This is a genomic window from Treponema berlinense, assembly GCF_052273165.1.
Lineage (GTDB): Bacteria > Spirochaetota > Spirochaetia > Treponematales > Treponemataceae > Treponema_D > Treponema_D berlinense_A.
Genome location: NZ_DAVZIU010000016.1, coordinates 1 through 52,350, shown reverse-complemented (window position 1 = coordinate 52,350; position 52,350 = coordinate 1). Strand labels below are relative to the sequence as shown.

Sequence of the window (52,350 nt, the reverse complement as noted above, 5' to 3'; positions counted from 1 at the left end):
ATTTTGCCGGGGATTCGTGCGGGGGCTGGGTGTAAAGGATTCAAAAAACTCAAAACCTCTTTTTTTGAGAATTTATTTTTCGCAAGACAGCGATGAATTTGTGCAGTTTGCGCCGTCTGGAGCAAAAACTCTGTCAGATTTTGTAATTTCCGGACTTTACGCTGCTCATTCTGTTCCTTTGGGAATTCCGTTTGAAAAACTTTATACACTTTCTTTTGAACAGATTTTTTCTTTGACAGAAAATCTTCTTCCCTGGAAGTATGCTGACCGTCAGCAGGGACAGTTCGAGTCAAAATTGCAGATGATTGCAGCAATTCGCAAAAATCTTGAAAGAATTGTTTTTTGTCCAGACAGTTGTTACGACGAAAATGGAAAACCGATTTTTATTTCGTCTGGCAAAGAGCGGAAAATTGATTTTAAAGAAATCGAAAAAACTTCTGGAAAAATCGAAAATCCTGTTGTTGTGGACGATGCTGGATTTTTAAAATGGATTTGCGATGGTCTTGTTGAACCTGTAACCGGAAGTTTTCTTTATCGAAATCCTCTTGTTATGCCGACTTCCGAAGAAAATAAAACTGGCAAAAAAAGCATAATTTCTCAAAATTACTATCTTTCTTTTTCGCTTGATTGGTGCAGAAACCTTGCAGCTGCTGTTCTTTCGGTAAAATCTCAGAGAAATTATCTATGGAAAAATTCTGGTGTTGACGTGACTCTTGAACCTTTTGCGTCCGAAGTTACTGCCCGCGGAATTACTCAGACTGCTGGCTATCTTAAAAATTCGGGGTATCAGATTGAAAAACTAAAGCCTCTTCTTTTTGTGCTAGCTTCGACTGAGCCAACTTATTGCTATCTTGCGGCAATAAAACGTCCTTTGCAGGACAAAAAACTGTCTGATTCTGAAATTTTTGCGTTCGACCGTTGCGCAGTTATTTTTCCGCTTTATGACAAAAACGGACGGTTTAACTGTGTGATTTTTGAAAATGGAAGGGAACTTACTTTTAAACAGTTCGCTGAAAAATATAAGGGAAGTTTTATTCATCTTTCCAGGGTTTTGACTGAAAATAATTTTTATTTACAGTAGAAAATAATTTTTTTGAAATAAGTGTTTTTATGAAAAAATTGAAAAAAATTGAAAAAAAAATAGTTTTTGGAGCGTTGTTTTGCGTTTTTGCAGGAGCAATTTCTTTTGCTCAAAGTGAATCTTCGTTGGCTTTTCAAATGCAAAATGCTTATGACAGTGGATTTTATCCAGGAGTTGTGCTTTATGCAGACCAGATTTTGAGTTCAGAGTCAAAATCGGTTTACGAAGCAAAAGCAATGGTTTTTAAAGGCGAAAGTCTTTTTAAAATGGGAAGAATAAAAGATTCCCTTGAAATTCTTTCTGCCGCCGAAAAATCTGCAAAAAATAGTCCTGAGCTTAATTCGGTCCGCTGTTTTTGGACTGGTCGCGGTCTTTTTGAATTGAATAAAAACGAAGCCGCTTTGCCATATTTTTATAAAAGTGCGGAAATCTTAAAAAATGCTGGACTGGAAAAAAAATCGGTTTATTCTCAGGCAATCTTGTATTCTGGAAAAACTCTTGTGCGCTTAAAAAAGTTTGAGACAGCGACAGAGTGTTTTGAATATGCACTTCAAAACGGGAAAAAATTTTCGTCTGGAGAATATGAAGAAGCGTGCGTAAATTTTTTTGAAAACTGTGTTCGCGCCGGAAATTATAAAAAGTGCGAAGAATATTTTATTCAGCTTGAAGAACTTGGGCAAATTGAGAAAATTGATTTTTCGCAAGAAGCAAAATACAGAATTCTTCTTGCTTATGGTCAGGCTCTTGAAAATCTTGGAAAATTTTCTGACTGCTATGACTGTTACGTGAAAGTTTTGACAGAAGGACCTTCAAGCCTTGCCGCCCTCGCAATGCAAAAAGCGTACCTTGTTTCTAGTTCTCATCAAAATCAAATCAAAAAAGATCCTGCCGAAGTTATCGAAAAGGCAGAACTCTTAAAAAAAGAAAAACCGGAACTTGTAAGTGAATTTTGGACTAGACTTGCAATCGATGCATTCAATTCAAAACAATATGAAAAATCGCTTTCCTATTTTAAAAATGCCGAAAAAAATAATTCAGTTCAGCTAAAACAACTTGCCTTGCTTTATTCTGCCGAAATAAATCTTTTGACTTCAAAAGAAGAGCTAAAAACGGCTGCAAAAAATTCTTTGGAAATAATAAATTCTGGCTGGAATGAATGCGGTTTTGAAAAAGAAAAGTTTTATTATTCGGATGCGATTGCGGCAAAAACTCGGTATTTTGGGCTTTCTGAAAATTGGGAAAATTCCTTAAAAACCGCTCAATCTCAGATTTTGAACGAAAATTCTTCTGCGGCAAAAAAAACTCTGATTTATTGGGCGGCTCTTTCTGAATATTCCCTCAAAAATTATGAGGGCGCCCTAAATTTTTTAAATTCCGAAAACTATTCGGATGATGAATTTCTGTTTTTAAAAGCCAGAATTTTTGCAAAAATTGGAAAATCGTCCGACGCAGATTCAATTTTTTATGCGCTTGCAAAAAAAGGTTTTCTTGATAACGACGGAAAACTTGATTATATTCGCACGCTTTTAAATGCCGGGCACTTGATTTCTACGATTGAGCAGGCAGAAAATGCGCACGGAAGCGAGTCGGATTACATGAAGGCTCTTGCGCTTTTTAACCAGAAAAACTGGCCGGAAGCGGAAAAATATTTTGAAAAATCGATTTCTGATAAAAAATTTGATTCAAAATATTCAAATCTGGCAAAATTTTATCTCGGATACAGTCAGTACCAACTTGAAAAATACAAAACCGCCCTTGAAAATTTGGAAAGTTTTGTAAAAAATAGCGGAGAAAACGCCCTAAATTTCCAGGCTTTGGTAACAGCGGCAAAATGCGCCGCTCAAATTCAAAATTATTCGGAAGCAGAAAAAAATGCAAAAAATGCACTTTCTTCTTCTAAAAATCAGGAGCAAAAAAATGAATCTGTGCTCTTGCTTGCAGGAATTTATTCGGATTCGAAAAAATACGATGAAGCGATAAAACTTTTAAAATCTTATTCTTCCGAAAAAAACAGTTTTGGCTTTGAATGTCGCTATTTGATGGCTCAATTTTTTGTTCAAAACAAAAATTTTGTTCAGGCTGATAGAACTTATTCCGAACTTTCAGAAGAAAAAAATGCCGGTTTGCTTGCAGAAGAGGCAACTTTCCGTCGCGGCGAACTTTTTTATGTAAGTGAAAATTATGAAAAATCAGCCCAGCTCTTTGAATCTTACCTTAAAAAATATCAGTCTGGAAAATTTTATCCTGCGGCGCTTTACTTTGAAGCGGACAGCCTTTTTAAAATTGGCAGAACAGAAAAAGCATCGCTTTATTTTATGGAGATTGTCGAAAAGTCGGAAAATTCTTCATATAAATATGATTCTGAAAAAAAACTGATTGAAATTTATCGTTCTCAGAAAAAATATTCGCAAGCCTTAAAAATTGCAGATAAAATGCTCCTTGAATACGGAAATCAGGCTGAAAAAGACGGAGTTTCCAGTTTAAAACGGGAATTACAGGCTTTGAATTCTGGAGCGGACAAAGAAATTTTCGAAAAAGAACAGGAATATGAAAGTGCTGGCGGAAGTAAAACAAAAAATGGACGAAAAATCGGCACTGAGCTTGCAAAAATTTATTTTGAAAAGCCGCAGCAGAAAAAGGCTGAAAATCTTGCACGGGAACTTTTTGAAATTCAAAAAAATAACGGTGATGAAATTGAGCTTGCTGGAAAAAATGCTGTCTTGCTGGCAGATATTTTGAGGTCGCAGAATAAAAATGCCGAATCGGCAGATATGTTTTTGGCTGCGGCGGAATTTGGACGGAAATGCGGAAACAGCGAAATTGCCGAACGTTCGCTTTACGGCGCGGCAGAAGCGTTTGATGCGGCTGGCAAAAAGGCAGATGCCCTTTCTACTGCAAAAACACTTATAGAGCTGTATCCAAAAAGTCAGTACGCTGCCGATGTTCAGAGAATTGTAAATCTTAAGGAAAACTGATTTAGCAAGCAAAATTCTTGCTAAAAAAATAACCGAATTTAACTGATGAGAGGTTTTTTGAAAAAAATGAAAAAGATATTTTTAGTTTTGACAGCATGTTTTTTCGGAACGTTTGTCTTTACGCAGACTGTGAGCGAAGTTCAGTCTCCAGAGAACGAAATCGAACTTCCAGACGTGACAACTGTAATTTCTGGAGGAGCGCTTACGGCTGGAAAAGACAGTGTTCCAGATTATAAAAAAATTCTTCCAGATAAAAATACTGGCAGCCTTGAATTGCCGGAAATGGAAAGTGTCCAGAAAAAAGAGCAGGTTTCGCAGCAGTACGTTCAAAATTCTTCTGACGAAAAAAGTGTCTATGCCCAAGGCAGCATTGGCGGCGGTTTTCCGTTTAGTTTTGCTGGCGATTTTGATATTTACCGAATGAGCGGAAATTCACCTTTTAAGGTTTCGTTTTTTCACAAAAATGCAGAAGATTTTGCAGATAAAAAAGCTGCCGACGGTTATTTTTTTAGAAAAACTGGAATTGAAGCAGAAAAAAAATTCTTGAACGAAAAGTCGGAATTCATTTTCTCTGGCTGTTACAAAAATCAAAATGAAGGTTTGCAGTCAAAATCTTCGATTTTTACGGATTATCTTTGGAACGACATTGACGGAAAAATGTCGGCAAAATGGTTCTTAAAAAATGGCTGGTACATTCAACTTGGCGGAAACGGCTCTTATTTTAATCGATATGGAACAAAATCGGCCGCTGCTTCAAATTTTGAAAACAAATGGGAAAAAAGTTCAAAATATTTTTCGTTTGTTCCTCGATTTTTAGCAGGCTGGAAAAATTCAATGTTCGATGTAAATTTTCTCGCAAAATACGAAACCCAGCTCAACGTAAAAGAAACAGATTCTCTCGAAAAAGCACCTGAGGCTTCGAGTGCAGAAGCCGTTCACAAGGGCGAATTCAGGCTGAATTTTGACTGGACGGATGAAAATGTAAAAGTTTATGCTTCTGCTGGTGTGATTGCCGGAAATTCCATTGGAAAGCAAAATGTCCTGTTTCCGTTTTTGCTCGGTGGAAAAGCTGAAATTCCATACGGACTTTCTTTTAGACCTCTTTGCCTGAAAATTGAAGGCGGACTTGATTCTGTTTTGGAATCTGCTGGAAATCTTGAGCAAAAGTATCTTTTTGCAGCGCTTTACTGTCTTTCTTCCGAACAGAGCGACTGGTATGGACAAATTGCGGCTTCGGTTCCTGTCCAGGATTTTTTCAGCGTAAATTTGAGCGGAGAATTCAGAAAAACTGCTTTTGATAACGGAGTTTGGACTCCAGCTTATAAAACTTCTCCGTCGTCAGCAGGTTTTTACGTTATAAAGCAGGAAAATCGGACTGAATTAAAATCGGTTGCCGAACTTTCTGCAGATTTTGAAAAATTAAAGTTTTCTGGCTCATGGAAGTCTTACTGGCTCGATGTTCCGTCTTACGAAGATGAACAGAGTTTGACGGCTTCTGTTATTTTTGAGCCAGACAATTTGTGGAATTTAAAGGCTTCCGTTACCCAAAATCTCGGAGACGATGCTGAAAAAGTGCCTGTTCTAGATTTTTCTGGTTCTGTCAGAGCTTCAAATTCAATTCGCCTTGCTCTCGAAGCAACAGATATTATAAAATTGGTTACCGTAAAGACGAGGGCTTTTGCTCATAGTCAATACAAACAGAATTGCGGACATATAACGGCACTTGTAAAATTTCAATTTTAATAGAAATAAAATGGGGGAAATAAAAAATGTTTAGTTTAATAAAATCCGGCGGAATTTTGATGATTCCGATTATTCTTTGTGGAATTGCTGCAACTTACATTATTATCGAACGCCTTCTATACTTTAAGAATTTGCGTAAAAACGATTCACTTTTAAAACTTCAGTTGAATGCAGTTTTGCTCAAAAAAGATTATGAAGCTGCTGCGGCGCTATGTGTTGCCTGCGAAACTCCATTTTCCCAGGTTGTGCAAAAGGCAATTTCTGTCCGGAACCTTGAAGACAAGTATTTAAAAGAAATCGTTGAAACCGAAATGGAGACTGTAATTCCGCAGTACGAACATTGTCTTACACTTCTTGGAACAATTGCAAATATTTCCACCTTGCTCGGTCTTTTTGGAACTGTAACCGGAAACATCAAGGCTTTTGGCGTTCTTGGCGCTGGAGCGAGCATGGGAAATCCTGCTGTTTTGGCAGGAGCAATCGCCGAAGCTCTTGTGACGACGGCAGCCGGTCTTTTTGTTGCAATTCCTTCAATGATTTTTTCAAATTATTTTACGCGTCTTGTAAACAAAGAAATCGTGATTCTTGAATCTTCTGTAACGGAAGTAGTCTTAAAATTGACAGGACATTTGCTTTAATGAAAATACGAAGAAGAAGAGGTGTTTCTGCTGGTGCGGATTTAACGCCGATGATTGATGTTGTTTTTCAATTAATTCTGTTTTTCCTGGTTTCTACGACATTTGCCGTTTTGCCTGCAATCAATGTAAATCTTCCTGAAAGTGAAACTTCGCAAGCGCAGTCAATTGCAGGAATTACAATTACAGCCACTGCCACAGGAAAACTTTTTTTTAATGACGAAAAAATTACAATTCAATCCATGGACAAAAAACTTAAAAATTTTGACACCGAAGGAAAAAAGCGTGAAGAATATCCTGTAACGCTTGAAGCCGATGAAAAAGTGACGAATGGAACAATTGTAAAAATTTTCGATGTTTTACGGAAAAATGGATTTGTTTCGGTGAATTTAAGGACGACTGACTAAATGACAGAACTGCAAAAAAAACGAAATTTGTATGCTTTGACAGGAACTGCCGGCATTTGGATTTTTATTTGCATTTTATTTTCTCTTTTTGCGCTGTTGCCTCAAAAACCAGTTTATAAAACTGTAAAAATTACACTTTCGGAAAACTCAACTCCAAAAATTACAGAAAAAAAACAGGAAGCAGCCCCTCCAAAACCTCAAAATCAGGAAATAAAAAAACAATCTCAGTCAAAACCTCAGACCGAACAAAAAGCATCTGCTCAAAAACCGTCAAAACCAGTTTCTGAAAAAAAGCCTGAGATAAAACAAAATATCGCATCAAAAAAATCTTCTGTTTCTGAAAAAACTGCCGTTCAAACCTTGCAAAAAAGCGTAGACGAACTTATGGCGGAGCAGTGGACAAAAAAAAAGGCGGTAAAAAAAGAATTTGATTGGAGCCAGTTTGATGATGAGGCGGTGGAAAACGTTTCTGAAAATTCCAGCGTGCCAGTTACAGCAAACAATTCAAAGGCTGATATTTTTGAAGGAACTGCTGGAAAAGCTGTCGACAAGGATTCTGCCGTTGTTGCTGGAAGCAAAACCGAAAACACTGGTTCTGCCTCAGATTCAACTTCTGCTGCGCTTGAAAAAATTTCTTCTGCGGTTTACAGCGCAAATTTTGGTAACGGCGTTACTGCAAGTTCTACCGTAAAAAGTGCAAGCGCTCCAAACGGAAAAATCGCTCTTCTTATGAACGACGGAAGTTCTAGAACTTTGTTGGAGCCTGCAAAGCCGGTAATTGCGCTTTCGGAAGCTGCATCAGCGACAATTGATACGACAAAAAATCTTACGGTAAGATTTACTGTGCTCGCAAACGGACATGTCGATTTAAACAGCATAAAAATCACTCCAGGAGCGATTATAACATCTATCGTTCAAAATGAAATTTCGACACAAATTTCTACCTGGCGTTTTAATCAGGATACTTCTTCTGCAACTGCAAGTTTTCCGTATAAAATTGAAAAAAGATAATTTTTTCGGATTGTTCAATATTTTGCTTTTGTTTATAATCGAAGAATGTTAGATGGAATCTCTGCTGTAGCATTTGATATTGACGGAACTCTTTATTCTTCTCCTCAGTTTTATGTGCGGATAATTCCATATTTTTTGAAAAATTTGGCTTTTTACGTAAAATACAATAAAGTTCGGAAAATTTTGCATCATACTGCGCCATTGCCGGATTTTTATGAATATCAGGCACGACTTTTTTCGGAATTGACTGGACTTTCTGTTTCCGAATCAAAGAAAAAAATTCAGGAAATTGTCTACGACGGACTTATTCCATATTTTAAGAAAATAAAAACTTTTAAATATGTTGAAGAATCTTTCAAAAAAATAAAAGAAGCTGGCTGCAAAATTGCAATTTTGTCGGATTTTCCTCCGGAACAGAAGGGCGATTTATGGGGGCTTTCTTCTTACTGCGATGTAATTTTGGGAACAGAACGTCTTGGAGCATTAAAACCTTCAATTTTTCCGTTCGGAATTCTTGCAAATGAACTTAACTTAAAACCAGAGCAGATTCTTTACGTTGGAAATTCCATAAAATATGATGTCTGCGGTTCAAAAAACGCTGGAATGTTGAGTGCATACATAATGCCGTTTTGGCGGAAAATTTTTCACTGTCCTTTAAAATCTGCCGATATAAATTTTTCAAACTATCGTCAATTGACAGAAATTGTGATAAACTAATTCTGCGGAATTCTCTAAAAATTTGCTGATACAGTTTTTAGAAACTTCCAAAAATCTTTTCTGTAAAATAAATTATTCAGCTTTAACCGTAATTTTGTGCGGTTTTGAGCATTAAAACTTTTAAGATTAAAAAAAGTCTGTTTTTGGGTGGGTAAAAATGACTCTTCTTTCAATTCTTATTTCTACGGCTGTAGCTGTTGCTGTTGTCTTTGTTTTACATTCGTTGGACAGAGAAAACAATTCAATGAACAAAGTAAAACATTATGCGGATTCTCGTATCAATCAGCTTGATGAATATTTTAAGGAACAAACTTCAAAGTTGAATGGACTTTCTGCTGAATGGGACGCACATCATACTTCTGCGGCTGCTGCCGTAAAACGAATTGAAAAACAGATTACGGATTTTCAAAACATAAGCCAGAATTTTGACGGCCAGTTTGATGCAGTTACAAACATTGCAAAAAAAGTCGATGCCTACGGAAAAGTCATTCACGAACTTATGGAAATGACAGACCGTGTTGAAGAAAATCTTCAGGCGGTTAAAAAAGAAAGCGTGATTATTGAAAAACTCAATGCAAAAATCGAGTCGGGAAAAAAATCCGTTGAGGATTTAGAGAAAAAAATTCCACAGATTATCACAGAATTCAGAACAAAGAATAATGACAGTCTCAAGGTTATTGGCGCTGATATGCTTACAAAATTTAACGACAAGGCTTCTCAAATTGAAAAAAATGTTCAGACTGCGGCGGCTCATTCAGAACAGATTCTTGATAAAATTGAAAAAGGAATAAAATCTGCTTACGACAATGCGGCTCAAAAAGCACAAAATCTCGAAGATGCCGCATTCAAAAAACTTGCAGAACAGGCAAAGGTTAGGGCGGATTCGGTTATAAAAAGCGTAAATGAACGCACAGAAGAACTTTCAAAACAGCAGACTTTAAAGATTTCAGAAATTCAAAAATCACTTGAGCAAAAAAATTCTGCATTTGCAGCTTCAATAAACGAAAAAACTGAAATTCTTGAAGTCGAATTTAGAAAAAAGACAGGAGAATTTTCTTCAAGTCTGAGCGTAAAAACCGAAAATCTTTCAAAATCGCTTGAATCAAAAATTGCGACCCTCGAAAATTTGTTCCAGCAGCAGGTTTCTTCTTTCGATGAACAGATAAAGGCTTTTGCTCAAAATACAAGTCAAACGGTTGAAGAAATCAAGTCCGAATCAGAAATTAACGAAAAAAATCTTGAAAATCTCCGTGAAATTTTTGAAAAACAGACTTCAGAAATTCGTTCACGATATGGAAATTTGTACGAAAAATCGGTTACCGATGCGGACGAAAAAGAACAGGCGGCTTTTGTTCGTTTTCAGGAAATTGCAGAAAAGCATCTTAACGCGTATAAAGCTACCGTCGAAGAAAAAATCAACGCAATCGAAAAAAATGTAAATTCCCGCGTTTCTGCCTTGAATCAAGAATTGAATGCTGCGGTTGAACAGATTCAAAAATCAATGTCTGACAGTCAGACAGGAGCGGCAGCAACTGCTCAGACGATTAAAAATGCGACTGAAGAAGCAAATGAAAAACTCAAAGGTTTCCAGTCTCAAGCAGACGAAAAAATTGCAGGCATTAACAAAATGCTTAGCGACACTATGACACGCATTTCTTCGGCATACGACGCAAAGCAGACGGAACTTCTGGCAAATGTTGACAAGCAGCTTGAAGAATACCGCAATAACATGGAATACCGTTTTAATAAACTTCAAACGACGGCAAGCGACATTGATACTTTGGAAAACAATCTAAGAACCGCGCTTGAACGTACTCAAAATTCAGTTGTTTCCGACTTTAACCAGTTTTCAAAAAATCAAAAAGACCAGCAGTCTCAGTTTGAATCTGCAATAAAGCGCAATAATGACGAAATTACCACCCAAATTGAAAATCTTGAAAAAACTCTCGATTCAATTAAAGCGACCGCAAGTGACAACGTGAGTGCAACTCTTGCCGATTTTGAGGTAAAATTTGGCGACGACTTAAAAAAACGTGGAGATTCGATTACAGAGGATTTGAATTCGTGGAAAAACAGCATGGATTCCAAACTCGCTGTCCTCAGTTCTGAATATGAAAGTTCAAGACGCGAAATTGAAAATCAGCATAACGAAGAATTGAAAAATCAACTTTCTGAAATTTCTGCAAAAAATCAGAGTCAGTTGCAGAATGTGCAGTCTGGAATTGAAAATTCTGCTCAGTCCTTGCGTGCTAGAATTGACGAAATCGAACAGTCTGTAAAAAATTACACGGAAGAAAGTCGGACAAAACTGCACGAAGCAACAGAAAACCAGGGAAATTTTGTAAAAACTTCGCTCGACGCATATACTCAGCGCATGGATGGTCAGCTTGAAAAAGCCGAAAAAGATATTCAATCAAGACTTGTGGAACTTTCAGAAACTGTAAAAGCTCATGCAGATACAAACCAGAATGGAATAGATGCGATGCTTGGTGAATTCAATGTTTGGCGTGGGCAATTAAAAAATCAGTTTGATCAGGCAAAAACTATGTTCAGTGACCAGCTGAACGGCGTAAAAGAAAGTTCTGAACAGAAGATTTCTGCTTTTAAAGACGATTTGAATCAAAATATTGAAAATTTTAGAATGGAAACAAAAAACGAACAGCTTGAACTTAGTCAAACGATTGAAAATCTGAAAAAAGATGTTGAAGATTCAATTTCTTCATATAAGGAGCGTTCCGAATCTATTGTTGCACAGATGAACAAATCTTATGAGGATATGCTCAACGAAACCCAACGCCGTGTAAAAGAGCAGAGTGCAGATTCTGAAAAAGTTTTGAGGGAACTTCGTACTAAAATTCAGGAGGCAAACGAGGCGAACGACACTCATCAGGCAGAACTCGTAATGAGAATGCAGAACGATGCTGCTGATTTGCAAACTCGAATGAGCGAAATCGACCGCGAAGTAAAAAACTTCTCGACACAGATGCAGGTTTATCAAAAAGCGGACCAATTAAAAGCTCAACTTGAATCTGAACTTGACGAACTCAAAAACGAAATTACTCGGGTTGAAAATTTTCAGACGACCGTAAATGAACTGTCTGCAAGTTTTAATTCAATTCAAAATATGAACGATGATGTCAATTCTAAACTTCAGAGGTTTAATAGCGAAAAAGTTAGAATTGATGGAATTGAAAAGAATTTTGCAAAACTTGTCGAATTGAGTTCAACAATGGATCAAAAAATCGAAGAATTGAATTCGACAAGCGACCAACTTACTTCGATTCAGCTTGACGTCAGAAAATTTCAGGAAACTCTCGGAGATATTTCCAACCGTTATGACCGTCTGGAAACAAAAGGCAACCAAATCGAAGCAATTGCCGGAGAAGTTGATAAGACTTTTGACCAGCTAAAATCGTTGGAACTTCGTCTTAACGATGCAAATCGCCACGTAGACAGTTTCCCGCGTCAGATTGAAGATGTTCAGAAAAATATTGACAGTCTTGTCAGTAACCGTTCAAAAATCAGCGATGCAGTTGAGCAATTGTCGTCTTTGCAGAATATCTTGAGTGAAACGGAAGAACGTGTAAAACAAGTTCAGACAGGACGCGAAGGAATTGCTCGTACAGAAACAAGGCTCCACACACTCGAAACTGAAATCGACCAAAAAATGAACCTTCTTCTAGAAATTACAAAACAGGATTTAAAAGAAAATCCAATGCAAAAAGAAGAGGGAATTTCGCTGGCATTGAGAGAATCGGTAATTTCTTTACACAGAAAGGGCTGGTCAAACGAAGAAATTGCCAAACGCCTCAAGCGCAGTGTAGGCGAAATCGACCTTCTTGTCGAAGGCAACGGTTTTATGAATTAAAAAATTTTACTTAAAAGGTGAATTTATAGCGGACACAAAAAAGTGCCCGCTTTTTTATTGTGGCCCTTAAGATCCAGAGTGGAATCTAGCTTATTTAGAAAGCAGGCAGGTAGCCCAGACTTCTACGGCTCGGCATTGTCCTACATCTCCCAGTTTTTCTCCTGTTTTTGCTTTTACAAAAACTTGATTTTTTTCAACTTGGAGAATTTTTGCAATCGAATCGATAACTTCCTGTCTGCGCGGAAGAAATTTTGGTTTTTCGAGGGCAATTACACAGTCAAGGTTTTCGAGTTTCCAGCCTTCCGTCGTAATTTTATTCCAAACAGTCTCTAAAAGCATTTTAGAATCCGCGTCTTTCCATTTTGGATCGCTCGGAGGAAAAAATGAACCAATGTCGCCCATTCCGCAGGCTCCAAGAAGAGCGTCTGTAATTGCGTGCAAAAGAACGTCGCCGTCAGAGTGTCCGTATTCGCCAAGTTCGCTGTCAAATTTTATGCCACCAAGCATAAGATCGCGTTTGGCAACAAGTGCATGTTTGTCGTAGCCAAGACCTGTCCGAATCATTTTGTTCCCTTTGTTTGTTTCATTTGATTTTTTAGTATTTATTTCTGGTTTTGTAAAAAAATCTTCTCTATATGTAATTTTTTTATTTTTAATGTCACCGTCTACGATTTTTACCTTTCCTTCAGGAACAAATAAATCCCAAATTTCAGTATCGTCTGTGTATTCTTTTTTTGTTTTCCGGGCTTTTTTATGCGCTTCGACAAGTTCATTCAGCATAAAAACCTGAGGAGTTTGAACAGCCGTTAATTGACTTCGCACCAGATGCCGTTTTATAAAGCCATTCTCATCGATTTCGTTCTGAGTGTCTGTAGGTTGAATTCCTGGAGCAGAAGCGCCGTATTTTTGAACTGTGGCAAAAGTTGAATTGATTATTTTTTCTGAAACAAAGGGCCGTGCCCCGTCGTGTATAAATACAAATGGATTTGAATTTTTAAAATTCTCTTTTATTTTCAGCAAGGCATTAAAAACACTAGCCTGCCGGTTTGTTCCTCCTGGAACAAAAATAAATTCTGTATTGTTTGCAATTCTATTAAGTTCTTTATCTTCAAAAAGAGCGTTTTTGCATTTTTCTTCTGCGGATTTTAAAAGTTCTAGATTTTCTTGATCCGGAAAAGTTACAACCACAATAGAAAATGGCAAAGTTCTTAAAAAAACCTTTACAGCGGTAGAAAGTACGGTTCCAGATTCAAGAGGAAGATATTCTTTTTTAATGCCGCCCATCCGGCTTGAAGAACCAGCAGCAACAACAATCAGTGCCAGTTCTTCGTTTGAGCGGTTAGTCTTCGTCATCATCTCCGTCATCGTCTGAGTCAGAATTGTCAGATACTTCGGAATCGTCAGAGTCATCATCGTCGTTCATAGAACTTGAAGAGCCTCCGAGTTCATCTCCAAATTCGTCATCATCATCGTCGTCGTCAATCTGAATCGCTTTCTTTTCGTGAAGAGCATTGAGCGGTTCGAGCTTTGCATGGAGCATGGATTCAACTTCTTTTGATGAAATTCCAAGCGCAATTGCAATTTCGTCTGCTAAAAGCTTGCGTGCGGTATCGTAAAGTTTGCGCTCCTGAATCGGTAATTCTTTTACCTTTGAGCGATGATAAAGAGTGCGGACAATATTTGTAATATCTTCAATACTTCCTTTTTTTAGGAGGTTCAGATTGTCCTGATAGCGCTGTTTCCAGTCAGAAGTGACAGATTCTACTGGCTGACCTAAAAGTTCAAGTGATTTTTGAGCATCGTCAGCAGAAACAATTTTTCTAAGTCCAAGTTTTTCAGAATTTGCAACTGGAACCATTACAATCATATCCGAAACTTCAAGATAAATTCTGTAATACTGAACGGTCAAGTCGCCGTTTTTTCTTTCAAAAATTTCTTTGATTTCACCAACACCCTGCGAAGGGTAAACTATTTTTTCATTAAGAGAAAATTGTGTACTCATAGTAAGTTATTATATCACAAAATTTTATAAAATGGAACATCAAAAAAAATCAGTTTTTGGCAAAACTCAACTCAAATTAAAAAAGATGAAAAAAAACTGTTTTTATTTAAAAGACATGTTAATATTTAAAGCAAATCTGCAACGAATTTTATATGGCGACAGTGCTGTATAAGAGCGTTATGGCGGATAAGAAGAATATCTATTAAGCGGACTCCCGCACTGGGGCGCTTCCGAAGGAGAAAAAAAATGAAAACTATCAAAAATTTTTCAATTGTATTATTGGCATTATTTGCTTGTTGCTTTACAAGCTGCGTTTCAACACAGGCTGAACCGTCTGCATTTGAATCACAGACAGGTGTAGCAATAGTTGTTCCAATGAGAGTATTTACCTGGGTAAAAGCTGATGGGGCAAAAACATTTATGAAAGATTATTCATCTGGAAAAATTACGTTTGATTATTCAGAAGAAAATGATTTTATCGTAAAAGCAGAGAAAGTTGATGGAATCTTAAAAACGACCTGGGGAAAACAATTTACAGATAATGGAGAGAATATTCGTTCCCTTATAATAACCGCATTTATTTCTTCATGTTATTCAATGGACAATAATAAAGATAGCATCGATGCGGCTTTTGATGTAATGAATCAGATTTTTTCTGATAATATGTATGCAGCGCGAATCGATTCCTTAATGCCAAGTTTAAAAAATGGTCTTGATGCATATAAAAAGAAAACAGACTGGGCAAGTTATAAAGCAGAATATTTTTCTATAGAAGACAATACTTTTATTGTAAAAAAGTAAATCTATTATAAAAATATAAAATAGAATATAAAAAATGTGTTTGCGATGGTGAAATATTATCGTATAACACATTTTTTTTACCAAAAACTTTTTCGCAGTTAAAATCTACTGATAAGCGCCTGTTCGTATTTTTAATTCCTTGCGCAAAACTCTTTCGCGATTGTGATTTTTTTTCAAAACCTGTAAAATACTTAAATATTTCTAAAAAAATCAGTTTTGTTATTTTATTCAGGAACAGTTATGGTTATTGAATTAAAAAATCTTGACAAGGTTTACAGTGGAGAAAATTCGCCTGCGGTCCATGCCGTAAACAAGGTGAATCTTCGTATTCCTTCAAATCAGATATTTGGAATTATAGGAAAATCAGGCGCTGGAAAATCAACATTGGTTCGGTTAATAAGTCTTTTGGAAAAACCTGATTCTGGAGAAGTCTGGTACGACAACAAAAGAGTTGATAATCTTTCGGCAAAAGAACTGATTGCCCGTCGTCGAAGAATTGGAATGATTTTTCAGAATTTCAATCTGTTTTCGAGCCGTACAGCCGAACAGAACATTGCTTATCCTTTGGAAATCTGCGGAACACCAAAATCAGAAATAAAAAAACGGACCGCAGAACTTTTGGAACTGGTTGGGCTTTCGGATCGTGCAAAATCGCCTGTAAGTAAACTTTCGGGCGGACAAAAACAGAGAATTGCGATTGCACGTGCGCTTGCGAATAATCCAAGCATTCTTTTTTGCGACGAAGCAACTTCCGCCCTCGATCCTCAGACCACTCAACAAATATTAAACTTAATCCGCGAAATTCAGAAAAAAATGAATCTCACGGTTGTTATGATTACTCATCAAATGGAAGTTGTGCGAGACGCCTGTTCTCAAGTTGCAGTTGTGCACGAAGGTCAGGTTGTTGAACAAGGTAGCGTAGAAGAAATTTTTATAAGACCAAAAACAGATGTTACAAAGGATTTCCTTTCAAGAATTTCTTCTCAACAGGAAGAAAACAAAAAAGAATTTGTTCGCTGGAGTTTAGACGGCGGTCAATACGAACTTCATTTTATCGGCGACAAAACCGATTCTACAACACTTTCTCAACTGGCAAAAAAATTTAACATCGACTTTAACGTGCGTGCTGGAGGAATCCAGTCGGTTCAGGGCAAAAAAGTCGGAAAAATGCTGGTCGATTTTATTGGCGAAGAATCAGAAATAAGCCGTGCAATAGAATATCTTAATAAAAACGGTATCGAGGTAGAAAAAAATGGCTCAAATATTTGAATTAGTTGGAATTTCAACTCTCCAGACCCTGCAAATGGTGTTTTTTTCGACACTTTTTGCCGTTATAATAGGTTTTCCGCTCGGAATTCTGCTTTTTATAACAAGTTCGACAGGAATTATGCCAAAACCACTCTTTAATATGGTTTTAAGTCGCATAATCGACGTTTTGCGTTCTTTCCCTTTTGTAATTTTAATGATTGTCCTTCTTCCGTTTACGCGTTTTGTTCTAGGAACCGCAATTGGAACTTCTGCAACGATTATGCCTCTAAGTCTTGCTGCCGCACCTTTTGTTGCCCGTGTGATTGAAACCGCGCTTATCGAAATTGATCCTGGCGTAATTACCGCGGCCCGAGCAATGGGCTCAACAAACTGGCAAATTATCCGAAAAGTTTTAGTGCCGGAAGTTTTGCCGTCAGTAGTCAGCGGAATTACACTTACAATCATCAATTTGATTTCATATTCAGCAATGGCTGGAACCTTGGGCGGTGGCGGTCTTGGAGATCTTGCAATTCGTTACGGGTATCAGCGCTTTAGGACAGATATAATGCTCGCTTCCGTAGTTGTAATAATTTTGCTGGTTGCTTTGATTCAGTTTGCAGGAACAAAACTTTCAGAAAGAATTCTTAAAAAAAGATAGAAAAAGGGCGCCACCCGCTTTTGCGGGTCGGAGTACTACAGGCTCGGTAACCCTCGGTGCCTTGCACCGGCTTTGCCGCCTTCCGTATTCCTGGCGCATTGCAGTTTATTGCAGTTCATTTTGCATCAACTGAACAAAAAGATATATTTTTTTGTAAACTTCTACACCAAGTTGGTTAATTGGATGTTCTGCAAAACGATCTAGTTCTTTCCAGTTCATAACGATTTCGCCTTTCGGCTTTTGATGGTCTTCGATTACAGACTTTAAAATCTTTGCAAAACTGATCATGGATTTTGTCGTGTTTACAAGATATTCTCTTGCCAAAGAGTTTATGTCGCGCAAAGTTGTTTTGATAATGTTATTAGCCTCTCGGTCTCGGTCTGCCCGTGGCAAAAGTGTCTTTATTTTTATTCCGATTTCGGCTTCTTCGTTTAATTTTCCGTCAAACTGCGTAATTTCATCGCTTGCTTCAAACATTTGGTGGTAATTGTTGCTCATTTCTGTGGAAAGTTCTGGCAAAGTCCATTTTCCGCGGATTAAAACAAGGTCTGCATATTCCCGCACATCGCGCTTTACAAATTCAACAAGAAAGGCTTTTAAATAATTCAACGGCTTTGCATATTCAAATCTTCCAAGATTTTTTCGTTCAAGCGGAGCGCTTCCAGCTTCCGTATAATTTTTTAAAATAACAATCGAATCTGTGTTAAAAATTTGCACCAAAAGACTGTCAATTTTTGAATTTTTCTGCTCGTTTTCAAGTTTTTTTATAGTGTTTGTAGCCTGAGTTTTTGTTGATTCGATAAAGGATTCTACAATGTGTTCCTGTTTTACAGCAGAATCGGTTACGTACGCTGGATTTTTTGTTGTAAGTTCAATCATCATGTCAAAAACTCGTGTATCCCGCAGTTGCTTTAACTTTTGTACGATTTTGTTCCACTGGTTTGGTTTGACAGGTTCAACGCCACGTGTAGTTTTAAACATTGTCATTAAATCGTCCCATTCTTCGTTCAATGGCAATGAATTTAAAATTTCTGCAAAATTTTTAAGGTCTTCGGCAATGTAAGCGCCTTCGATTGATTCAAGTTTTGGGGCACGGTTAAATTCGCCTTCTCTCAACGTTGAATCAAATTTTTTTAACAGAAAATAAAAGTCGTAAAGACAAAAGGATTTAAACCCAACGAGTTTTGTGTAAAGAGAATCAATCGAATTTATTTTGTCAGAGTCAAATTCTCCCAGAAAATTTTCAAGATCCTGCTTTAATTTTACCTTTAATTTTTCAAACGGCACATTTTTTGAAAAGGCCAAAATCGACTCTTCAGAAAAATTTTCTGATAGTTTTTTTTGGGATTCTGTCAGAGAAAAATCAATTACAATGTTTTTATAAAAATTAGGATTCGGCTGATTTTGAAAAAACAACTGGGCTGGAGAAATTATCTTGTAAATGTCGTAGAAAAACTTTCCAAACTGAGGAAGAACCTGGTCGGAACCAGCCTTATAAAATTTATAACCTGAACGCGAAAGGTTTTTTGCAATAATTTTTAATTGTCTGTTTTTTTCGGCTTCCGGATCGTTGCCACCAAAAATTGAAGAAATGAGTTTTTGGAAAAAAGACAGTCCTGAATTCTTTGTCATACTTTAAATATGAATAAATCAAGGTTATATGTCAAGTTGCTTCAATAAAATAAACTTGATATATATTTAGATATATGTTTTTAGCCAATCGTGTATTGAACGAGCAGAAGGCGTAAAAGTTCACGGTTTTTTACGCCAAAAAGTTTATAAAGGTACTGCATTTCTTTCTTTATGGTTGATTCGCTTGTAATAAGTTCTTCCGCAATCTTTTTAAAATTGAAGTTAGTGCTTAGCGTGTAATAGATGCACGAAATCTGTCTTTCTGAAAGTCCCATTTCTTTTAAATTAAGCACAGAACCCTTTGGTGGTAATGTGATTTCTGGAGCAAGTCCAGGAACATCAACATCTTTAAAAAGAAAACTGAGCCGTTCTTGCAACATAAAATACAAAAGAAAGTAGCATCCCATTTCAAAAGAGGCAAAGGCAACATAATAAAATATGTCTGTAAGGGAATTTCTGTATTCAAAAGAAATCATGCTTATAAGAATTACCGCAGCGACTGCAAATTTTATCTTAAAGTGCGATTTTGCATATCCTCCAGCACAAAAAAATGCAAAAAAGTTGATGTAAAGTGTAATTCCTACAACTGGAAAACCTGTAAAAATAAGGTTTACTGTTTCGATCAAATACAAGAAGAACAAAAAACAAACTTGATTAGGTATAAAAAGATAAACGATTGTAGCTACAAAAGTAAATATATTAGTTGCAGGAACTAATATATTTGTGTAAGGATAAAAAAAAGACTCGGTAAATGGAGGGTGATCTACGCCCTGGTAAAAATTATTGAATGTTCCAATGGCTGCAAAAATCATGCCGAGGATATCGAGTACCTTATAAGGTTTTAATTCTTTTTTTGTATAAGTTCGCACATTTTTATTATAAAGCATACGAAAAAAAACTCAAGTATTACGTCTTTTTATCCAATATAATGGTATCTTTGGATACTTTTCGGGTATCTTTGGATAAATCGTACAAAAAACGAGGATCAAAAGTTCATTTTTTTGTAACGATTTGTTATACTTCTTAGTGTAAGGTAACTTAATTTGTTTTACAGCAAGCAAAGTTCGGAGAAAAAATGTAAAAAAGTTTCGGAGGAGAAGTTTTTTGTAATTGACAGCAGATTGGCTTTTGTGTGTGGAGTTTTTTCAATCTTAAGTCGTATAAGGTTTCTGTGTATGCGGAAACCTTATTTTTTTTATATGCACCTTTTTTACATAAAAAAAACTGCCCGGAAAAGCAATTAACGCTTTGTATCCAGACAGTTTGTTTGAAATAAAAATCAAAATTACCTGACTGTATATTCGGTTTTCCATAGCTTGTGCAGATTGCAATATTCGTAAGCTGCTATGATTTTTTCGTCTGGAAGAATTACAAATTCGGCTTCAGGCTTGTCTCCCGGATTCAGCATTTTCTGCTGAATTCCCTTGTCTGTCTGAAGGAGTATCCATTCGATGTAGTGTTCTGGAAGCGAAGGATGGAGAGTTTCTCCGACTGTTACTGTAATTTTCTGTTTGTCAGCGGTTACAACCGGAAGGTGTTTTTCTTTTGCACCGTCTGTTGTTCCTGGAATAAGCGGTTTCATAGGTTGTCCGCAACATATTGTTTCGACTCCAGAATCTTTTACGATTGAGATGATTTTGCCGCAATGCGGACAATAAAAGAATTTCAATTGCATTTTTTACCTCCTGATAAAAGTATTCTATAACTTAAGGATAACACGTAAAAAAAATAGTGAAAGTTTTTTTTTAGAATTTGTTAAAAAAGTGTTTGACAAAAAAAATTAATGGCTCCACAATGATATTGACTGATATTTTAGTATATTAGTTGACAAGATTTTTGGAGGAATTCAATATGAAAAAAACTTTAGTTGCTGCAACTTGCGCTTTGCTTGCTGCTGGATTGGCTTTGACAGGATGTAAAGAAAAGAAAGCCGAAAAAATGGTTCTCCGTTATGCAGAAAACCAGGCTCAGGATTATCCGACAACAAAGGCTGCGTACAAATTTGCTGAACTTGTAGAACAGAAGACAAACGGAAGAATTCACATTGATGTTTACCATGGCGGACAGTTGGGTGATGAAAAAGCCGTAATTGAACAGCTTCAGTTTGGTGCTATTGACTTTACACGTGTTTCTATTTCGCCATTGAGTGAATTTGAAAAATCGCTCAACGTTCTTCAGCTTCCATATCTTTATAAAGATGCTGCTCAGATGTGGCGCGTTCTTGACGGTTCAATCGGAGAAAAATTCCTTAACTCAATGGACAAAAACAATTTGATAGGTCTTTCTTGGTTTGATGCTGGTGCCCGTAACTTCTACGATTCAAAGCGCCCTATTACAAAACTCAGCGATATGAAAGGCCTTAAGATTCGTGTTCAGGAATCTCAGCTTATGATGGGAATGGTTGCCGCTCTTGGTGCAAGTGCTACTCCTATGGCTTACGGTGAAGTTTATTCTGGACTTCAGACTGGCGTAATCGACGGTGCAGAAAACAATTGGCCTTCATACGACTCAGTTTCTCACTACGAAGTTGCAAAGTACTACGTTCTTGATGAACATACTCGTGTTCCAGAAATGCAGCTTGTTTCTAAACTTACTTGGGACAAATTCTCTGATTCTGACAAGGCAATTATCAAGGAATGTGCTGAAGAATCTGCAAAACTCGAACGTGAGCTTTGGGCTGCTAAAGAAAAGGTTTCTGAAGAAAAAGTTCGTGCAGCAGGCTGTACAATTACAGAACTTGAACCTGGAGAAAAAGAGAAATTCCAGGCTGCAATGGCTCCTCTGTATGCACAGTTTGGCGCTGGTTACGAAGATGTAATCAAAAACATTCAGGCTCAGTAATTTTTTAATTGAATAAAGGGCAGGTTTTGTCAGAAAGACGGACTTGCCTTTTTTGGATTTTTTTAACTGATATTTTAGTATATTAGTTGGTTTTTGAAAAAGGTTTTATTATGGTTTCCATTGTTGAAAAAATAAAGAATTTTTTTGCATCTGCTTCAGCTGAAATTTGCAAACCTGAATACAACGTTCTTGAAAAAATAGTTTCTGGCATAACTTTTGTTTTTGACTGCATTTACAGAGTTCTGCTTGAATTTTCAAAACTTGTTATCCTTGTAATTGTAATTATTGTAAGCTGCCAGGTTTTTGGACGGCTTGTCCTCCATAATTCGATTATGTGGTCAGAAGAAGTTTCTCTTCTTTTGATGATTTGGACAGCATTTATTGCAATGGCAATTGGTGTTGAAAAAGAGCTTCATATTGCCATTACGCTGTTTTTTTCTATGTTTCCAAAAAAAGTTCAGTTTGTTATTTCAAAAATAAACACTCTGGCAACAATTTTCTTTGGATATATTCTTCTCGTTTATGGAATAAAATTAGTAAAGATGACTTGGGTAAGTACATTGCCTGCAACCCAATGGCCGGCTGGAACTGCTTACTGTATGATGCCTGTTGCTGGAATTTTTATTATCTATTTTGCGCTTACGGATTTATTCGGTTTAAAAAAATATCGTCATTTGCTTATTGAAGGCGAAAACGCTTCTGATGAAAAAACTGACCAACAGATTATTGAAGAAATGCGTGCCAGCAAAAATGATGGAGGTGAAACAAATGTATGATCCAACAGTAGCTATCTGGCTTTTGCTCGGAACTTTTGTTCTGTTTATTTTAATAAAAATGCCTGTAACATTTGCTCTTGCCGTTTCTTCTTGCATTACTTTGGTTTATGTAAGAATTCCTCTTATGGCATTTATTCAGCAGATGGGAAAAAGTATTAACTCGTTCAGTTTGATAGCGATTCCGTTCTTTATTCTTTCGGGCGAAATTATGGGTGCCGGTGGAATTTCTGACCGTCTTTTGCAGGCTGCAAATGCGATTGTAGGCCGTTTCCGAGGCGGACTCTCATACGTGAACGTTCTTGCCTCAATGTTCTTTGGACATCTTTCAGGCTCGGCTGTAGCAGATGTTTCTTCTCTCGGCTCAATTGAGATTCCAATGATGGTAAAAGGAGGCTACGACAGGGATTTTTCTGTAGCAGTTACCGTTGCAACTTCTTGTCAGGGTGTTTTGATTCCTCCAAGCCACAATATGATTATTTATTCTGTTGCTGCTGGCGGAGTTTCTGTAGGCGCTCTCTTTATGGCAGGTCTTCTGCCAGGAATTACTCTCGGAATTCTCTTCCTTGTCGTATGTGCGATTATGAGTATTGTCCGCCACTATCCAAAAGGTGAAGCAATTGGTTTTAAACAGGCGTTAAAGATTTGTCTTGATGCAATTCTTGCTTTGTTTACTGCTGTAATCATTTTGGTTGGTGTAACAGCAGGTTGGTTTACTGCGACAGAATCTGCGGCGATTGCCTGTATTTACTCATTCATAATTTCGGTTTTTGTTTATAAGGAATTGAAACTTTCAATGATTCCGAAACTTTTGATGAACACTGTAAAAACTTTGGCAATGGTTTTCTCTTTGATTGCGGCTGCTGGCGGATTCGGTTACCTTTTGGCTTTGCTTAAAGTTCCGACAATCATTACTACCGCTCTTCTTTCAATCAGCCAAAATAAGGTTGTTCTTCTGCTTTTGATTAACATAATGCTTCTTCTTCTTGGCTGTATTATGGATATGGCTCCGCTTATTTTGATTGTAACTCCGATTATTGCGCCTGTTGTTCATAATGTTGCAGGAATGAGCCTTGTTCAGTTTGGTGTAATGCTTATCTTTAACCTTGCAATCGGACTTTGTACACCTCCTGTTGGTTCTGCGCTGTTTGTCGGCTGCGGTGTTGGAAAAATCAGCATTGAAAAAACAACAAAAGCTATGGTTCCGTTCTATTTGACGATGATTGCAGGTCTTTTGCTTGTAACTTTTGTACCTGATATTTCTCTCTTTCTGCCAAAACTTTTGGGATACGCAGTGTGAGTTTTTCAGGTTGTCTTGATTTTTGAGGCGACCTGAAAAAAATGAAAAATTTTTTGACGGAGAATTTTTTATGGAAATGACTTTAAGATGGTACGGACCTGGTTTTGATTCCGTAACATTGGAACAGATAAGACAGATTCCTGGAGTAAACGGCGTAATTACAACTTTGTATGATTTACCAGCCGGTGAAGAATGGACTCGTGAGCGTGTAAAAGACCTTAAAAAAATAGTCGAAAAAGCCGGATTAAAAATATCTGGAATCGAAAGCGTAAATATTCACGATGCAATAAAAATTGGAAGTTCAGACCGCGACAAATATATTGAAAATTATATTAAATCGCTTTCCGCCCTTGGCGAAGAAGATATTCACATGGTCTGCTACAATTTTATGCCGATTTTCGACTGGACACGCACTGACCTTGCAAAAATGCGTCCAGACGGTTCGACGGTTCTTGCATACGATCAGAAAGTTGTGGATTCGATTGATCCGCAGACATTTTTTAACAATACAACTGATAATTCAAACGGTTTTGTTATGCCTGGCTGGGAACCTGAACGACTTTCAAAAGTAAAAGAACTTTTTGAAGCCTATAAAGATGTTACTGCCGAAAAACTTTTTGAAAATTTGGTTTATTTTTTGAAGGCGATTGGACCTGTCTGCGAAAAATACGATATGAAGATGGCAATTCATCCTGATGATCCTGCCTGGCCTGTTTTTGGACTTCCGCGCATTATTACAGGAAAAGAATCGATTCTAAAAATGCTCAAGGCTGTTGATAAGGAGTATAACGGTCTGACTTTCTGCATGGGAAGTTTGGGAACTAATCCTAAAAACAATTTGCCAGAAATTATGCGTGCTTGCAAAGGAAGAATTCATTTTGCGCATGTAAGAAATCTGCATCATTTTGCACCAGGAGTTTTCGAGGAAGCCGCCCATCTTTCTTCTGACGGGAGCTTTGACATGTACGAAGCTGTAAAAACTCTTTACGAAATTGGTTTTGAAGGACCTGTCAGACCAGATCATGGCCGTACAATCTGGGGTGAAAAATGCATGCCGGGCTATGGACTTTATGACCGTGCGCTCGGAGCAATGTACATTCAGGGATTGTGGGAAGCTGTGGAAAAATCGCAGAAAAAATAGCGAAAGCTAGCTAAAGCACACGTCCTGCCTGTGGCAGGGATTTTGCGTGCAAGCACGCTGCGAGTTTTGTTAGCACAAAACTCGGGTATTGAATTGTGTGCTAAAGCACACGTCCTGCCTGTGGCAGGGATTTTGCGTGCAGGCACGCTGCGAGTTTTGTTAGCACAAAACTCGGGTATTAAATTGTGTGCTAAAGCACACGTCCTGCCTGTGGCAGGGATGGGAGCCACGCGAAGCGTTCAAAACTGGCGGCGGTTTTTCTGCCGCTGGTTTTGAATGTAGCGAATAGCGTAATGGCGGACAGCCCGGTTTTTGTGCAGTGGAACGGAACAAAAAGCCACCCGAATATGAAAAAATTGGCTGTAATTTTTGGAGAATATTATGAAAAAGCAAGAGAGTTCTGTTTATGAAGTGTTGAGAGAAAAAATTCTTAGTTTGGAATTAAAACCTGGGCAGGAACTGAACATAAATCAACTTGCAAAAGAAATGAATGTTTCTCGTTCTCCAATCCGTGATGCTCTTTTAAGGCTTTCTCTTGATAAATTGGTTGATGTTTTTCCTCAAAAAGGCACTCGTGTTGCTTTTTTGGATAAAGATATTATTAAGCAGGAAAGGTTTTTGCGTATTACGCTTGAACTTGGTGTTCTGAAAGTGTTTATGAAAAGTCTTGACGAAAATAAACGGAAAATCTGCGCTACAAAATTGCAGGCGCTTCTTCTTGAACAGCATGCAAGTCTTTTGGATGGAAATAAAAAAGCTTTTATGCAAAAAGACGATGAACTGCATTACTTTTTTTATGCTGAAACGAAAAATGAATGGCTTTGGAAAGTTCTTGATTCGCACACAGGAAACGACCATCGCATAAGGATTTTGAGTTACAATGCCGACAGAATTGCGAACAGTGTGGAAAAAGAGCATATTGAGCTTGTTAAGGCGATTGAAAACGGAGATACGGAACTTGCCAGCAAGATTGATGAAGAACATATGCAAGTTCTTTCTGATTTGCTTGAAGAAATGAATAAAAGTTATCCTGAATACTTTAACGTTTAGTTAATTTTTTGCGAAATTTGAAGTTTTGAAAGAATAAAGACAAAAAAAATAAAAACGAGAAAAACAGACTGTTAGTTGGACAGTTGAATATAAAAGGCAATTTGCCGCGAATGTTTTTGGAGGATTATTTTATGAAACTGAACTTAAATGAAATTAAAGACGGTTCAAAATGGAACGGCTACAAACTTCCGGAATTCGACCCGAAAAAAATTGCAGAAAATACAAGAAAAAATCCTGAATGGATTCACTTTGGAGCAGGAAATATTTTTAGAATTTTTCCCGCGGCCCTGGCCCAAAAACTTTTGAACGAAGGCTTGATGAATACTGGAATTATTGCCGGCGAATGCCACGATCCTGAAATTGTTGAAAAACTTTTTAAGCCGCATGACAATTTGACTCTCGGAGTTACGCTAAAAGCCGACGGTTCTATCGAAAAAGAAATCATTGCTTCTGTCGTTGATTCTGTCTGTGTTTCTCCTGAATTTAAGGATGACTGGGAGACTATGCTTGTGGCATTTAGAAATCCAAGCCTTAAAATGCTTTCGTTTACGATTACAGAAAAAGGTTATGCGGTTACTTCTCCAGACGGAAAATTGCTCGGACAGTATGAGCATGATTTTGGCAATCCGCCTGAAAAAGCAGAGATGTTCTTGTCTAAACTTACAGGACTTTTGCTAGAACGCTTTAATGCCGGAAAACTTCCTCTTGCCTTGGTTTCTATGGACAACTGTTCGCACAACGGAGAAAAACTTTCGGCCGCTATTTTTAAAATTGCAGAGAATTGGCAGAAAAACGGTTTTGTTTCTTCTGAATTTGTTGATTATCTAAAAGATGAAGCAAAAATTGCATTTCCATGGACAATGATTGATAAAATTACGCCTCGTCCAAACAATGCGGTTGCCGAAATGCTAAAAAAAGATGGTTTTGAAGAAACTGAGCTGATTGTAACTTCAAAAAATACTTACTGCGCAACTTTTGTAAATGCCGAAGAAACTCAGTATCTTGTAATAGAAGACAAATTTCCGAATGGTCGCCTGCCTTTGGATAAAGCCGGAGTTTATTTTACAGACCGCGAAACTGTGAATAAAGTCGAAAAGATGAAAGTCTGCACCTGTCTAAATCCGCTTCACACCGCTCTTGCTCTTTCTGGCTGTCTTTTGGGATTTGATTTGATTTGCGACGAAATGAAAGACAAGGACCTTAAAAAAATGGTCGAAACCTTGGGCTATAAAGAGGGGTTGCCGGTTGTAGTTGATCCAAAAATTATAAAACCGAAGACTTTTATCGATGAGGTAATCGAAAAACGCCTGCCAAATCCGTTTATGCCAGATACTCCGCAGAGAATTGCAACTGATACTTCACAAAAACTTTCGATTCGCTTTGGGGAAACCGTAAAAGCATATCTTGCAAATCCAGAACTCGATGTAAAAGCTCTGAAAATCTTGCCTATGGTTTTTGCGCTCTGGCTTCGCTATCTTCTTGGAATTGATGATACTGGAAAAGAATTTGAACTTTCTCCTGATCCGCTTCTTCCAGATGTAAAAAATGAACTTGCAGAAATAGTAATCGGCAAAAATGATGAATCTGAAGTTGAAGAAAAAATCAAAAAACTGTTAAAAAATGAAAAGATTTTTGGGTTTGACGTTGTTTCTTCTGAATTGTACGGAAAAGTAAAATCTTACTTTATGGAAATGATAAGTGCAAACGGAAAAGTCCGCGAAGTGATTTCGCGCGCGGTTGAAAACTAAAACTCTTTTTGCAAAAAAAAAAGGCTATGTGGCAAGGTTTTAAACTTATCGCATAGCCTTTTTTATTGTAGTTAATTCAATTTTTAGTGAATTATTTTACAAATTCTTTCTTTAAGAAGTCCAAGTCGAGTTCTGGATAGAGAACAAATTTGCCCAAAAGTGCCTGAACGCGTTTTGAAGCGGCTTCTTTTACGTTTTCGTCCATTACAATCTTGAGTTTTGCAGGTTTTCCGTCTTTTGTTACGCCTGGTTTTGTTCCTTTAAGAACCATGTCGATGATGGCTGCAACTTCGTCCATCTCTGACTCTTTCATGCCAAGTGTTGTGAGGGCAGGAGTTCCGAGACGGAGACCAGAAGTGTACCATGCGCCGTTTTTGTCGTAAGGAAGAGCGTTTGCGTTTGTTGTTACGCCAGCCTGGAAAAGTGCCGCTTCCGCCTGTTTTCCTGTAAGACCATAAGAAGTAATGTCTGCAAGCATGAGGTGGTTGTCAGTTCCGTTTGTCTGAAGGTGGATGCCGAGGTTCTGGAGTGCTTTTGCAAGTGCCTGCGCGTTTTTAACAACCTGATGTGCATAGTCCTGATAAGCTTTAGAATTAGCTTCTTTGAGGGCGATTGCTTTTGCTGCCATTACATGTGGTAGTGGTCCACCCAATACCATTGGACAGCCTTTGTTTACGTAATCTTCAAATTCTTTTTTGCAGAGAATCATAGCGCCACGTGGTCCGCGCAAAGTTTTGTGTGTTGTTGTTGTAACAATGTCTGCCCATTTTACAGGATCAAAATCGCCTGTGAATACTTTTCCTGCAACAAGACCAGCAAAGTGAGCCATATCTACCATCAAAACTGCTCCGCACTTGTCTGCAATTTCGCGGAATCGTTTGAAGTTGATCGCGCGAGGATAAGCTGAATAACCTGTCAGAAGAATGAGAGGTTTTACTTCCATTGCTTGTTTTTCGATTGCGTCGTAATCGAGAAGACCTGTTTCTTTGTCTACTCCATATGGATGACTTTCAAACATGCGTGCAGAAATATTCATCTTGTAACCGTGAGTAAGATGTCCGCCACAAGAGTAGTCAAGGCCCATGAGGCGCTGATTTCCAAAGCGGTGGCGGAGTTCGTCAAACTGTTCTGCAGTGAGGTCGTTTAAAGATTTTACGCCAAGTTCCTGCAAAGTTGGAGTTTCTACTTTTGCAGAAAGAATTGCCCAATAAGCAACAAGGTTTGTATCTGCGCCTGAGTGTGGCTGAACGTAAGCGTAGTCTGCACCAAAAAGTTCTTCTGCTTCATGTGCCGCTGTGTTTTCTACGGCATCAACGTTTACACAACCACCGTAATATCTGTGTTCTGGGTAGCCTTCGGCATATTTGTCTGTAAGAAGATTGCCCATTGCTGCCTGAGTTGCAAGAGAACTGTAGTTTTCTGAAGCAATCAATTTTAAGTGGCTGCGCTGATTTTCGATTTCGTTTACAACGTCTGCGGCGATTGAAGGATTTACAGATGCAACCTGCTGAAGGTTTGCAACGTAAGCTGTCATTGCAACGTTTGGTTTTCCGTTACAAGAAGAAAGATAGTTTTCCAATGGTGTAGCCATTTTTCGCTCCCATAAAAAAAGGCATAACGCCTGCAACAATCCTTTAGTCACAGTCATCGTGCCCATTTTTGCATAACAAAAAATTTTAGAATAATGATATTAAAATTCTACTATTTTATCAATTGAATTTTGTCTTATTTGCCAATTTTATCTTATTTTCTTGATTTTTGCGCAAACTTATTCGCCTTGTGTAACTATTGCAAGCGAAAAAATGTTTTTTATGTAATTTGATTGTTTACAGTTTTTAAAAATGATATAGTGAGAATATTATGAATAAAAAAATGAATTGTACAGTCGGCAGTTTTGCTGCGATTTTTTTAATTTTGCCGTTGTTTTTTTCTTGCGGTTCTGTGCCTAAAGAAATTCCAGAAATGACTTCGCAGGAATTGATTCAAAATGGACAGACGAATTTTGAAAACGGAAATTACAAAGCGGCTCTTGCTTATTACAATACCGCTGTTGAGCGTTTTTCCGATTGGGCAAATGTCTATATTGAAGCCCGTTATGAAATCGGACATGTTTTTATGAAGCAGAAAAAATACAATCTTGCAGAGCCAATTTTTAACGAGCTTTTGGACATTTATAAAAATTCAACGCCGGGAACTTATCCTGCCGCTTATAAAAAACTTGCAGAAATTGAACTTGCAAAAATTCCGCACAAAAAGGCTGAATAGATTTTTTGCGAAAAACTTACGCCCGATCGTAGCCATGCGAAGCAGCAGGTGTGATTGTTTTTATAAATTCGTTTTATAAATAAAGAAAATTTTTGCCGTTTAAAAAGCGGGTTAAGAATAACAAATAATTAACACCTGCCGAGGGCACTGAGTGGCGAAGAGCGGGATAGACCGTGCAATGCCGTCCAAATTCTTATAATCCTTATCTTCCGCGCGCGCTTTTGTCGTCTGGAACGATAATTGCGTCAATTACGATATTTGTTGATTTTGCTGTGTCGGCAACGAGTTGTTTTGTGTATTTTCCTGTTCCTCGTGGAGTTGGATGCGGTTCTGCGTCTCCAATCAAAATGATTTTTCTGTAAGCGTCTTTTCGCCATTTGTAAAATGTTAGGCTTGCAAAAAGTGCTTCGTAAACGGCTTCTGGAATGTCGCCACCTTCGTTTCCGTAAATTACAAAACTGTTGAGGTTTTTTGTAAAGACATTTATGTCTTTTGTAAATTCGTAGCGTTTTACTGGAAGCCCCATGAGCCTGTAAGTGTCGTTGTAGTCGCGGTAAAGCAGCAATCCGATTCTAAAATCTCCAAATTGTTTTATCTGTTCTGTCAGGCGTGGAATCCATTCTTCACGGAGTTTTTGAACGTCATCTTTCATGCTGCCTGTTGTGTCGATTGCAAAAACAACGTCAACCTTATTTTTTGGCGAAATTCTTTCAATACTTGCAGTTATGTCGTCTACGATTGAATCCGGACCTTTTGAAAAGCACATTTGTCCGCCGTTAAAATTTGCAATGTCGTTAAAACTTGCTGCTGCAGCCGGGTTGTAGTCGTCTGTAAGCACAATCGGCTCTTTGACTGGAGGTGGCAGTTCTTTTGGTTCTGGCAGCGGCTGAGGAGCAGGTTCTTGTTTTTTTGCTGGAAGCTCGACTTTTTTTTCTGGATTTTTTCCGAGATCGAACATAAAAGGGTTGTCCAAAAATGTTCCTGTGTAGTCGCCGTATTTTTTTGAAAAACTGCGAATGTTGATGAAAGTTCCGCGGTTGATTTTTAATTTTCCGTGGCGCGACCATTCGTAACCGTATTCGATTTCTGACGGAATATAAATATGAAAGGCTTGTCCAAACTGCTCGTCTGCCTGAGGCGTTGAGTCGATGAGAGAATATTTTGCAAATTCTGATTTTAGAGGTTTGCCGTTTAAATAGCGGATTTCGTCTCCGTTTATTGAATTGTATTCGAGAGCGCGGTAGGCGTAATTGTCCTGTGTTCCTGACGGATCTTTTGTCGTTTCGGTGAGCATTATCGATTCAATTCCAGGCTTTTTTCTTATATAAAGATGATACCCTTCTGCATTTTCAAAATTTTTATTGTTTTCGTAAACGAGACGAATGTCGCTTTCGGTTATTAAGAGAGAGGAAGTTTGTGCTGGCGATGTCTGCGCAAAAATTCCGAAAAATCCATAAATTATTATAAAAAAAGAAAATGCAATTTTTTTCATATTTTTAATATCGGAACTTTCATTTGTTGAATTTAGAACAATCTGTGATATACTAAAAAAAATTGGAAAATAATAAAGATATGCAGTCAGACTTTACAGAAAGTGATTTTACTTCAATCGATTTAAGCGAATTTTTGGATACTCAGGAAATGACCGAAGATACAGAAAAAAGTGGAATTGTCGTTCTGACACAAAATCAAAAGGTTCTCTGCGATGAATTAAATTCGCGAATTGCGCTCTATTCTCCGCAGCACAAGGAAATTTTTGACAAGAGAATGGCGGACTTAAAGAGGCTTGCTGTTGCAATTGCAGAATTTCCTTCATTGCTTTCCAAGGTAACTTTGACTTCTGAAACCCGGACTCCACAGGATATTATTGAACTTCTTGTTGATATTGATTCGGATTACGGAAAAACTTTTATTCAGCTTCCGAGCAAGGCAACTTTGGGAAAAGGTTTTTTGACGGCAAAACTACACACTTTTTCTTCGCTTGCAAAACTTGCGCTAAAAGTGAACAACAGTATGGATTTAAAGACAAAACTTGATTCGACTGAAAAGTCTGAACTAGAAAAAATTGCAATTTCAAGCAAATTAATTCAGGCATTTAAAGACGAAACTGTTTCGATGATGTTTTTGCTTCTTGCGGAAGACGTTTACTTGAATCTGATAAAAGACGATTCTTTGAATGTGGATTTTAGGCGCCAACTTGCGACTTCTCTCCTTCTTTTGTGGGAACACAGGGCGGATCAGAATATTTCGGATATTGCTCCAGTTTTGACAAGCGTATGGAAGGCAAGACGGACTTTGGCACCGGCTTTTGGAACGATGATGGGAACGAGTGAATTGATAATGTTTTCGTTCCAAATGGATGAAGTTTGGAGCAAATTTATCCGCACTCAGCTTGAAATTCCAGAAGTAAGCCAGGCAATGGAAGAGTTTTTATTTGGAATTTCTTACGAGCAGATTCAAAAATTAAAACGCCTGCTCCGGGAAAAAGGAATCGGTTCAATCGGACGAGATGAAGTTTCAAAATTTTTAGGTGAAAAAGTAAAGACCGATGTAAGTGGCGATTATAAAGATTTTTACAGTCAATATTCAATTCGGCGCGACAATGCGCAGGCACGAAAAAGGCTGAACCTTGAAGGACCGCACAGAACTTTGGAAGACCATTTTATCCGCTTTGTAATGGAACAGAATCGGGAGAAACAGAATAATGACAGTTTTGCAAAAGCAGACTAATAATACAGAAAAACAGCAGGACGGAAAGAAAATTCCGTATCACTTTGGAGAAAAAATCCGTACAGTCAGGGAACGGAGTGGACTTACATTAAAGGCTGTTGCTCAAAAAGCAGGAGTTTCGGAAAGTCTTGTAAGCCAGATTGAAAGAAATAAGGTGAGCCCTGCGATTGATACTCTTTTGACTCTTGCAGATGTTCTCGACATAAATCTTGAGTTTTTGTTCGAGGAATATCATAAAACCCGTCCAGTTGAAGTTACTCATAAAAATGAGCGAAGGCAGATTGTTGAAGGCGATATTCTTTACGAAGAAATTGCCGGAGCGTCAAAAAATGACGGTAAGCACGCACTTGAGTCTTACGAAATTACAATTCCTGTTGACGCAAAAACTTATCGTGGCTCTTACGGACATTTAGGAAAAGAAATCGGATATATTTTGGAAGGAAAATGCCAGCTTCATTACGAAAATTTTGTTTATGAGCTTCAGGCTGGCGACAGTGTTTCGTTTTCTGCAAATTCGCCACATACTCTTGTAAATATCGGCGATACTGTGGTTCGGGCAATCTGGACTGTAACGCCTCCTCAGAGATTTATCCATTCTAAATAAAAAAAACTGGCGGGTTGACAGAAAAAATTGAAGTCGCCGCCTTTTTTGTTTTTCAAAAATGAAACTTAAATCAACGGATTTTAAAAAGACATATTTTTTCCTTTTTTGCGCAGTTTTTTGTTTTTTTTCGGGTTGTAGTTCTCTTTCTTTGTTAAAAAATGAGCCTTTTATTGAACTTGATGAATCTTCCTATATTCCAGAAAAAATAGAATGGAAAAAAATAAATTCGCTTTCGGAATATTTTTTGTTTGAAAATAAAAACGTTCCTCTCCGTTACCATCTTGTAAAAATAGATCTTAGTTCGCAGAGTTTAAAAATTTCTGCTTATCCACTTAAAAAATATGAACTTGGAAAAGGTATCTCTGCTGCGAGTTTTGCCAAAAAGTCTGGAAGTTTTGTTTCGATAAATACATCACCGTTTAAGGGGCGTTTTTTTTCTAAACGCAAAATTGTCGGAATTCACAAAATTCGAGGACAAATATTGTCTGAAGTAAACGGACGATATTCTGCTCTAGGCTTTAAAACTGAAAAAGGCGGAAGTTTAAAGGCTTTTGTTGCAAATCAAAATGAATTAAACAGTATAGAAGATTTGAATTACGTTTTTGGCGGATTTTTTGAAATCTTAAAAGATGATGAAGAAATCGATTTTTCGTATTCAAGCAGAAACAGCCGTACGACAGCAGGAATTTCTTCTGACGGAAAAACGCTTTTTTTGCTTGTTGTGGAAGGTGAGAGAAAAAAAATAAGCCAGGGGCTTTCTTACTGTGAATGTGCAAAAATTCTGAAATTTGCAGGTTCTGCGGACGGACTAGAGTTTGATGGCGGAAGTTCTTCAAGCCTTTTTGTTGACGGAAAAAATATGCTTTTGTACCGAAATTTTACAAAATGTGCGGCATTTTTTGGATTTGAGTCGCTGACAAATAAAACACTCTTTTAAGTTGACGGTGATTTTTTTATAAAGTATAGTTTTATATATGGGTGTTGCAACAACTCAGCAGTTACAGCGGTTTTATGACCAATATCGGGATACAGAAATTACTTTTACAAAAGATATTATTCGTGCGCTTGGTCTTGACCCTCGACAAATTTATATAAAATGTAATCGCGGACAATGGCCTTGCATCATAAATTCGACTTCTTTTCTGCAGGCTAAGATTATTGTCGGCGCAAAAGGCGGTGCTTTTCAGGCTCTTTCTGACCAGTCAACTTCTGGCATAAATTTGCGCTTTTGTTTTTTTGAAGCAGAAAATGATGTGATGAGTTTTTTTGTTGCTGGTCATGTTACAAATATTGTTCCGTATATGAATTCACCGGAACTTGCCGTAATTACGATTGCTTTTAACCAGCGTCCGCCAGACGATTTAATTGAAGCAGTTGGTCGTCTTCTTGAAGCAAATTCAAATGCGATACGTCGGCGTGAAGAAAGAATTTTAATTAACGAAAATTCTAAACGCAAACTCGGACTTGTTCGTGAAGAGGCGATTGTTTTAATTCAAAATGTTCCTCGCCACTGTATTGTAAGAAATCTGTCTTTTTCCGGGGCAAAGATTATACTTTTGGGACTTTCTCAATTTTTGACGAATAAACCTGCTCAGCTCAGACTTGAATTTGAAGATCCGAACGAAGTTATAACTCTTAACGGTGTGATTGTTTCTTCGGAAGTAATTGAAGGAAGAAAAGATATTGTTGCCTGTAGCATAACATTTGCAGATAAAATCGTTCCTCTTTCGTATAAGTTGCATGTAAATAACTTTTTGACGGCTGTAAGAAAAACTCAGCTTTCTGCAAGCGACCAGATTGCCCAGCAAAGGGCAATGCAGGCAAAAATAGTAGCTCAGAAACAAAATGCTCCTGTACAGACTGAAAAAACGCAGGCAAGTCAGCAGGAAACAAATGGCAACGCTTAAAAAGTTGCTTATGTGGCAGGGATTGAAGGGGCGGCGAAGCCGTTGCGTTTAAGCGTAGCGTAGCAATGGAGCGATAGCGGAACCCTGGAAAGCCCGTTTTTTTTACTTCGTAAAAAAAGCCACCCGAATTTAAAATTAAGTTTTTATTTATTAAGGAAATATTTTTATGAAACCGACAGATCCACTTGAATCAGTTTATTTTATTGAATTGCCAGAAGATTTTCATTTTACTCAAAAGGCAATGCCAATTGATCCGACAATTCCGCTTCCTGTGCAAAAAAAAGAAAAGGATGATCCTGGAACTTTTAATATGAAGGAATTAACGGAAGAGCAGATTCTAGCAGGTTTGCTTGCTGTTATGGCTTATGACAGCGACAATAAAAATATTTTGTATTACCGTTCGATTCTTGGAAAGGCGCGTCCGAATTTGAAAAAAGAACTGACTGAAGCAGCGATTTTAAAGACAAAGAATCAGGATTACGATCTAGCGGAAGAAATTTATGCTTCTCTTCGTGGATTTGATCCGGAAGATATTGCGACAATTTTGAATACAGCCCTCTTTTTTGATCAGCGCGCGGATTCGTACAGAACTTCTGGTCTTTATGACGATGCCGACGCTTACGATGCGGACGCGCTTTTTTATTACAGACAGGCAATGGATGCTGAGCCGGCTGTTCCAGACTCTTTTTTTAATGCTGGTTTTTATTATCTTAAAAAGCATAATTTTAAAGAAGCAAAAAGTTGCTTTGAAACTTATCTGGCGCTGACATGCGAAATGACGGACGACGAAATGGGCGAAAATGGACTTTATAAAAAGAATCGCGCTCAGGAACTGTTAAATGAAATCAGCAATCGTAATATGGAAGATGATCATTTTAAGGCGGCTTACGATTTTATAAATAAGGGCGAAGTTGAAAAAGGGCTTGATGAAATTCGGATCTTTTTGGAAAAAAATTCTGCGGTTTGGAATGCATGGTTTTTGCTTGGCTGGGGATTAAGGCAGCAGAAAAGATACGAAGATGCTAAAAAAGCCTTTGAAAAAACTCTTACCCTCGAAGGCGGAAATCGAGCCGATACCTACAATGAACTTGCAATCTGCTTTATGGAAGAGCAAAATCTGCCAAAAGCAAAAGAAGCTTTGCAGACGGCGCTTTCTATTGAACCTGAAAATACAAAAATTATTTCTAATTTAGGATATTTGGCGCTAAAAGAAGGTAAACCTTCTGACGCTGCGTCGTATTTTCAGACTGTGCTTGAATATGATCCAAACGACAAACTTGCTGCTGCAGAACTGTTAAAAATGGACGTATAAAAATGAAAAAAACAATGCTTTTTTTTGTTGCAAATATTTTTATCTTTTCATTTTTTTCTTGCGCGCAGAAACTGCCTGTTCAAAAATTGACGGTGACAACGCAGAAAAGCGGGCAGATTTGTGTTCTTGCGGAAGTTGCAAAAACTCAGGCTCAGCGCAACCGCGGTTTTATGGAACGCAAAAATATTCCTGCAGGAACAGGAATGATTTTTGTTTTTGAGCGCGACCAGATTTTGAGTTTTTGGATGAAAAATACGCCGCATCCGCTTTCGATTGCCTATATCGACAGCACAGGCACAATCCGCGACATTTTTGACATGACGCCGTTTTCTCTTTCTTCTGTAACAAGTACGGTAAGCGTAAGATATGCCCTCGAAGTTCCAAAGGGGTGGTTTGAAGAAAATGGAATAAAGACGGGAGATAAAGTTTCTCTGCCAGAATAGTTCTTAAAGGCTTTCTAAAAATTCGTCTTTCGATTTTTCTTCGATTGTTTTTTGAACGTTGCCTTCATCGAGCATTTTTTGGAATTTTGCGTTATCGATGTATTTTAATGTAAGCGGACGTTCAAGGCTCATAATTATAGAGTTATCTTGCCAGGCCGAGCGTTTTGGGCTTATCGAAGATGGATTTCCGTATTTTTTCGAAAGGCTTATAAAAATTGAAGCGTGGTCGATTTTTTTTTCGTTTAAATTGAGCGTAATAGAAAAAAGTTTATCATCAACAAATTGAAACCAGCAGCGCGTAAAAAAAGAATAGGCGTTTTTGGAAGCGTCGGTTTCGATTAAAATCTGTTTTGTTTTTGGAGAAAGGCTTACATCTCTGTCGCCACGATAGCCAAAGTCGGTGTTCTTTTTTAATTCGGATTTTACTTCGTCCACGCTCATTCCGAGTTCAATCGAACCGTAACCTTTTGGAAGAGCGGAGCAAAGCGTAGCGCAGGTAAAAAAAACAAATGCGCAGAATACAAAAAGGCTTATTTTTTTCATAAAAACTAACGTTCCTTGTGCTGTTTTCGGATAAAGGCACTTTGTTTTATAAGTTCAAGACAGTCTGGAACAAAGATTTTGTTTTCCGACGAAAGTTTTATAACTGGTGAAAGTGAAAATTTCGGAACAAAGATGTTTTTTTCGTCCTGGCTAAGTCCACACATAGCGGCAATATCCAAAGGAGTTAAATCTGTCTGATACGAAGTTTTGTTTTTTGAATCGATTGCAACTCGCGCCTTTTCAATTTGGAGAGCGAGCATATCGGTCATCTTGCTGATTGGGTCGCGAATCTGGCTGTTCAAAAGCTGTCTTTGCGTCTGAAAAAGCCTTTCTGCCAAAGTTGTCGTGAGTCTTGCAATAAGCTGCGGTTGGGTTTGGACCATCTTGTCAAAGTTCGATCGGTTTACGGTCATAAGCGTACAATCTTCTTCGGCAATTGCGCAGGCAGAGCGCGGTTTGTTTTCGAGGAGGGCCATTTCGCCGAACATGTCGCCTTTTTTCAGGATTGCAAGCGTAACTTCCGAACCGTCGACAACCTTTGAAATTTTTACGCGTCCCGACTGAATTATGAACATGTCGGCTCCGCTTTGCTGTTCAGCCATAATCATCGTGTCTTTCGGATATTTTCTGAGTAAATCCTGATTCGATTCAAAATAAACAGCCCGACTTTTTGTTTTTAATGCGTTGAATCTAGTTTTTGCGAGAAGAACATTTATGCCAGTCGGATTTGCCTTTACATACTGATAATAAGCAAAAACGGCGATACTCGGTTTATTCATCTTGTCGTAATAAGAAGCAACCCTGTAAATCTGTTCGGGGCTTTGAGAGGCTGAATTATTTAAGGTTGCAAGGACGAGCGTGTCGTTCAAAAGCCGCATCCTGTTTGCAAAAGTGCGGATAATTTTCATAGCTACAGGAGTGTTTTTTTCGATAAGCTCAGGATATTGATCTCTTCGAACAGAAATGCAGACAACGTCAGTAAGCGCAAGCACAGTGTCTACTTGCGAATGATTTGACATACAGGAAATTACGCCGATAAAGTCTCCAGGACCGAGTATTTCCTCTTTTTGTCCGGGAATTGAATCTTCTCTGTGAACGCGCACATTTCCGCATTGAATAATATAAAAAATATTATTCTGAGGACGTCCTTCGACTGTGATATACGAACCTTGCTTAAAATTTACGAACTGTAACTGAATCACGATTTTCCCCGCTTCTTAATCAAAAATTATAATGGAAAATACGGAATTTGTAAGCCTTGAAAAATCAAAAATCAGGCAAAAATTATTTCCGGTTCAAGAAAAACTCCCTGTTTTTTAAGGACAGTTTCCTGTACAATTCCCACGAGTTCCAGAATATCCGCTGAACACGCTTTTTGTTCCGGATTTATAATAAAATTCGCATGCCAGGGGGCAATTTGAGCGCCTCCGACCGAAAAACCCTTAAAACCGCAGTCGTCAATCAGTTTTCCAGCGACAATTTTGCGTTCTGGGTCGTTTTTAAAAGCCGAGCCACAGCTTGGAGCACGAAAATGCCCGAGTTCAGAGCGTTTTTGTTTTACCTTCAAGGAAAGTTCCTCGTCAAAACCCGAAGTGACTGAAAATTCTGCTGAAAGAATTATTTTTTTAGAAGAAGGGGAAAGCCTTCCCCCCGCTCCAACCGCCTCCGCGTTTTCCGCTTCCCCTTCGAGCGGGGGAAAATCCCCCGCAACGCCCCCTTTTTGCATTTTTTTGTAGGGCTGGAAAGGCGATTTTTTATAATCCCAGTCGTTTTTTTCAGTTTTATAAGTCAAAATTTCGTTTTTTTGAGTGTCAAAATATCTTACGCTCAAAAGCCTGTCCGAAGCTGCAAGACCAAAGCAGCAGGCGTTCATAAAAATAGCTCCGCCTGTAGTTCCGCTCAGTGCAGTAAAAGCCTCTAATCCGCCAAGGTCGTTTCTTTTGCAAAAATTAAGGACAGAACCCCAGCCAATTCCTGCCGAACATAAAATCCTGTTGTTTTCTAAAAATTTTACAGATTCGTCTTTTCCGAGTTTTCTTGTGCAAATAACAAGATTAAGTCCTTCATCTGGAAAAACAATATTGCTTCCACCACCAGACAAAAAATATTTTAAGCCACATTTAGTGGCAGCATTTAAAGCTAAAATAAGGCTTTTTTCGTCAAAAGGTTCCAAAAAAAGTTCCGCTCTGCCGCCGACGTGCATAGAACTGTGGCCTGCAAGAAGCTCGCTGGTTTTTATTTCGCCAAAAAAATTGTTTTTTAAAAGAATATCCTTAAAAGCAAAACTTTCCATAAAAAGATTATAGCAAAAAAAAGCCGGGCAAACTATGAGAGTTTTCATATTTATTGTTTTTTCGCAATAATTGAATAGAAATCTCAATTGTTTTAGTATATATGCGGGAATTTGAATTTTCGGTCTGTTGTAAAACCGCAACATCAAATATATAAATTAAGTTTTCTGGAGAAAAATATGGCACTTAGACTTTTTAACACTATGGGTCGCAAAATGGAAGAATTTGTTCCTGTTGATCCAAATAAAAAATATGTCGGTTTTTATGGCTGTGGACCGACGGTTTACAACTACGCCCACATCGGAAACCTGCGCGCTTACGTTTTTCTGGATATTCTGGATAAAACTTTGACTTATTTGGGTTACGATATTAAGCATGTCATGAATATTACGGACGTTGGCCATTTGACAGGAGATGCTGACGACGGCGAAGATAAAATGGTAAAAACTGCCGAAGAGCGTCACCAGAGTGTTCTTGACGTTGCAAAATTTTATACGGACGCTTTTATGTCCGACATTGACGCGCTCAACATTCGCCATCCTGATGTTATCTGCAAGGCGACTGAGCATATTTCGGATATGATTGAGCTTATAAAAAAAATTGAAGCTAACGGCCACACTTATACTGCCGGCGGAAACCTTTATTTTGATATTTCGACTTTTCCTGGTTACGGAGAGCTTGCTAATTTAAATCTTGACGAATTAAAGGCAGGTGCTGGAAGACGCAAACTTTCGATTATCGATGAAAATAAACGCAATCCAAGCGACTTTGTTTTATGGTTTACAAAATCAAAATTTGAAAATCAGGCGATGACTTGGGACAGTCCGTGGGGACGCGGTTATCCTGGCTGGCATATTGAATGTTCGGCTATGAGCATGAAATATCTTGGAAAGCACATTGATATTCATACAGGTGGGGTTGACCACATTCCTGTTCACCACACAAACGAAATTGCGCAATCAGAAGGAAGTTTTTCGGCTGAAGAAAGGGCTGAAGGTCCGTGGGTAAAATACTGGCTTCATAATGAATTTCTGGTAATCGAAGGCGGAAACAAAATGTCGAAGTCTTCTGGAAATTTCTTAAGACTACAGACTCTTCTGGACAAAGGTTATGACGCCCTCGACTACAGGTTTTTCCTTTTAGGCGGGCACTACCGCAAGCAGATTTATTTTTCTTGGGACGCGATGGACGGTGCAAAAAATGGACGCGCTGCTTTGAATGAACGCGTTGCCAAACTTATTCTAAAAGCAAAAGATGAAGGACTGGAACTTACAAAAGAAAATTTTGCCGAAAAACTCGCCTCTATCGCTGAAAAACAGCGCAAAGACGGCGAAAGCGAAAATCTTAAAAAATTCCGCGAAGGTCTCGAAAATGACCTTTTGACTCCAGTTGCAATGGCCGCAATGCAGAAAGAAACAAACGGAAAAGGCCGGCCTGCAGTTGACTGCCTTGCCGATATTTTTACGATGGACAAAGTTCTTTCGCTTAAAGTAATTGAAAATGCAATTGAAGTTGCAAACAAACTTGAAAAAGAATCATCTGCACATTTGGATGACCATGCAGGCGACAGCGAAGCGGCAGAGATTACGGCTCTTGTTGAAGAACGTACTGTGGCAAAAAAAGCAAAGAATTTTGTAAAAGCCGACCAGATCCGCAACGACCTTGCAGCCCGCGGAATTACGATTATAGACACGCCGCAGGGACCAACCTGGAAGCGAAATTAAAATAAACTGAAAATAAGATTTTTCTTATTTTTTCTGTAACTTTTTGAGGCAAAGATGATTTCTAATGATGTGGAAGCCAGTGAAAAACCGTTGAATGCTGCAAACTCCGCGGATTTTCGCCGCATTTACAATGAAACTATGATTCTTCTCTTTAAAGTTTCGTGGCGTATTGTAAATGATGAAGATGCGGCAGAAGACATTGTTCACGATTCTTACATAAAGGCTAGCGAGAAAAAAATGTCGTTTCCTACAATGAACGACGCGAAATTCTGGCTTATAAGGGTAGTAAAAAATGCTTCGCTGAATTATGCGCTCCGTAAAAAAAGAGAAAGAACTGCTTATCAAAAGGCTCTTTACGAAGATAGACGTCAACAAACTTCTGGCGAAACAGATTTGTTAAGGCAGGAAACGCAAAAAATTGCGCTTGCCGCCTTAGAAAAACTGCCTAAAACATTAAAAGAGGTAATCATTCTTCGCGAATACGGAGATTTGAATTATAAAGAAATCGGAAAAGTTTTGGGAATTACGGAAGGAAATGTAAAAATTCGCATGTTCCGTGCCCGAGAACAACTGGAAAAACTCATTGGAGGCGATGATGTCTACTTGTCCTGAAAAAGATCTTCATTCAATTTATCTCGATGGCGAACTCCCAGAAGAATTTTTAAAGGAATACGAAACCCATGTTGCAGGTTGCGAAAAATGTCAGGCCGAGCTCGAAAAACTTAAAAAGGTTTCTGTTCCTTTTAGAGAAGATGCTCTTTCTGTAAAACTTGATCAGACCTATCTTGATCAGAGTTTTGTACGCCTTCAGACAAAGATGCGCTTTAAGGAAACAACCGAGCGCTGTGAAAAGTCATACATTATTCGGCCGTACATAAAATGGGCGAGTGGTTTTGTGGCTGCCGCTGCGATTTTTGCGGTGATTATAACTCCGCTCAGTTTAAAATCAAATTCAAAAGAACAGAAAGAACTCACCGCTTTTGCTCGAACCCAGATCAAGCCGATTCAAGAAAGCAGGGTTGTAGTTGATGGAAATTTGGACAGCTTAAAAATTTCTACGGCTCTCAGTTCTGCCAAACAGGTTGAAGAAAAAATAGAAGAAAAAGAAGAAAATGCCGATTTGCAGGTTCTAAATCCAAACCAGAAGGTTGTTTCGGCTACAAGCCTTGCTTCTAATTTTAATGACAGTTTTAACGATATTGATGTTTTTCGCCCAGACTTTAACAATTCGTCCGTCTCTGTTAGAATAGAAGTTCCACGTATGCACACTATTCCAATGAGGAAGGCAGAAAAAATTGAAGATCGCTGAAAAATTTTCAGTTCTTTTTAGAAAATATCCTTTATTCAGAACTTGTTCGATAATTTTTGCAATTCTTTTTGTCCTTGGTTTTGTTTCTATCATAACATATCAGGCCAGAAAAATTCCACAGATTGATTCTATTGCTCCGTCTGTAGGTTCTCCTGGTGATGTTATGGTGATTGCAGGACGAAATTTTGGCAGCTTAAAAAATTCTTCTGACTTTGTAGAAGTCGGCGGTTCAAGAATTACGGCTTCTGGCTATCTTGAATGGACAGACGAACATATAAAACTCATTTTGCCGTCAAATGTTCAGGACGGACTTGTAATTGTTTTAACAAAAGCCGGACAGTCAAAACCAGGATTTTTTGCAAACGAAGCAGGAATTCCTGTCGAAGTTCCGCCAGATACAAAAACAACAATGCCTTTAATTTCTTCAGTTTCTCCAGAATCTGCTTTTGTAGGACAACTGCTTGTTTTGAACGGAACAAATTTTGGAACAGTTCGCAGCAATTCAAAAATCTTTTTTACGGCAAATTTACCAGAAAATTCGACTTCTTCCGACGACATTGCTTTTATCGAAGCGGCCAGCGAAGATTATGATTACGAATATTGGAGCGACAGCGAAATTCACGTAAGAGTTCCAAACGGTGCTACTAGCGGACCCATTTACGTTCAGACTGAAAAAGGAACGAGCAATTATGCGAGTTTAAATTTAAAATCTACGCTTGGAACAAAAAAATATTCTGACAAAAAAACATATTTAATTCACCTAAACACAGATATTGACGACATAAATTCAAAATCAAATACGATCCTTTCTCTGCACGTTCCGCGTCCTGTAAAAAACTCACGGCAGCCTTTTGTTCAGATGACGGAATGTGCCCCTGAGCCGGTTTTTGAAAATTATCAGAATACAGTAATTCATCAAACTGAACTTTCGAAAACGTCTTCAAAAAAACTTGCTTTTACTCATAGTTTTGTTGTTGAAGATTATGCGGTTCAAACTAAGGTTAACGCAAAAAATGTAAAACCTTTTGCCGCAAAGTCGCGAGTTCTTTACACCGCCTTTACAAAGCCAGATGAAGTTATTGCTTCGGAAGATGAAGATTTTGTCAATCTTGCAAAAAAAATCGTCAAAAAAGAAACTAATCCGTATCTTCAGGCAAAAATGATTTACGAATATATGCTTGAAAACTTCGCAGTTACAAAAAAACTCAGAAAATCAGGCTCGAAAGTAAAAGACTTGTTTGAAGACAAAAAAGGAGATTCTTACGACTTTGCAATTGTCTATACGACACTTTTGCGTGCCTTAAAAATCCCATGTCTTCCTGTTACTGGAATACTTGTTGATTCTGACATGAAGGCTTTTTCGCATTGGTGGAGCGAATTTTATATAGAAAACTTTGGCTGGGTTCCAGTCGACATTGCTCTTGGTTCTGGACTTGAATACAAATCGTTCAAAAATGTTGAAGATCCTAAAACTTTTTACTTTGGAAATATCGATAGCCAGCACATTATTTTTTCACGTGGATACAACGAAGTTAAGCCGACACTTTCTGGCGGACACATTGTAAGCCGCGACAGAACTTTTGCAGTTCAGTCAATTTGGGAAGAATCTTCTGCAGGAACCGTAAACTACAGTTCTCTGTGGAATGAACCGGTAATTGCCGGAATATATTAAGACATCTCTAAGAGTTTTGCTTTTTAGAGGTTTCATAAAAAATTTGTGGAGGACAAAATGTCTGTAAAAGTTTTGTCGGTTGGAGGCTCGATTGTAGCTCCTGAAGGACCTGATATTGAATTCGTAAAAAAATTTGTTTCGCTCATCAAACAATATCTTGCGGAACACAAAGAAGATAAACTGATTTTTGTAGTCGGCGGTGGCGGTCCAGCACGAATTTATCAAAATGCATTCCGTGCAGTAACAGGAATTTCTCCTGAAAGCTCAACAGAAGCGGCTGACTGGATTGGAATTATGGCAACAAGGCTCAATGCGCAGTTTGTAAAGGCAAGTTTTGGCGACTTATGTCGCGAAGCGGTTGTGACCGATCCTACAGTTGCAGAAGAATTCACAGGTTCAGTTTTGCTTGCGGCAGGCTGGAAACCAGGTTTTTCGACCGACAACGATGCAGTTCTTCTTGCGGAAAAATTCGGTGCAAAAACAGTCGTAAATTTAAGCAATATTGAAAAAGTTTATACAGACGATCCGCGCAAAAACCCAGACGCAACTCCGATCGATGAAATTTCCTGGGCAGATTTTAGAAAAATTGTCGGCGACGAATGGACTCCTGGCAAAAACTGTCCTTTTGACCCGATTGCTTCAAAAAAAGCGCAGTCGCTTGATCTTACGGTAATTTGTGCTGGCGGAAAAAATCTTGAGAACATAAAGGCGATTTTAGAAGACAAAAATTACGTTGGAACAACAATCCGCGGATAAAAATCAAAAAATAAAAAAAGGCGACATTTTGCATAAAAATGCCACCTTTTTTGTCTGCGTTCTTAAATTTTTTATAACCGGCCACTTTGGGTTCGCTGGCGCTCATTGCCGGCGTAGCCGTCAACTAAAGCCCGACGTGTCCGGCGCAAGATGCGTTTTTTCGCATCAAAACTGTTCTAGTCTTGCTAAAAGCGCGTCCAATTTTGTTCCATAATTTTTGTCAGTTGCCCAGGTTCCTGCAAGGTCAAATACCGAGTCTGCAAGTTTTGTCTTGTGTACCCAGTTGTAGCGCGGATCTACAAGTGTTTTTTTTAGTTTTACATCTTCTGTCGTTGCATAAGCCTGCAAATGCTGGATATGAGCACGTACTCCTGTTTGTTGGTCTGGAAATTTTTCTCCTGGTTTAGAAGAATCAATTGCTCCTAAACCGCAGTAATTGTGCCATTCACTTTTTACAAGATTCCCAAATCTTAAAAATCCTGTTTCAAGACACATCTGGACAAAAGCAACGTCGCTGTTAATTCCTTCACTTTTTGCTTCCTGAATATAATCTTTTGCAAGGCTTTTTACTTTTTGCAGAGGAACATTTGGATTTTCCGAAAGAAAAAATTCAGCAAGTTGATTTTCATTTTTAATTCCGTCTGCGAGCAATTTTCTCGAGCAGAATTTTTCTTCCTTTATACTCGGAGAAATACAGGAAAAAAACACAACTGAAAAGAAAAGAGATGAGATTCCACAAAAAAAGAATTTAGAAATTTTACGTTTGAACATATTCAAGTATCGGAAAAAACTAAAAAATCCTGAAATTTTCAAAAAAAATGTGTAAAAGTTGATTTTTAGAACCATATATATAATAAAAGCAAAAAATGGAGGAAAAAATGAATTTAAAACACTTTTTCAGGATGATTTTGACAGTTTTATTTCTTAGTTCGTTGACAGTTTTTGTCGCATGCTTTCCACTGTCGTGCCGTGTTACAGAAGAAGGAATTGAGATTATTTCGGCAGAAATGTCAGTTCCAAAAATCCTTTCTTTTTTTGTAGAGGACAATTCGAATCTTGTCATGCTTTGTTCACAAAAGGTTTCGGTTCAAAAACTCCAGATAAAATCGGATGACGGAGAATATATCGAAGAAACCGCGGAGGCTCAGTATTTTGATGACGGAAAAAGAATAAATTTTTCTCTTAAAGAACCTACTTTGGTCGGCGTGAATTATGTTTTTAGCGGTTCAATAAAGGACAGTTCAGGAAATGAACTTACATTCAGTCTGCCTTTTACAGGATTTAATGAAAAACCAGCAAGGCTTGTTCTGTCAGAAATCCGTTCAAAACACAGTACTAGCAAAGGCGTCTTAAAAAAATGCGAATTTGTCGAAGTTTATGTTCTAAAAGAGGGAAGTACGGCCGGACTTGAAATTGTTACAGGAAGCGATGGCGAAAGTAAAAAATATGTTTTTCCTGACATCAACGTAAAAAAAGGCGAATATATTGTAGTTCATTTTAGGACGGTAGACGAGGGCGAGTGCATTGACGAACTAGGAGAAAATCTTTCTTTGAGCACAGGAACCGACAGTTCAAATTCGCGCGATTTATGGGTTGAAGGAAAAGAAAGCCGTATAAGTGATAGTGACGTAATTGTGATTCGTGATAGTTGTCGTAATATGCTGCAAGATGCTGTTTTATTCAGTGCCGCAGGAAAACAATCGTGGTACTATGCTGGACAAAAGTCTTTAGCGCTCGAAGCTTACGAAAGCGGAATTTGGAAAGACGGATATGAACCAAAAAATGCTACAATAGCCGACGGAATCAGCCTTACAAGGACAATGTGCAGAATGAATATTGAAAAACTTACAGAAGAATATTCGTCTGAAAATGACATTGACGTTCAGACCGTAATAGAAACTGGAACTGAAGACTGGTCTCTAGTGGAAGGTGCGACTCCTGGAGAAAAAAACAGCGAAAAAAGATATGAAAAAACTAAATGAACGAAATAAAAGAATCCAGGACGGATTTTTTTAAATAAAATAAAATTCTTTACAAAAATTCTCTTCCCGTGACAAAAAATTAAAAATTGTGCTACTATTGCGGTATGTCAGAATTATTAGCTCCAGCAGGAAATATTGAAGCTCTCGACGCCGCAATTGGCGAAGGAGCAGATGCTGTATATCTTGGGCTTAAGAGTTTTAATGCCCGTCTTCGTTCTTCAAATTTTGCGTGGAATCAGTTTGAAGCAACTGTAAATTCTCTTCATCGTCAAGGCAAAAAAATCTACGTGACTGTAAATACTGTCAGTCAGGAAGAAGAAACAGAAAGACTTTACCGCTTTTTAAGCTATCTCAATAAAATTGGTCCAGACGGTCTTATCGTTCAGGATTATGGTGTTTTAAGAATGTGCCAGGAGTTCTTCCCGAAGCTTGAACTTCATGGTTCAACTCAAATCAACGTTGAAAGCGCAGACGGTGTAAATTTACTGCAAAAAGCCGGCCTTTCTCGCGTTGTTGTTGCTCGCGAACTCGGTCTCGAAGAAGTCCGCCAAATTAAGCAGAATACAACTTGCGAAATCGAAATGTTTGTTCACGGTGCTTTGTGCGTAAGCGAAAGCGGACTCTGTCTTTTTTCAAGTTTCCTCGGCGGAAAATCAGCAAACCGCGGAATGTGTACTCAAGCCTGCCGTCGTTTTTACACTGCCGAGACCGCTTCTGGTCAAAAACAGGGATATTATTTTTCTCCGGGCGACCTTCAGTTAATCGAAAAAATTCCAGATCTTATGGATATAGGCGTTGAGTCTTTCAAAATCGAAGGACGAATGAAAAGTGCCGAATACGTTGGCGCCGTAACCGCCGCGTATCGCTATCTTATGGATCATTATCAGGAAGACAGAAAAGGTTCTGTTGCTGCTGCAAAACGAATGTTGAGCACAGACTTTGCCCGTTCAAAAACAACTTATTGGTATAATTTTAAAACAAACGAAGAAGGTGTTGAAAAAGCTGGTAGCGCAATCTTAAATCCAAACCAGGCTGGAGGAACAGGAATTTATCTTGGTCGTATTTCAAAAATTCGTGCTGCAAGCGACGAAGCAAAAGAAAAAGCACGTCTTGCCGCGGGACCAAATGCCGATTTTGAAGACTATCAGATTGTTATGGCGCAGCTTGCTGGTGGAAATTACGATCCAGATCCAGGCGATTCGATCCGCCTTCACAAAAAGGACGATTCTGGCCGTGTAAGCCACAAGGTTCGCTCAGTTGAATTTGACGACGACGGTTCACGTTGGATTGATATTCCTAGAGGATTTAGCCGAGAAGATGAAGTTTATCTTTTGCAGACAAAATCTATGTCAAAGCATTATCCTCGAGTTCTTCCTCAGGACATAAGCCGTTTCCGCAGTCAGCCAGGAGATGAAATTCTTCCTGTTTTGGATTTGACGCCTGTTGTAAAGAATGAACTTTCTTACTTTCCAGAAGGTACTTACGTTCAAGTCAGCACGATTTCCGATATGTTCCAGATTCAAAGTATGTCTCCAGTCCGTGTAATCCTTGAACTCAATTTTGAGACTCAGTCAGACCTTTTGGCTCACAAGACTGTACTTCCATTTTCTAAAAAGCAGATTATAATTTCGCTTAACCCGTATGTTCCTCAGGCATCGGCTCAGCAACTTTCGGAAACACTTGAACATCTTATTGCGGATGGATTTAAAACTTTCATAGTAAATAATCTTGCCGAAATTCAAATGCTCAAAGGAAAAGACGTAAATCTTATTGCAGGTCCTTACCTTTATACGTTTAATCGCTGGGCTGTAAGCTGGCTCGAAAATCAAAATATTGGCGCGTTTATAACGCCAATCGAAAATAATCGTGAGAACATTCTCAACACTTTTGAACGCAATGTTCGCGACCGCCTCATGGTTACGGTTTATGCTTATCCGGCTCTTTTCCGTATACGCTTTAAACTTCCTGAAAGTTATGACTTTATGTATTTCTGGGACAAAAAAGAAATGCCGTTCAAAGTTCTTTCAAATCAGGACGGAACTGTCGTAATGCCAGAAAATCCGTTCAGTATTACCGACAAGACAGCCCAGCTTCAAAAAGACGGATTCCGCCGTATTTTGATTGACTTTAGTCGCACAAAAGTAACACGCGCCGAATGTAAATTGGTCGTAAACAGCATTATAAAATCTCAACCGATTCCAGAAACTGGAAGATTCAACTGGAAAGACGGTTTTTATAATCCTGAAAAAATGGAAGCCTACAAAGCCGCTGCCGAAAGACAGGCCGCCGAAAAAGCAGAAATGGCTTCGTCAGGACGCTATAACGGCTATGGCAGAGGTAGCAGAAAAAATGGAAAAAATGGCGGCGACAGAAGAAAAAAATCGAATTCTTTTTCTAAATTATCTTCTCCTCGCGGACGCGGAAAAAGATAATTTTTCTAAAAAAAACGGAACTGTCCTAAAAGTTTTTATCGCTTCTTGAACAGTTCCGTTCCGTACAAATTTTCAACCTTCTTTAATCGGTCAAAAATCCATACTTTACACTTTACGGCACGGCATTTTTGTTAAAAAACACTTTCTTCTTGAGCAAGTCCTTGCGCTGCAATTGCTAAATTTCGTTTTTCGTCGTCGGCATTTTCGTCTGATTTTACACTGTTTTTTTTCATCGGCTTAAAATCGACGTGTTCCGCCACAATAAAAACTTTCGAGTGGTTTTTGCCATTTTCATCTTTCCAACGGTCTTGCTTCAGGCGCCCGACAATTCGCACCCCGCGCCCCTGCAAAGCGTATTTTGCCATAAGTGCACTGAATTTTTCGCCCCAGGTTTCTACTTCGTAAAAACCGACTTCATCGACATCTCTGCCAGAACTGTCTTTGTAAAAATGATTTACGGCAATCGGAACGGTCGTTACTTTTGTTCCTCTCGGCGTTTCTTTGTGAGTTGGCGCACGGACAATGTTGCCTTCAATAATAATCTGATTCATTGCATTCATAAGAATCTCCTGTAAAAAAGTGTTTCCGGCCGGCTTGGGCAAACCCCAAAACTGTGTACACTTATATAGTTGCAATGAATGTCAACATTTACACATTTTTTTTGAGAAAAATTATAATTTTTTAGTTTTTTGTTGGGCGGCTTTTTACTCCGCTTTGCTACGTAAAAACCGGGCTGTCCGTGGCTGCCGGTGCTTTGCACACGCTTTGCGTCCACTACCATCCCTGCCGCAAATTCCGACTTTAAAATTTTAATAAACTTAAAAACTACGCCGGAAGATTTTTTACGAGTTTAACAATATAAAGCTGAATATACATAAGCATTGCATCTGTTTCGCCAATTTTCTGCAAAGCCGGCGTTTTTACCAGTGTGTCTGCAAGATTTTCGATTCGTTCTTTGTTAAATCCTTCGGAGTTTATATGCCGCAAAACTTTTCGCAGGTAATCTCTAATTAGAGAATTTACGTCTTCGGTCAGGTTGTTGTGGGTTGCTTTTCCAATGAGTTTGTTCCACGTACGCTCATAAGAATGAAGTTCTCTGTCCAATGTTGAACTTGACGGAACAAGTTCTTCTTCCAGTTTTCGTGCAGATTCTCTGAGTGCGACTTTTCTCGAAACCATTGATTTTTTGGAAAGAGCTATTTCCATTTTGTCGTGCTTGCTTTTTTCTGCTTCCTGTTCGCGATAAATCTGTGCAGAAGTTTTTTCTGTCTTCTGTTTTTTTGATTTTGGCGGACGCATTATCAATTTCATAATCCACGAAACTACAGGAATTGTGTACCAGACAGGAAGAAGAATTTTTGTGTCGGTTAAAAGTTCCTGCCTGTTCATCAATAAAATTTCGGAATAGGGAACGAGCCTTCCGTTTTCAAAAAGCGAAATTCTTCCGCCTTCAAGTCCAGATTCGTCCTGCTGCATGTTCACTTCGTAATTTATAAGCGGCAAAAATGAAGATGTTAAAAGTGCATACAAAACCGGCGATTGCACGGAAACTTCTTTTTCGAGTCGTTTTTCAAAAGCTTTTTGCTCTTTCATTTCTGGCAAATCATCAAAATCCTTAAGAACTTTAAACCAGTTTTTTCGGATAGTTTCTCTGATTGTTGCGCGCGCGTCTGTGCAAAGTCGCATAATCAACGGCATAACCTTGTTTTTGTAGATAAAATAAGGCTGTTTGTCGAGTTCAGTTTTAAATACAAGAATTTCTGGCAAATCATTTGCCAGGCTTTCCGTTGTTTTTGTGTGAAGAAAATTTTTGAGTTCTTCTTCGCTGTATTGTCCCAAAAGCGGAACTCCACTGGAACTTGTAAATTTTGCAATTGTTCCGAGGGTAAAATAATACGGTGGTTTTGAAAGATGCTGCTCAAGATTTTTGAATGCAGTTTCTTTTTTTGAATTTTCCTGAGCACGTGTTTTGTAGTAGTTTGCTATGATTTCGAGAATATAAACTGCGTGCAGAATTCCAATATCTTCCGCTGTGTAGTCTTTTACTTTTTCGTAATCCTGCCGGATAAAAAACAGAAGTTGCGTCAAAAAATAGAAAGAATCTTCTGGTTCTTTGAACATTGTCAAGGAATCTGCATTTTGAACGAATCTGTTAAAAATGTTTTTGGCGGTCATTTCTTTTCCAGGATTGGAAACTGTCAGCTTTTTCATAAAATAATCGTGATGCTCTTCTTTTGCGAGCATTGTGCGCAGTTTTTGAACAGCACATTCTGCAAGCGTGTGAACAGAAACAAGCGAAGGAAGAAGAATTGCCGGCATATCGTGAGGCATTGTAAGCCCGTACAGATATTTGTCAGAAAGCGTTTCTTTTGTCAAAAGTTCGTTTAAAAGTTCCGCCCCGGTTCTGCGCGTGATAATTTCCGATGGAATTTTTTTGGGAATGTCAGATTCTTGAGGAAAAGGTGTCATTGGCTGAGCTAAAATTTCTTTGTAGCGCTGTGAAAACTTTTCGATAAAAAAAGCGATTACGATGATTATTTTTTTTTCGGCAGTAGGAGTTAAAATTAAAATCTGATGGTTTGCGGACAGTTTTTCGAGTTCTTTTAAAAGAACGTTTGCAGTGTCCGTCATGTAATTTACAAGAGAAGGCTGCTCTTCAAGATGATGTTCCGAGTAGCGTTTTAAATATTCTGTAAACTCCCCGAAGTCTATAGCGGCATTGTTCTGCCGGCCTGCAAAAAATTTTAAC

Annotated in this window: 43 protein-coding genes and 1 pseudogene; 31 read left to right on the top strand and 13 right to left on the bottom strand. The window is 38.2% G+C overall.

Annotation, left to right across the window (positions count from 1 at the left end; all coding sequences use genetic code 11):
• The 8 genes and pseudogenes from ACT6XC_RS06760 to ACT6XC_RS06725 all read left to right on the top strand — a co-directional run.
• Positions 1-1,081: pseudogene (locus tag ACT6XC_RS06760) on the top strand (hypothetical protein); the annotation flags it as partial.
• Positions 1,082-1,110: 29 nt separating this feature from the next.
• A complete protein-coding gene (locus ACT6XC_RS06755) occupies positions 1,111-4,056 on the top strand; it encodes a tetratricopeptide repeat protein (protein WP_443741263.1) in 2,946 nt (981 codons plus the stop codon).
• Between the two features lie 66 nt (positions 4,057-4,122).
• Positions 4,123-5,799 carry a hypothetical protein gene (locus tag ACT6XC_RS06750; protein ID WP_443741262.1) on the top strand — a complete coding sequence of 559 codons (1,677 nt, stop codon included), beginning with the start codon at positions 4,123-4,125 and terminating at the stop codon, positions 5,797-5,799.
• Positions 5,800-5,825: 26 nt separating this feature from the next.
• Positions 5,826-6,437, top strand: coding sequence for a MotA/TolQ/ExbB proton channel family protein (locus ACT6XC_RS06745; protein WP_443737381.1), 612 nt, complete (start codon positions 5,826-5,828; stop codon positions 6,435-6,437).
• Positions 6,437-6,841: an ExbD/TolR family protein gene (locus ACT6XC_RS06740; protein WP_078930560.1), complete on the top strand. Its 405-nt coding sequence runs from the start codon at positions 6,437-6,439 to the stop codon at positions 6,839-6,841. Before ACT6XC_RS06745 ends, ACT6XC_RS06740 begins: the two co-directional genes overlap by 1 nt.
• The gene (locus ACT6XC_RS06735) at positions 6,842-7,852 is read left to right on the top strand and encodes a hypothetical protein (protein WP_443741261.1); all 1,011 of its coding nucleotides are present in this window, start codon (positions 6,842-6,844) and stop codon (positions 7,850-7,852) included.
• Positions 7,853-7,897: 45 nt separating this feature from the next.
• Positions 7,898-8,569, top strand: a complete 672-nt coding sequence (locus tag ACT6XC_RS06730; RefSeq protein ID WP_443741260.1) for an HAD family hydrolase — start codon at positions 7,898-7,900, stop codon at positions 8,567-8,569.
• 157 nt (positions 8,570-8,726) lie between these two features.
• Positions 8,727-12,437 (top strand): SpiroCoCo family coiled-coil protein, encoded by a 3,711-nt coding sequence (locus tag ACT6XC_RS06725; protein ID WP_443741259.1) that lies wholly within the window; start codon positions 8,727-8,729, stop codon positions 12,435-12,437.
• A gap of 90 nt (positions 12,438-12,527) precedes the next feature.
• Here ACT6XC_RS06725 and ispF read toward each other — a convergent pair whose 3' ends face one another.
• Together ispF and ACT6XC_RS06715 are read right to left on the bottom strand one after the other, a co-directional pair.
• Positions 12,528-13,850 carry a 2-C-methyl-D-erythritol 2,4-cyclodiphosphate synthase gene (gene ispF / locus ACT6XC_RS06720; RefSeq protein WP_443741258.1) on the bottom strand — a complete coding sequence of 441 codons (1,323 nt, stop codon included), beginning with the start codon at positions 13,848-13,850 and terminating at the stop codon, positions 12,528-12,530.
• Positions 13,777-14,439: a CarD family transcriptional regulator gene (locus ACT6XC_RS06715; protein ID WP_443737375.1), complete on the bottom strand. Its 663-nt coding sequence runs from the start codon at positions 14,437-14,439 to the stop codon at positions 13,777-13,779. The genes ispF and ACT6XC_RS06715 overlap by 74 nt, the downstream gene beginning before the upstream one ends.
• A 246-nt stretch (positions 14,440-14,685) precedes the next feature.
• On the opposite strand from ACT6XC_RS06715, the gene ACT6XC_RS06710 reads away from it, so the two are divergent.
• From ACT6XC_RS06710 to ACT6XC_RS06700, 3 genes are all read left to right on the top strand, one after another.
• A complete protein-coding gene (locus ACT6XC_RS06710) occupies positions 14,686-15,240 on the top strand; it encodes a hypothetical protein (protein ID WP_443737374.1) in 555 nt (184 codons plus the stop codon).
• A gap of 240 nt (positions 15,241-15,480) precedes the next feature.
• Positions 15,481-16,509: a methionine ABC transporter ATP-binding protein gene (locus ACT6XC_RS06705; RefSeq protein ID WP_443741257.1), complete on the top strand. Its 1,029-nt coding sequence runs from the start codon at positions 15,481-15,483 to the stop codon at positions 16,507-16,509.
• Complete coding sequence (locus ACT6XC_RS06700; protein ID WP_078930567.1) at positions 16,493-17,146, top strand: methionine ABC transporter permease; 654 nt, start codon at positions 16,493-16,495, stop codon at positions 17,144-17,146. The genes ACT6XC_RS06705 and ACT6XC_RS06700 overlap by 17 nt, the downstream gene beginning before the upstream one ends.
• A 105-nt stretch (positions 17,147-17,251) precedes the next feature.
• Here ACT6XC_RS06700 and ACT6XC_RS06695 read toward each other — a convergent pair whose 3' ends face one another.
• The 3 genes from ACT6XC_RS06695 to ACT6XC_RS06685 form a co-directional block, all read right to left on the bottom strand.
• Positions 17,252-18,778, bottom strand: a complete 1,527-nt coding sequence (locus ACT6XC_RS06695; RefSeq protein WP_443741256.1) for a DUF5312 family protein — start codon at positions 18,776-18,778, stop codon at positions 17,252-17,254.
• 80 nt (positions 18,779-18,858) lie between these two features.
• Positions 18,859-19,665 carry a helix-turn-helix transcriptional regulator gene (locus tag ACT6XC_RS06690; RefSeq protein ID WP_443741255.1) on the bottom strand — a complete coding sequence of 269 codons (807 nt, stop codon included), beginning with the start codon at positions 19,663-19,665 and terminating at the stop codon, positions 18,859-18,861.
• A gap of 398 nt (positions 19,666-20,063) precedes the next feature.
• Entirely contained in the window at positions 20,064-20,453 is a 390-nt protein-coding gene (locus ACT6XC_RS06685) for a desulfoferrodoxin family protein (protein WP_443737370.1), read from the bottom strand.
• Between the two features lie 176 nt (positions 20,454-20,629).
• On the opposite strand from ACT6XC_RS06685, the gene ACT6XC_RS06680 reads away from it, so the two are divergent.
• The 6 genes from ACT6XC_RS06680 (at position 20,630) to ACT6XC_RS06655 (ending at position 27,631) form a co-directional block, all read left to right on the top strand.
• Positions 20,630-21,619 (top strand): TRAP transporter substrate-binding protein, encoded by a 990-nt coding sequence (locus tag ACT6XC_RS06680; protein ID WP_443737369.1) that lies wholly within the window; start codon positions 20,630-20,632, stop codon positions 21,617-21,619.
• Between the two features lie 110 nt (positions 21,620-21,729).
• Positions 21,730-22,395, top strand: a complete 666-nt coding sequence (locus tag ACT6XC_RS06675; RefSeq protein WP_443741254.1) for a TRAP transporter small permease — start codon at positions 21,730-21,732, stop codon at positions 22,393-22,395.
• A complete protein-coding gene (locus ACT6XC_RS06670; RefSeq protein ID WP_443737367.1) occupies positions 22,388-23,692 on the top strand; it encodes a TRAP transporter large permease in 1,305 nt (434 codons plus the stop codon). Before ACT6XC_RS06675 ends, ACT6XC_RS06670 begins: the two co-directional genes overlap by 8 nt.
• A 70-nt stretch (positions 23,693-23,762) precedes the next feature.
• Positions 23,763-24,833, top strand: coding sequence for a mannonate dehydratase (gene uxuA, locus ACT6XC_RS06665; protein ID WP_443741252.1), 1,071 nt, complete (start codon positions 23,763-23,765; stop codon positions 24,831-24,833).
• 381 nt (positions 24,834-25,214) lie between these two features.
• Positions 25,215-25,883, top strand: a complete 669-nt coding sequence (locus tag ACT6XC_RS06660) for a GntR family transcriptional regulator (protein ID WP_443738421.1) — start codon at positions 25,215-25,217, stop codon at positions 25,881-25,883.
• Positions 25,884-26,014: 131 nt separating this feature from the next.
• Positions 26,015-27,631 (top strand): mannitol dehydrogenase family protein, encoded by a 1,617-nt coding sequence (locus ACT6XC_RS06655; protein WP_443741251.1) that lies wholly within the window; start codon positions 26,015-26,017, stop codon positions 27,629-27,631.
• A gap of 91 nt (positions 27,632-27,722) precedes the next feature.
• Here ACT6XC_RS06655 and ACT6XC_RS06650 read toward each other — a convergent pair whose 3' ends face one another.
• Entirely contained in the window at positions 27,723-29,222 is a 1,500-nt protein-coding gene (locus ACT6XC_RS06650; protein WP_443738419.1) for a glycine hydroxymethyltransferase, read from the bottom strand.
• A 269-nt stretch (positions 29,223-29,491) separates the two neighbouring features.
• Between ACT6XC_RS06650 and ACT6XC_RS06645 the strand changes: the two genes are divergently transcribed.
• Entirely contained in the window at positions 29,492-29,896 is a 405-nt protein-coding gene (locus ACT6XC_RS06645) for a hypothetical protein (protein WP_443741250.1), read from the top strand.
• 202 nt (positions 29,897-30,098) lie between these two features.
• On the opposite strand, the gene ACT6XC_RS06640 is transcribed toward ACT6XC_RS06645, so the two are convergent.
• A complete protein-coding gene (locus ACT6XC_RS06640; protein ID WP_443741249.1) occupies positions 30,099-31,388 on the bottom strand; it encodes a vWA domain-containing protein in 1,290 nt (429 codons plus the stop codon).
• Positions 31,389-31,450: 62 nt separating this feature from the next.
• On the opposite strand from ACT6XC_RS06640, the gene ACT6XC_RS06635 reads away from it, so the two are divergent.
• From ACT6XC_RS06635 to ACT6XC_RS06610, 6 genes are all read left to right on the top strand, one after another.
• Positions 31,451-32,626, top strand: a complete 1,176-nt coding sequence (locus ACT6XC_RS06635) for a hypothetical protein (protein WP_443738416.1) — start codon at positions 31,451-31,453, stop codon at positions 32,624-32,626.
• Positions 32,601-33,230, top strand: a complete 630-nt coding sequence (locus tag ACT6XC_RS06630) for a helix-turn-helix domain-containing protein (protein WP_443738415.1) — start codon at positions 32,601-32,603, stop codon at positions 33,228-33,230. The genes ACT6XC_RS06635 and ACT6XC_RS06630 overlap by 26 nt, the downstream gene beginning before the upstream one ends.
• A 148-nt stretch (positions 33,231-33,378) precedes the next feature.
• Entirely contained in the window at positions 33,379-34,167 is a 789-nt protein-coding gene (locus ACT6XC_RS06625; protein ID WP_443741248.1) for a phosphodiester glycosidase family protein, read from the top strand.
• A 37-nt stretch (positions 34,168-34,204) separates the two neighbouring features.
• Positions 34,205-35,137 (top strand): PilZN3 domain-containing protein, encoded by a 933-nt coding sequence (locus ACT6XC_RS06620; RefSeq protein ID WP_443741247.1) that lies wholly within the window; start codon positions 34,205-34,207, stop codon positions 35,135-35,137.
• A gap of 166 nt (positions 35,138-35,303) precedes the next feature.
• Positions 35,304-36,449 carry a tetratricopeptide repeat protein gene (locus tag ACT6XC_RS06615; protein ID WP_443741246.1) on the top strand — a complete coding sequence of 382 codons (1,146 nt, stop codon included), beginning with the start codon at positions 35,304-35,306 and terminating at the stop codon, positions 36,447-36,449.
• Positions 36,450-36,451: 2 nt separating this feature from the next.
• Positions 36,452-36,892 (top strand): DUF192 domain-containing protein, encoded by a 441-nt coding sequence (locus ACT6XC_RS06610; protein ID WP_443738411.1) that lies wholly within the window; start codon positions 36,452-36,454, stop codon positions 36,890-36,892.
• A gap of 3 nt (positions 36,893-36,895) precedes the next feature.
• Here ACT6XC_RS06610 and ACT6XC_RS06605 read toward each other — a convergent pair whose 3' ends face one another.
• The 3 genes from ACT6XC_RS06605 to murB form a co-directional block, all read right to left on the bottom strand.
• Positions 36,896-37,435, bottom strand: a complete 540-nt coding sequence (locus ACT6XC_RS06605) for a hypothetical protein (RefSeq protein WP_443738410.1) — start codon at positions 37,433-37,435, stop codon at positions 36,896-36,898.
• Between the two features lie 5 nt (positions 37,436-37,440).
• The gene (locus tag ACT6XC_RS06600; RefSeq protein ID WP_443741245.1) at positions 37,441-38,637 is read right to left on the bottom strand and encodes a Crp/Fnr family transcriptional regulator; all 1,197 of its coding nucleotides are present in this window, start codon (positions 38,635-38,637) and stop codon (positions 37,441-37,443) included.
• Between the two features lie 71 nt (positions 38,638-38,708).
• Complete coding sequence (gene murB / locus ACT6XC_RS06595) at positions 38,709-39,728, bottom strand: UDP-N-acetylmuramate dehydrogenase (RefSeq protein WP_443741244.1); 1,020 nt, start codon at positions 39,726-39,728, stop codon at positions 38,709-38,711.
• A 177-nt stretch (positions 39,729-39,905) separates the two neighbouring features.
• On the opposite strand from murB, the gene cysS reads away from it, so the two are divergent.
• The 5 genes from cysS to pyrH are packed head-to-tail and all read left to right on the top strand — an operon-like array spanning position 39,906 to position 45,187.
• A complete protein-coding gene (gene cysS / locus ACT6XC_RS06590) occupies positions 39,906-41,450 on the top strand; it encodes a cysteine--tRNA ligase (RefSeq protein WP_443741243.1) in 1,545 nt (514 codons plus the stop codon).
• A gap of 54 nt (positions 41,451-41,504) precedes the next feature.
• Complete coding sequence (locus tag ACT6XC_RS06585; RefSeq protein WP_443738406.1) at positions 41,505-42,062, top strand: RNA polymerase sigma factor; 558 nt, start codon at positions 41,505-41,507, stop codon at positions 42,060-42,062.
• Positions 42,046-42,759, top strand: a complete 714-nt coding sequence (locus ACT6XC_RS06580) for an anti-sigma factor family protein (protein WP_443741242.1) — start codon at positions 42,046-42,048, stop codon at positions 42,757-42,759. The genes ACT6XC_RS06585 and ACT6XC_RS06580 overlap by 17 nt, the downstream gene beginning before the upstream one ends.
• Positions 42,746-44,431: a transglutaminase domain-containing protein gene (locus ACT6XC_RS06575; RefSeq protein WP_443741241.1), complete on the top strand. Its 1,686-nt coding sequence runs from the start codon at positions 42,746-42,748 to the stop codon at positions 44,429-44,431. Before ACT6XC_RS06580 ends, ACT6XC_RS06575 begins: the two co-directional genes overlap by 14 nt.
• Before the next feature lie 57 nt (positions 44,432-44,488).
• Entirely contained in the window at positions 44,489-45,187 is a 699-nt protein-coding gene (gene pyrH, locus ACT6XC_RS06570; protein WP_443738403.1) for a UMP kinase, read from the top strand.
• A gap of 165 nt (positions 45,188-45,352) precedes the next feature.
• Here pyrH and ACT6XC_RS06565 read toward each other — a convergent pair whose 3' ends face one another.
• Positions 45,353-45,958 carry a glucosaminidase domain-containing protein gene (locus tag ACT6XC_RS06565; RefSeq protein WP_443738402.1) on the bottom strand — a complete coding sequence of 202 codons (606 nt, stop codon included), beginning with the start codon at positions 45,956-45,958 and terminating at the stop codon, positions 45,353-45,355.
• A gap of 107 nt (positions 45,959-46,065) precedes the next feature.
• Between ACT6XC_RS06565 and ACT6XC_RS06560 the strand changes: the two genes are divergently transcribed.
• Positions 46,066-47,169, top strand: coding sequence for a hypothetical protein (locus ACT6XC_RS06560; protein WP_443741240.1), 1,104 nt, complete (start codon positions 46,066-46,068; stop codon positions 47,167-47,169).
• Between the two features lie 104 nt (positions 47,170-47,273).
• Complete coding sequence (locus tag ACT6XC_RS06555; RefSeq protein WP_443741239.1) at positions 47,274-49,601, top strand: peptidase U32 family protein; 2,328 nt, start codon at positions 47,274-47,276, stop codon at positions 49,599-49,601.
• A gap of 131 nt (positions 49,602-49,732) precedes the next feature.
• Here the strand turns inward: ACT6XC_RS06555 and ACT6XC_RS06550 are convergent, their stop codons facing one another.
• Both ACT6XC_RS06550 and ACT6XC_RS06545 read right to left on the bottom strand, forming a co-directional pair.
• Positions 49,733-50,161, bottom strand: a complete 429-nt coding sequence (locus ACT6XC_RS06550) for a single-stranded DNA-binding protein (RefSeq protein ID WP_443741238.1) — start codon at positions 50,159-50,161, stop codon at positions 49,733-49,735.
• A 265-nt stretch (positions 50,162-50,426) separates the two neighbouring features.
• A partial coding sequence (locus ACT6XC_RS06545) for a hypothetical protein (RefSeq protein WP_443741237.1) occupies positions 50,427-52,350 on the bottom strand: 1,924 nt, incomplete at its 5' end.

What these genes read in the sequence shown, in the direction of transcription:
- ispF (WP_443741258.1), bottom strand. Translation starts at nt 13,850, where the DNA reads ATGATGACTCTGACGATTCCGAAGTATCTGACAATTCTGACTCAGACG.
- ACT6XC_RS06680 (WP_443737369.1), top strand. Translation starts at nt 20,630, where the DNA reads ATGAAAAAAACTTTAGTTGCTGCAACTTGCGCTTTGCTTGCTGCTGGA.
- ACT6XC_RS06695 (WP_443741256.1), bottom strand. Translation starts at nt 18,778, where the DNA reads ATGACAAAGAATTCAGGACTGTCTTTTTTCCAAAAACTCATTTCTTCA.
- ACT6XC_RS06715 (WP_443737375.1), bottom strand. Translation starts at nt 14,439, where the DNA reads ATGAGTACACAATTTTCTCTTAATGAAAAAATAGTTTACCCTTCGCAG.
- ACT6XC_RS06580 (WP_443741242.1), top strand. Translation starts at nt 42,046, where the DNA reads ATGTCTACTTGTCCTGAAAAAGATCTTCATTCAATTTATCTCGATGGC.
- ACT6XC_RS06660 (WP_443738421.1), top strand. Translation starts at nt 25,215, where the DNA reads ATGAAAAAGCAAGAGAGTTCTGTTTATGAAGTGTTGAGAGAAAAAATT.
- murB (WP_443741244.1), bottom strand. Translation starts at nt 39,728, where the DNA reads ATGGAAAGTTTTGCTTTTAAGGATATTCTTTTAAAAAACAATTTTTTT.
- ACT6XC_RS06740 (WP_078930560.1), top strand. Translation starts at nt 6,437, where the DNA reads ATGAAAATACGAAGAAGAAGAGGTGTTTCTGCTGGTGCGGATTTAACG.
- ACT6XC_RS06710 (WP_443737374.1), top strand. Translation starts at nt 14,686, where the DNA reads ATGAAAACTATCAAAAATTTTTCAATTGTATTATTGGCATTATTTGCT.
- ACT6XC_RS06735 (WP_443741261.1), top strand. Translation starts at nt 6,842, where the DNA reads ATGACAGAACTGCAAAAAAAACGAAATTTGTATGCTTTGACAGGAACT.
- ACT6XC_RS06610 (WP_443738411.1), top strand. Translation starts at nt 36,452, where the DNA reads ATGAAAAAAACAATGCTTTTTTTTGTTGCAAATATTTTTATCTTTTCA.
- ACT6XC_RS06675 (WP_443741254.1), top strand. Translation starts at nt 21,730, where the DNA reads ATGGTTTCCATTGTTGAAAAAATAAAGAATTTTTTTGCATCTGCTTCA.
- ACT6XC_RS06565 (WP_443738402.1), bottom strand. Translation starts at nt 45,958, where the DNA reads ATGTTCAAACGTAAAATTTCTAAATTCTTTTTTTGTGGAATCTCATCT.
- ACT6XC_RS06555 (WP_443741239.1), top strand. Translation starts at nt 47,274, where the DNA reads ATGTCAGAATTATTAGCTCCAGCAGGAAATATTGAAGCTCTCGACGCC.
- cysS (WP_443741243.1), top strand. Translation starts at nt 39,906, where the DNA reads ATGGCACTTAGACTTTTTAACACTATGGGTCGCAAAATGGAAGAATTT.
- ACT6XC_RS06615 (WP_443741246.1), top strand. Translation starts at nt 35,304, where the DNA reads ATGAAACCGACAGATCCACTTGAATCAGTTTATTTTATTGAATTGCCA.
- ACT6XC_RS06630 (WP_443738415.1), top strand. Translation starts at nt 32,601, where the DNA reads ATGACAGTTTTGCAAAAGCAGACTAATAATACAGAAAAACAGCAGGAC.
- ACT6XC_RS06730 (WP_443741260.1), top strand. Translation starts at nt 7,898, where the DNA reads ATGTTAGATGGAATCTCTGCTGTAGCATTTGATATTGACGGAACTCTT.
- ACT6XC_RS06705 (WP_443741257.1), top strand. Translation starts at nt 15,481, where the DNA reads ATGGTTATTGAATTAAAAAATCTTGACAAGGTTTACAGTGGAGAAAAT.
- ACT6XC_RS06650 (WP_443738419.1), bottom strand. Translation starts at nt 29,222, where the DNA reads ATGGCTACACCATTGGAAAACTATCTTTCTTCTTGTAACGGAAAACCA.
- ACT6XC_RS06690 (WP_443741255.1), bottom strand. Translation starts at nt 19,665, where the DNA reads ATGCTTTATAATAAAAATGTGCGAACTTATACAAAAAAAGAATTAAAA.
- ACT6XC_RS06750 (WP_443741262.1), top strand. Translation starts at nt 4,123, where the DNA reads ATGAAAAAGATATTTTTAGTTTTGACAGCATGTTTTTTCGGAACGTTT.
- ACT6XC_RS06550 (WP_443741238.1), bottom strand. Translation starts at nt 50,161, where the DNA reads ATGAATGCAATGAATCAGATTATTATTGAAGGCAACATTGTCCGTGCG.
- ACT6XC_RS06585 (WP_443738406.1), top strand. Translation starts at nt 41,505, where the DNA reads ATGATTTCTAATGATGTGGAAGCCAGTGAAAAACCGTTGAATGCTGCA.
- ACT6XC_RS06605 (WP_443738410.1), bottom strand. Translation starts at nt 37,435, where the DNA reads ATGAAAAAAATAAGCCTTTTTGTATTCTGCGCATTTGTTTTTTTTACC.
- ACT6XC_RS06640 (WP_443741249.1), bottom strand. Translation starts at nt 31,388, where the DNA reads ATGAAAAAAATTGCATTTTCTTTTTTTATAATAATTTATGGATTTTTC.
- ACT6XC_RS06645 (WP_443741250.1), top strand. Translation starts at nt 29,492, where the DNA reads ATGAATAAAAAAATGAATTGTACAGTCGGCAGTTTTGCTGCGATTTTT.
- ACT6XC_RS06700 (WP_078930567.1), top strand. Translation starts at nt 16,493, where the DNA reads ATGGCTCAAATATTTGAATTAGTTGGAATTTCAACTCTCCAGACCCTG.
- pyrH (WP_443738403.1), top strand. Translation starts at nt 44,489, where the DNA reads ATGTCTGTAAAAGTTTTGTCGGTTGGAGGCTCGATTGTAGCTCCTGAA.
- ACT6XC_RS06670 (WP_443737367.1), top strand. Translation starts at nt 22,388, where the DNA reads ATGTATGATCCAACAGTAGCTATCTGGCTTTTGCTCGGAACTTTTGTT.
- ACT6XC_RS06655 (WP_443741251.1), top strand. Translation starts at nt 26,015, where the DNA reads ATGAAACTGAACTTAAATGAAATTAAAGACGGTTCAAAATGGAACGGC.
- ACT6XC_RS06755 (WP_443741263.1), top strand. Translation starts at nt 1,111, where the DNA reads ATGAAAAAATTGAAAAAAATTGAAAAAAAAATAGTTTTTGGAGCGTTG.
- uxuA (WP_443741252.1), top strand. Translation starts at nt 23,763, where the DNA reads ATGGAAATGACTTTAAGATGGTACGGACCTGGTTTTGATTCCGTAACA.
- ACT6XC_RS06685 (WP_443737370.1), bottom strand. Translation starts at nt 20,453, where the DNA reads ATGCAATTGAAATTCTTTTATTGTCCGCATTGCGGCAAAATCATCTCA.
- ACT6XC_RS06745 (WP_443737381.1), top strand. Translation starts at nt 5,826, where the DNA reads ATGTTTAGTTTAATAAAATCCGGCGGAATTTTGATGATTCCGATTATT.
- ACT6XC_RS06560 (WP_443741240.1), top strand. Translation starts at nt 46,066, where the DNA reads ATGAATTTAAAACACTTTTTCAGGATGATTTTGACAGTTTTATTTCTT.
- ACT6XC_RS06620 (WP_443741247.1), top strand. Translation starts at nt 34,205, where the DNA reads ATGGGTGTTGCAACAACTCAGCAGTTACAGCGGTTTTATGACCAATAT.
- ACT6XC_RS06725 (WP_443741259.1), top strand. Translation starts at nt 8,727, where the DNA reads ATGACTCTTCTTTCAATTCTTATTTCTACGGCTGTAGCTGTTGCTGTT.